Below are 57671 nucleotides of genomic sequence, written 5' to 3' on the forward strand. Positions count from 1 at the left end.
ACTCTATTGGTGTGGTGTTTTCTATCCACCATGTAATTGGTTTTACAGGCTCTGAAAGTGCAGCGCTTGGGTTTTTCTTTTGTAAATCCCAGCGCTTAATTACATCTTCGTAAGGCGTCCAATCAGTTGACGTCATTTGATCAAACTGGTTTGTGAAATAACCAATGCGCGCATCGTCTAAACGAGGTTGGTAGTTGTTTTGTGGGAGTGCTACAAATGAATGCTGAACCTTCACAGAAACACTACGCGGGTCACTTACTGCGCCAGAGCCACGAACGGTTGGACTTGCATTGGTAAATACGTAATCTACGACAACGTCTAAGTTATTTGGGTAAGGACGCTGTTTAATAATGCGCGATTTTTTGCTGTCTAGCTTGCCTACTTTAAAACGTTTTTTCGCATTTTTATCTGCGGGATTGATAGTAGGAGATACTTTATGAAGTGCTTCACTTAAAAATAATTTATTGACGTTAAATGCAATTTTACCGTCTTCTTCTTTTTCTATTTTAATACTCGCAAGTACGGCTTCACTAATGTTTGCATTGCTGGCTTTTGAAATGGCACTGTTTTCGTCAAATTTATAACGAGGTGTTTTACTTATAATATCGATACGGTCGAAGTACTTTCTAAACTCAATGAGTTTGGTTTCACGGTAAGATCCACGAAAGTGTCCAGCATCAGTCACCCCATCAACTGTATGAGCAAAATAAACGAAAGAAGTATCAAGCTGTGATTCGTTAATGACCATTAAGTGCTTACCCGTTTTTTCGTCCTGATAAAGGTTAAATATACCGGCAAATTCGGTTTGACCTTTGATCATTTCACTTAATGTTTTTGGTTTTTTTTCGTCTTTTTTGTCATCGGCAAAAGCATGGCCGCTTAGGGCAAAACTGAGCGCAAGAGTTAGGGTGGTTAATTTCATAATGTCATCTTTTCGTTTGTTAATTTATTTTTACTGTACGTAATTTCAATTTGTTTCGTACAACAAATCGATGAAATAATACCTTTTTTATTTAATGTATTGATTTTAAATAGTAAAAGTTTGTAACAAAATATAATTTTATGGCTATATAATCTAATTTATAATTAAGTAATTAATTACGAGAAGTATAATTAATGCACATTTGTAACAGTTGCTTACAAATGTCACGTAATTGTTTAATTAAGCTCTGTTATTATGGCGTTAATAGAAATTTGGGGTAATTAGGATATGCAAACAAATTCACTTAGATGGGTTTTTCCATTTGTTGCGCTTGCTATAGGAGTTGTTGGTTTTAAAGCAATAAACGCTCTTGCAAATGAACAAGAAAAAAAAGCGTTAGTTGATACGCGACCTACTGTTCAAGTTGAGCCGGTTTCGGCTAACGACCATCAGGTTGTAATTAACAGCTATGGCGAAGTAAAGCCGCTGGAAAATACACAACTGTCTGCACAGGTATCGGGAGAGGTACTGAGTTGGCATCCGAGCTTTGTTGCCGGTGGGGTTGTAGCACGTGGTGAAACCTTATTTTCGATTGAAAAAGATAACTACGAAGCTGCAGTGCTCGTGGCTGAAGCTGAACTTGCTCGTGCCCAAGCAGGTTTAATTGAAGAACAAGCGCAAGCAAAAGTAGCTGAAGACGAAGCAAAACGCTTTCCAAGTAAAGCGCGTACTGATTTATTTTTACGCAAGCCTCAAGTACTTAGTGCGCAAGCAAATGTTAAATCAGCGCAAGCAGCATTAAAACGTGCGCAGCGAGATTTAGAAAACTGTGATGTTAAAGCACCTTACGATGCACTTATTGTGAGCCGTAATGTAGGTGTGGGCCAATACGTGACAATGGGCTCGCAAGTCGCTGAGCTAAACAATATAGAAACTGCTGAAGTAATTATTCCTATTGCAGGCTTTGATAGTGTGTTTTTGCCTGAGCGTATTAAAGGGATTACCGCAACCGTTATTCAAAAAGGCCTTAATAGCTTTACTCGTGAAGGCGTTATTGACCGCGATTTAGGTATTGTAGATAACGCAACACGTATGAGCAGTTTAGTGGTGCGAATTGAAGACCCGTATGGCCTTAAAAATAAACAACCAGCAATTAAATTTGGCAGTTATGTACAGGTTAATTTTGCTGGTACAACATTAAATAATATCTACCGTTTACCTCAAGCGCTTGTTAACAACCAAACCGTTTGGGTGGTAGGCGAAAACCAAACCCTTGAACCAAGAAAGGTAACGGTAATACGAGAAGAAGGCGAGTACTTCTATATTAGTAGTGGCCTAAAAGCTGACGATAAGCTGGTGGTTACGTTACCAGAATACCCTCAAAAGGGAATGGAAGTTAAAATAGCAGGTGCCCAACCGGCACCTGAAAGCTCTGATGTGAGCACCTCAAATACGCAACAGCTTTAAGGTGTAATAACAATGAGTGAATCAACACAAACAAAACAAACAGGGTTAATAGCTTATTTTGCTAATAACTCGGTTGCTGCAAACTTAATGATGTTGTTTATTATCGTAATGGGTTTTTTAAGCTACAAAACGATTCAGCGACAAATGTTTCCTAATATAGAAATTAACTATATTAACGTAAACGCTAATTACCCAGGCGCCTCTCCTCAGGAAATTGAAGAAAGTATTCTTATAAAAATTGAAGAATCACTTAAAGATATTACCGAAATAAAAAAAGGCGTGTATCGCGCATTTAGAAACGGCGGCTCTGCAAGGCTTGAAATTCATACAGACGCAGAACTCACCGATGTGCTTGATAAAGTAAAATTGCGTGTTGACGGTATTGCTACTTTTCCAGCCGGCATGGAACCGGTCACCATAAGTCAGATTGAATTTAGACAAGATGTAATAGGCATGACACTGGTTGCTGACTTGCCTTTATTTGAGCTTAAGCCGATAGCAAACAATATTGAAGATGAATTGCTGCAATTATCTAATGTATCGCTTGTGGTCAATGATGTACCGCTTGATGAAATAGCGATTGAAATCGACCCAGATACATTACGCCAGTACAACTTAACAATTTCAGATGTTATGAATGCTGTGCGTCGTTACTCTGCTAACTTTTCGGCAGGTCAGTTAAAAACTGATGCGGGAGTTATATCAGTTCGTGTTGAAAACCAATTTTATTCAGGCGAAGAATTTAGACAAATTCCGGTAAAAATTGGCGAGTATGGTGCCAAAGTTTTACTGCAAGATATTGCCACAATTAAAGATCAATTTACTGAAGGTGAACGTTATTTTAAGTTTAATGGTGAAAATGCCGTTTATTTATCAGTAAAAGCAACGCAATCACAAAATATTATTCCGGTAGCTGAATCGGTTAAAGCGTATATTGATAAAAAGAATAAAGAGCTCCCACCGGGTGTGCGTATAGAGCCTTTAATGGATATGACGTACTACCTAAACGCTCGCTTAGATATGATGAAATTAAACCTTCTTCAAGGTGCGATTTTAGTCGCAATTATGTTGTCGTTATTCTTACGCTTTAAGTTGGCATTGTGGGTAATGATAGGTTTACCAGTGTGCTTTTTAGGCGCGATGATGGTGATGCCACTATTTGGTATTAGCATAAATATCGTTTCGTTATTTGCGTTTATCATGGTGCTAGGGATTGTGGTGGATGACGCCATTGTCATAGGCGAAGCCGCATACAGTGAGGTTGAAAAAAGTGGCGGCGGTGTCGATAACGTAGTACGTGGTGCAAAGCGTGTAGCGACTCCAGCGACATTTGGTGTACTTACTACCATTGCAGTATTTGCGCCGTTTACGCTTTCGAGCGGCCCTGAAAGTGCCTTTTTTTACGTTATTGCTGTTGTTGTTATGTTGTGTTTGGTATTTAGCTTAATTGAATCGAAGCTCATATTACCTGCGCATATTGCACATACACATTTTACTCCTATCAAAAAAGGTGGCTGGCGAGATAGATTTAATACCCGCTTTTTTGTTTTTGTAAACGGCCCATATAAACGTTTTGTTTCCAAGTGTGTTGAATGGCGTTGGACTGTTTTATTTAGTTTTATTGCTTTATTAGTGCTGACTTTTGCTTTAATTGCTTCAAATCAGGTGCGCACTATTCCTTCACCTAAAGTACCGCATGATTTCCCACAAATTAATATTGAAATGAATGACAACGTATCCGACATTCAAACTATTAATGCTATTCGCGAAATAGAAGCGATGGTGCTTGAGGTAGATAAAGAAACAGAGCGTCAAACAGGTCAAAAAATTATCCGTGACGTGCTCGTGTTTAACCAAGGCCGCACAGAGGCGCAATTATTAGCCCCATTAGTTGATGAAGGCTTACGTCCTTACGATGCGTTTGAATTATCGCGCCGTTGGCGTGAAGCCATGCCTAATATTGCAGGTGTTAAATCGTTAACTATTCAAGACGACGTAGGCGGCGGTGGCGGCAACGGTGGTGGCGAGTTTGGTTACCTTCTATTTGGGTCTGATATCGATACATTAAACGAAGCTGGGCGTCGTTTTATTCAATTACTTCAGCAGCAAGAAGGCTTGTTTGATATAAGTTCAACCATAGATCCAGCAAGTAAAGAAGTGCAAATGAGTTTAAAACCCGTTGCCTTTGATTTGGGGTTAGACTTAGCCAGTATTGCTAATCAAGTAGGTGCCAGTTTTTATGGTGGCGAAGCACAACGCGTAATTAGAAATGGTGAAGAAGTCCGTGTAATGGTTCGTTACCCTAAACTTACACGCGAAGCATTTTCATCACTTAAACATACAGTGGTGACTACACCAACAGGGCGCGAAGTGTTATTGGGTGATGTGGTTGAGCTAACCGAAACTCCCGGTATTAGCTACATTCGCCGTGAAGGTGGCTATCGAACTGTTTATGTGTACGGCAGTATTGATGAAGAGCAAATTGAGCCGGGCGAAGTGGTTAAACAGGTAAAAGAAAACCTATTACCACAGCTTAAAGAAGAATACCCAAGCGTTAAATCAGAACTTGGTGGTGCTATTGAGGAGCAACAGGCGCAAGCCAATGAGCAAATGTTGTTTTTTATTGGAGGCATGATACTAGTTTACATACTGCTTGCTGTACCACTAAAAAGCTATTCACAACCGCTTATTGTAATGTCGGTTATTCCGTTTAGCTTAACGGGGGCTATTTGGGGGCACTACTGGTTTGATTTGGATATGAGCTTAATGTCTGGCTTTGGTCTTATTGCTGCAGCGGGCGTTGTAATTAATGACTCCTTGGTTATGACCGACTATGTAAACCAGGTACGTAAGCAAGGCGTTAGCGTTAAAAATGCTGTAATTGAAGCCGGCTGTGCGCGTTTCAGAGCAATATTACTCACCTCAATCACTACGTTTGCTGGTGTGTTGCCTATTATGTTTGAAACCAGCCTACAGGCTAAGTTTGTAATTCCTATGGCAGTTGCGCTGGGATTTGCAGTTATGTTTGCAACCTTAATTACGCTTATTCTTGTACCTTGTTTGTACATTATATTAGGTGATATTGGGGCCTTATTTAAAAACACTTACCGACGTATTTTTAAACGAAGAAGTGTAGAAGTGTCTGTTGATAGCTAATTTTTGCTAAACAATAAAAAAGGACTGAGTGTTAACACTCAGTCCTTTTTTTATTTTTATTATGTTTATAATTAGTCTTTAAATTGCTTGTGGCAATCTTTACAACCTTTCGCCCAAGCACCAAAGGCTTTACCAATAACCGCTTTGTCGCCAGATTGGGCAGCTAGAGCAAGTTTGTCTGCGTTTGCAGCAAACGCATTGGCTTTTTCAACAAATACCGTATTTTCAGACCAAACAGCAGCCAGTGCCGATGTATCGCCTTTGTCTGTTCCTGCGTAGAAAGCTTCCCAAGGCATTTTTGAAAGCGCTGCTGCGTTATTTGCACGCATTTTGAATTGTTCTGCATCAAATGGAACCTTGCCTTTAAGCATTGCGCCCATATCGCCAATTTGAACTGATAGCATAGAAAAAGCACTTTGACGGTATTCAATAGCGTCGCTTGGCTCTTTAAACGCAGAGTTTGCAGATACACTTAGCGCGCATGTTGTTAGTAATGCACCCGCTAGAATCTTTTTAAATTTCATATTATTGCCCCTGTTAACTATTTTTTGACTATTGCTTTGTATCTTAGCTATTGGTTTTATTCAAGCTAATACAGAAAAATTAACTAAAAGTTAATCGTTCATATCAATATCAGCAAATATCATCCCTCGTCGCATACTGCGAGTTGCTAAGAAAACTTCACCTAATAACGACATAAACGCACATATTAACAACGCCATAGCGGCCACAAAACAGCTGGCGATAGTAACGCCTAAGTTTATTGATTGAATGTGAGATAAAAATAATAGCATAACCACTGCGCATACAAGCAAAGCGCTCAAAACACTTAAACTAAAGGCTATGTGTATACAACGGGAGCGTTTTAATAGAGCGCGAAGCTCAGTTGCAAGCGATTTATTAAAATCTTCATCGGTGCTTACTTTTAGTTTGCGCTCCAATTGCCTTGCACGGTCTGTAATACGAGCCAAGCGGTTTGATAAAACGCCAAGTGTAGCTGCAATACCGGTTATTAAAAACACTGGTGCAACAGCTGTTTGTATTACTTTAGCCATAGTTAAAATGTTGATCACATCATTATTCATAAAGTACCTAGTTATTATGCAGTTTTTGTTTACAAATATTCACAAAAGTGAAATGTGGTTTTATTTATTTATATCAGTTGCTTGGTGCTTGTTTGATTGTTTTTTTTATGTGCTTAATGCTTATTTGTAACCAAAGTGTTGCTTGGTGGGGGATGAACGTTTTATATTCGTCCATACATTGTAATTTGCTTTATTAATGTGACTACAATAATACATAAAATATCCTAGGGGAACTCATGAGTAACAATATAATAAAAAAGACAGCGATAGCGACGGCTGTTTCTAGCGCATTTGTGGCAACACTTGCAAGTGCCGCTGAATTACCAAAAGCAAATATTAACTACAAACAAGTAGAACAAGTAGTTGAAGTTGCAGCAGACAAAAAAGAGCCTTCAGCTCATATGATCGTTCTTAAAGCAACAACATCTGTGGATGCAGTATCAGCTGGAACTTATCAGGCTTCAAGTAGCCGTGAAATAACAGCTCAGGTTGAGCAGCTTCAAGACATAATGACTGCAGAGTTGAGTAACTTAGATTTTGATGCAAAAGTAATTGGCAAAACAAAGATTCTTGCTCCAACGTTAATAGTTCAAGCAACACCTGAAGCTTTAAAGCAGATTGCAAAAGATGATCGCGTTGCAAAAGTATTACCAATGTTTGACCGTGAACTTCACGTTGCAGCAAGCTCTGATTATATTAACGCTAAACCATTAATTACTGATGGTATTGTAAGTGGTAAAGGTCAGCGCGTTGCAGTACTAGATACAGGTATTGATTATACTCACGTAGCATTTGGCGGTGCGGGTACTGTTGAAGCATACCTAGCGGCACAAGAAGACCCTACAACAGTTACATGGCCGCAAGGCATTGTACAAGGTGGCTATGACTTTATTCGTGATGATGCAGATCCAATTGAAAATGATGCTGCAAATTCACCGTCAACAGGTAATCCAACAAATCATGGTACATCATCTGCAAACTCTGTAAACGGTATTGCACCAGAGGTTGAGCTATACGCATATTCTGTATGTGGCGGTGGTTGTCCAAGTGCAGCACAAGCAGCTGCATTAGAGGCTGCAATGGATCCTAACGGTGATGGCGATATTTCAGATCGTGTTGACGTGATGAACATGTCTCTTGGTGGTGAATTTGGTGATACTTACACTGGTGGTGGTACACAATACCTAGTTCAACGTGCTGTTGAATTAGGTGTTAACATGGTAATTTCTGCCGGTAACGATGGTGATAACCCATTCCGTGTTGGTGGCCCAAGTACAACTCCTAATGCCTTATCTGTTGGTGCAATGACGCATCCAGCAACAGAAGTTGGTATTGCAAGTGGAACAGTTGCAGGCATTGAAGGCGATATTCAAGCGTCAGGTTTTGGCCCACAAGATGGCTTTACCCTATCAGGTGCTGATATTGATTTAGTATACCCTACAGCAAATCAAAACGGCTGTGACGCTTTTGCAGACGATGTTGACTTTACAGGTAAAGCGGTACTAATAGATCGTGGTGCCTGTGCATTTACACAAAAAGTACTAAACGCACAAGCTAAAGGTGCTGAGTTTGTATTTATTGCAAATAACATTGACGACGGCACACCAGCCCCAATGGGTGGTTTTGATGCTGACGTAACTATTAAAAACGTTGGGATTAATTTTGCAGCGGGTGCTGCACTAAAAGCACAGCTAGAAGCTGGCGGCCCTGCAACATTTGATATTAGTGTTGAGATTAAAACAACAGCGGGTGCTGTGGCAACATTCTCATCACGCGGCCCTTCAATGGATGGCTTACTTAAACCAGAAATTACAGCGCCAGGTACAAGTATTGACGTAGCAGCAGCAGGAACTCAAACTGGCACTAATCCTGTGTCGGGTACCTCGTTCTCAGGTCCAATTACAGCCGGTGCGGTTGCTATGATCCGTGAGGCTCACCCAAACCGTAATGCGTTTGAAATTAAAGCCACTATTATGAACGCGGCAAACCTTGAAGTTACTAACGAGCCATTGGCTATCAATCCTGATTCAGAGCTGGCACCTATTAGTATGATTGGTGCTGGTTTAGTTGATGTGACTAAAGCTGTGAACTTACCTGTTGCAGCATGGGTACATAATGCTGAGTTTGATACAAAACAAGCTGCCCTTTCTTATGGTTTAGTGAGCCTTGCAGAAGCCGGTTCTATCACTAAAACGGTCACTGTTAAAAACTTCTCTGCTGAAGCGAAAACATATAACCTTCGTACTGAAGCACGTTACGAAAGCGACGAAAAAACTGAAGCTGTTAGCTGGGATTTCCCAGAGTCAGTAACAATCCCTGCTGGGCAAGCTGTAAACTTTGACATCACAATGATGGTTGACCCAAGTAAACTACCTGCATGGGAATTAGAGAATCCATTTAGTGCTGATGATATCGCTGCTCGTAGTGCTGCACTAACATCGATTGAGTTTGATGGTGCATTAGTATTTGATGATGCGTCAACAGATACAACCCACGATTTACACGTTGTGTATCATGCAATGCCAAAAGCAGCAACAGAGCTAAGTTATACTGCCGAGCTGATTGACAATAAAGTTGCACTAGTACTTGAAAATACTGGCCAGACTGAAATCACTCCTCAGGCTGAAAGCATTATTGCAGTAGGTACAGAGAAAACAATGGAAGAGGCAGAGTATAATATTCTGTCGAGCACATTCTCTGCATTTGGTGCAGACTTCTGTGATTCAGGTATTTACATCACTTCATCAATTCAATTACGTGACCCGCTAACGCATACATTCCAAGCAGGTTACAGAGTTGAAATCGATACAGATAATGATGGTGTTGCTGATCAGTTCTTACAAAACTTAAATGACCGTGGTCGTACAACTGCGTCACCAGGTCGTAGCCGTACATTGATCGGTACTACTGACGGCGCTGGCAACGATGGTTGGGCGTGGGGTACACCACTTCTTCATTCAGCAGGTGAAGATACAATCACATTTACTGGTTGTTCTGAGCTAATGAACATTGATGGGTCGTTACTTGGTCAGCCAATGAACTTTAGAGTATCTGTTGGTTACCCAAGCTACCAATCAGGTGTATTCTCTGAGACAGACAGTGTAACTGGTTCAGTTGTATTTGGTGTTCAACCACAAGTTCAAATGACTTCGCTTGAAACTGGCGAAGCTGTTGCATCACTTCTACCTGGTGAAAAAGCAATGGTATCTGCAAGTGGTCCATTTGTTTTATCTCAGGGTGCTGGCACAAACATCATTAAAGCAATGACAAGTGAAGAGCTTACATTACCAGCTATTGAGGCGCCTATCTTAGTAGGTGGTGAATTCTCAGTTTCTGAAGATGCGGCTGATGGTACAGTAGTTGGCACGCTTACAATTGAAGAAGCCGATTTTGACTTAGCGGTTTCTGAGTACTACGTTCAATCAAACACAAATATTGGGTTAGGTGTTGATGAGCAAGGTCAAATTGTGGTTGCTGACACCAACATGCTAGCAGGTGATACTACTGCTGAAATGGAAGTTGTTGCGATTGATATTCGAGGCAATGTTTCTGAGCCTGTAACTGTAACTGTTAATGTAACTGCAGTAGTACCTCCGGCAGTTGTTATTCCAGAGCCAGAGAAGAAAAGTTCGTCAGGTTCATTAGCTTGGTTAACGCTTCTAGTAGCACCGTTCGCATTCATGCGTCGTCGTAAGCAAAAGTAAGCTTAAAAATGATTAAGTACTAAATTAAAGGGAGCTTCGGCTCCCTTTTTACATAGCTTCACAAACTAAATCACAAAAGGTATTAATTTTAGGTATATTTAGGTAACAAAAATAATAAGGACTTTGCCTCATGACACGTACTCCCTTTGCACTTGCTGCACTCTCGCTTGCTATTTTAAGCGGGTGTAATAAAGCCCCAGAAGAAACTCAAAAAAATACGGTTCAAGTTGAGTCAGCTCAAGCTGTAACAGCAGTAGCACCAATTGCTAAAAAAGTACCCCATGAAATGACCATTCATGGCGATACACGTATCGATAATTACTACTGGCTCAGAGATGACGAGCGAAAAGCACCTGAGATCATTAACTATTTAGAAGCCGAAAATGCGTATTCTGACGCTATGCTTGCGCATACTAAAAAATTACAAAGTAGTTTATTTGAAGAGCTTAAAGGGCGAATCCAAAAAGATGATGACTCTGTTCCGGTAAAAGACGGCCAGTACTATTACTCGTCGCAAACTCGCGGCGATAATGAGTACGCTACTTACTTACGCAGTAGTGATTTTGCAGGCACCGATCAGGAAGTTATTTTAGACGTAAATGAATTGGCTAAAGGTCATGACTATTTTGCGGTGAGTGGCCTAAATGTCAGCCCAAATGACAACTTAATGGCGTATGGTGAAGATACGGTAAGTCGCCGTGTTTACAACATAAAAATTAAGGATTTAAGTACTGGTAAATTATTAGACGACACGCTTGAAGGCACCAGTGGTTATGTTGTGTGGGCGAACGACAATAAAACAGTCTATTACATCAAAAAAGACGCGCAAACCTTACTCGGGTATCAGGTTTATCGTCATACGCTTGGTACACCACAAAGCGATGACGAACTTGTTTACGAAGAAACAGACACAAGCTATTACACAGGTATGAGCAAGAGCAAAGACGGCTCAGAAATTTATATTTGGCATAGCAGTACTGATGCATCGGGTTTGTCAGTACTTAGTGCAAATGATGTAAACGCTAAGCCTAAGCGCTTAATTGAACGTGAAGCCAACCTTGAATACAGCATTTCCAAATTAGGCAATACTTATTACATTGTCACTAATTTAAATGCCGTTAACTTTCAGCTTATGAAAGTAGATATTGATAAAGCCGGTGATAAAGCAAATTGGCAAAGCGTGATCCCTGCGCGCGAGGGTATTAAACTCGAAGGTGTTGAGTTGTTTGATGACTACTTAGTATACCAACAACGCGAAATGGGCCAATCAACACTGATTGCGCGTAATTTAACATCGGGCAAAGAGTTACCACTAAGCTTTAACGACAGTGCATATACAATTAATGCGTACGGTAATAACGAATTAGACAGCGATACGCTGCGTGTTTACTACACCAGTATGACGACGCCGGGTTCATCTTATGATGTTAATTTGGCCACTGGCGAAAAAACATTATTAAAACAACAAACAGTATTAGGTGACTTTAACGCAGACAACTATGCCTCAGAACGTATTTTTGTAACAGCACGCGATGGCGTAGAAGTACCGGTGAGTTTGGTGTATCGAAAAGAGTTATTTAAAAAAGATGGCACTAACCCATTATTGCAATACGGTTATGGTTCGTATGGCGCAACAATGGATCCGAGCTTTTCTTCTGCACGATTAACGTTGCTTGACCGTGGTTTTGTATTTGCAATTGCCCATGTACGTGGTTCGCAAATGTTAGGTCGCCCGTGGTACGAAGCGGGTAAGCTACTAACCAAGAAGAACACGTTTAACGACTTTGTAGATGTAACTAAGTCATTAGTTGAGCAAAAATATGGTGCAAAAGACAGCATATTTGCACAAGGCGGCAGTGCCGGTGGACTATTAATGGGTGCAGTAGCAAACCAAGCGCCTGAGCTTTATAAAGGCATGGTTGCACAGGTTGCGTTTGTTGATGTGGTTACTACTATGCTAGATGAAACGATTCCGCTTACAACTAACGAGTATGGCGAGTGGGGTAACCCTAACGAGAAAGAATATTACGATTATATGTTGTCGTATTCACCGTACGATCAGGTCAGTAAGCAAGACTACCCTAATATGTTAGTTACTACAGGCTTACACGATTCACAAGTTCAATATTTTGAGCCAGCAAAATGGGTTGCTAAGCTGCGTGACTACAAAACAGATGATAATAAACTATTATTTAAAATAGATATGGAAGCCGGGCACGGCGGTGCTTCTGGCCGTTTTAAACGCTTAGAAGATGCCGCGTTAAATTATGCATTTATGCTTGATTTAGCGGGTATAAAAAAATAACAAACCCTAGGGACTGTTGATTTTATTTGCAAAGGTCAGCGGTCCCACAATTCAACTAAGTAATGAGCTAAGGCGTAACGTTAAGTTACGCCTTTTTTTGTGGCAAATTAAAGCTAAACATAGTGCCTTTGCCTAGTTCACTTTGTACATTTATTTCACTGTCCATGAGTTTTAATAGCCCGCGGCAAATAGCAAGGCCCAAACCACCTTGTTGTCGGCCGGCTTTGTTAGAATTACTAGCTTGGTAATGAGGATCAAAAATGGCATTTAACTCTTCGTGTTTAATACCCACGCCGGTATCAGAAACCTGCACAAATAATTGATTGTCATCACCGCGTTTTACACGCACAGCAATACTGCCGTCACGCGGGGTATGCCTAATGGCGTTATCGATTAAGTTACTTAAAACACGCTCAAGTTTGGCTATGTCGGCAATGACAGGAAAGTCACAAATTTCTGGCTCAACCGATAAATTAATGCCTTTTTTCTCTACGGCCAAACTAAACTTAGCAATACAATCGTAAATAAGTTCACCTAGGTTAAATGTTTCTTTGTTAATACTTATTTCGCCATTTTCGAGGTGTGCGAGTTCAAAAATTTGCTCTATTAGTTGCTTAAGTTGGCCACAGTTATTCAGTGATACTTGCAAGTACTCTTGCTGCTCTTGCGGACTTAGTTTGTCACCTGACTGATTTAACACCTCTAAAAAACCTTGTAACGAAGCCAGTGGCGTACGTAAGTCATGAGATAAGTGAGTAAGTAGCTCTTTGCGTTGTTTATCGCCTTGCTCTAGTGCTTTAAATTGCTCGTTTATACGTGTGAGCATTGCTTGAATAGTTCGGCTTAAGCTATGGACTTCATTACTTTTTTGAGTTGAATAGATACTCAGTTTTGTGTCGTTTAGGCTGTAGTTTGCAGCCTCAATTTTGCTTACATCTTTTGCAAGGTGTTGAATAGGGTTTGTAAAAAATCGCAGTAAAATAAGCATCGCAATAAATAAAAAAACGAGTGCTGAGCCTAACCATATGGCAGCCAATAATAACGAGTCGTTACTTTTTATATGATTAAGAGAGGTGTCGTATGCCTCACCACCAATAATCACATATAAATACCCTTGCAATGTGTTGTTATTAAAAACAGGCGCCACAGAAAATATTTTTTGTTGATCAGGGTTTCTTGGGTTGTCGCCATAAACAGGTGTAGCACTTGGGTTAGCTATAAGGTGCTTTAATGGCGTTAAATTAATATGTGTACGCTTCACTTTTCCGGGTTCTGCGGAGTAAGTTAATATTTTTCCGTTTTCGTCTACAAAGTAAAATTCAAAGGCGGGGCCGAGTAACATTAAGGTATGAAATAGGTTTTCAAGGGCTTCGTAATCGTATACGCCTTCTTTTATCAATGGGTTATCTTGTACTAAATGCTCAGCTAGCGCTAAATGTAAATTTTGTTCTCCATGGTGTTTAGAGTTGAGTTCTAGTTGTTTACTCCAGCTATAAACCAGCGCGCAAATAAAACAAAAAATAACGGCTAACGACACTGCTAATTTTTGGTACAAAGAAAGTCTCATAATAAAAATCTTAATTAAGTTGGCTTGGATTGAGTTTGTATCCCACACCCCAAACGGTTTCTATAATAGGTGTCGATTGGTGCAATTCAAGCTTTGCGCGTAACCGATTAATATGTGAATTAACAGTATGTTCGTAACCGCTATGTTGGTAGCCCCAGACTTTATCAAGTAGTTGCTGGCGACTAAATACATGGTTAGGGTGGCGTGCAAAATACACCAGCAAATCAAACTCGGTGGCAGTTAGGTTAATTGCCTGTTCGGCTAAATACACTTGATGAGAGTCAAACTCAATGTTTAATGAGCCAACTTTAAGGGTTTGTTCACTTGCAACAGAGGGTTCATCGGTATTTTGGCTGGCGAGTAACTGTGCTCTGTGTCGAAGTTGGGTTTTTACTCTGGCTTGTAGTTCACGTGCAAAAAAGGGTTTACAAATATAGTCGTCTGCGCCCATTTCTAGGCCAATAACCCTATCCATGTCACTACTTAGTGCGGTGAGTAAAATAACGAAGGTCTTTGGATAGTGCTCTTTTATTTTACGACATAAACTTAATCCATCCATTTGCGGTAGGTTTATATCCAGTAAAATAAGCCCGTAGGGGTGCTTGGCAATTTTTTTTAGAGCCAGTTCAGCACTGATCACATGATCCACATGTAAATTTAGCGATGTAAGCTGTGTGGTAATTAATTTACCAATTTCTCTGTCGTCTTCAACTATGAGTAATTTTTCATGACGCATTGTTTATCCTCGTAAAAAAAAGGGGGCTTCCGTGCGCCCCTACTTCCCCATTACAAGCTGGTATATCAAGGTCAATACTGATAAACGAATTACTGAGTGCGGGTAATAACCACTTTTGCTAATGGGTTATCAAACTTATGTTCAGGGCTAAGCACTGAACTAGATAAACCATCTTCATTTGTAACGACACCTGGGTGTCTTGCTACAAAATTAACATCATCACGGGCTTCATTAAAACCTTCTCCGCCATCAGCAGGACCGGGTATCGTACCAGCTGCTTCTGTATTTGCTTCAGTACCTGCATCGTAAGCAACTGTGGTGCGAGTTAAAGAGTCGCCCACGGCTAATGAAGATACGTCTAAAGCACTAAGACCGGTAAATCCATCATTCGTATTCACCATCATAGTGGCAAGTGAAAGCTTGAGTGCTTCAAGTGAGTCTGTCGTTAATGTGATCGTGGTATTTGCGCCAGGTCCAACAGGGCCTTCGCTTGATGCATTTGCAATGGCGTTTTCTAATGCAAGTAGTTGGCTGTTGTCGCCTCCTTCTGCCATTGTTTCTAATGCAACCGATGCAGGACTACCTATTTGCCAAAGTGTGCCTTCTGTATGTGCAATAATGGCAATAGGCGATAGTGGCTGCCCTGCGGTTAAATTACTGACGGTTACATCAAATGTATAGCTTACAGGCTCAGGAGTCGGCGGTGTGACAACTTGAACAGGATCGTTACTGTCGTTGTCGCCACAGGCTGCAAGTGAAGCTGCAAGTGCAACAACCACGATGCTTTTTTTAAGAGTATTTAAAGATGCCATGATTACGCTCCTACTTAACCGTAACGGTTAGTTTAGCTACAGGGTTTAACCATCTGTGAACCGTGTTGCTTAAATCACTATTACCAGCGGTTAAGTCGTCGTCACCTAGTGTACCAGGGTGAATATGCACATTAATGTTGCTATCGGTGCTTGTTAAGCCTGCGCCACCTGTACCCGCATCACCACCTGGTGCTGCAGGAATACCTGGCGTACCAGGTGCTCCAGAACCTTCAACCACGAGCTCATTATTTTGCTCAGTGCCCGCATCGTATGCATTTAAATAAACTGTGTAGGTACCGGCTTCGGTTGGTATTTTCCAGCTATCAAGGCCAACAAAGCCATCGTTTGTAGGTAGTAACATAGCGGTCACTGATAAGTAATCGTTACCGTCAGTCGTCATTAGTGTTGTCATGGTTGATGACGATGGTGCTAATAGACCTTCTGCTGGGTTTGCAGCCATATCGCTACCTGCTGCAGTGGCTTGTGCCATTAGCTCCGCAATGTTGCCGCCTTCAGCCATTGTTTGTAATGCGGTAGAAGCTTCAGTTGCAACTTCAAAAAGCTTATCTTCACTGTTGTGTGCTGTAACGAGTAGCGGAGTGAAGTGAATGCCTTGGGTTAGGTTGGTTATTGTTAAGTCTAACTCTGCAGCCATGGTTGACTGGCTAGCTACCGCTAAAAGAGTTGCAAGTGTAAAAGTTGAAGCTTTCATTTTTTATTTCCTGTAAGTGATGATTCGAGATAAGTATTGAACAATCGTCTCCAGAAACTCTCACAAACTTATCACTTTTTTATCACAGGAATGTAGGTTGTGATTTTTGTAAATAAATACGCCAGAAAACTTATAGACCTGTGTATAATTAAACCGCATTATAAAAATTAAAGGATTGTGTTATGGAAGAAAATCAACAGGTTAAAGTAGTAAATAAAGATGAGCGCACATGGGCAATGTTGTGCCATTTAAGCGCGTTTGCTGGATTTATTGTGCCGTTTGGTTCAATCATAGGACCATTAGTTATTTGGTTAATTAAAAAAGATGAAATGCAAATGGTCAATGAGCACGGTAAAAAAGCGCTTAATTTTCAGATAACCATGGCAATTGCCTATATTATTTGTTTTGCATTGATGTTTGTTGTGATCGGTGTAATTTTATTACCTATTGTGGCTATCTTTTCTTTTATTATGGTGGTTTTAGCGAGTATTAAAGCCAATGAAGGTAAAGAGTTTAATTATCCACTGAGTTTAAATTTGATAAAATAAGCGCTCAATTATTTGTATAAACCGACCCTAGCCTTAGGCTGGGGTTTTACCTTTTCCCGCAAGGTTATTATGCTTTATCTAACGCTGTTTTTAAGCGCATTTATTTCAGCTACGCTATTGCCGAGTTCTTCAGAGGTGATCATGGTGGGAATGATCACACAAAGCCAAGTTAACCTTTGGCTTTTATGGTTGGTAGCAACACTAGGTAATGTATTGGGAAGCTGTGTTAACTACTGGTTAGGCACGCAAGTTTTACGTTTTAAACATAAAAAGTGGTTTCCGGTATCAGAACAAGGGCTTGAAAAGGCACAAAATCAGTTTAATAAATATGGCGTATACAGCTTATTGTTTGCATGGCTGCCTGTTGTTGGCGACCCATTAACAGTTATTGGCGGTATTTTTAAAGTGAGGTTTAGCGTGTTTTTACTTTTAGTAACACTTGGCAAAGGCGCACGCTATTTAGCGGTTATTGCCCTTGCCGTGGGAGTCGAAGCTCTTATTTAAGCTATACGTACGCTACTTTGTCCAATCAAGTGTTAACGATACAGAGTCAGCAAAGCGAAGCGCATGCGGTTTATCTACACGGGCTTTAGCATAATTCACACTCGGGTGTGAATGACAAACAGCAAGAATTTCAGCGACTAGCTTTTCTAGTAATAAAAAGTGTCCTTGCTCAACTAAACTAATCACCTCTTTGGTGATCACTTTATAGTTAAGTGCTTGGTCTACTTCATCGGTTTTACATGCGTTGTCGGCAGGGTAGTGAATCTCAAGGTTGATCACTACGTCTTGCTTTTTTTCACGTTCTTCAGGATTAAAACCAATAAATGTACGTAAGCGTAAGTTAGTAACATTAATAATTGCGTTGGCCATAGATTACCCTTTAATAAGCTGCAAAAATTCGTTGCGTGTTTTAGGGTCGCTTCTAAAGTTACCCAGCATTACTGATGTACGCATGCTTGAGTTTTGCTTTTCTACACCGCGCATCATCATGCACATGTGCTTAGCTTCAACAATAACGCCTACACCTTTTGCGCCAGTCACTTCTTCAACGGCTTTGGCAATTTGATGTGTTAACTGTTCTTGTATTTGAAAGCGACGCGAAAACATATCAACAATACGCGCAAATTTAGATAACCCCAGCACCTTGCCGTTTGGAATATAAGCAATATGGCAGCGGCCAATAAATGGTAGCAAGTGATGCTCACACATAGAGTAAAGTTCTATATCTTGCACGAGTACCATGTCGTCTGCATCAGAGGTAAATACGGCATTATTAGTAATTTCATCAAGCGTTTGGCGATACCCTTGTGTCAGATATTCCATTGCTTTTGCAGCACGTTTTGGTGTGTCTAATAAACCTTCGCGTTCAGCGTCTTCGCCTACGGCGGTTATAATTTTTTGGTAGCTGTCTTTTAATTCGTTATGCATAGGTGTCTCAGTGTTTTTTACTTTAAATGACGTCCGCCATCAACAGGGATAGAGCGCCCTGTTATGTACTGACTTTGTAATAGTAAATCAATGCTGTTTATAATTTCTTGGCACCCAGGTTCGATGCCCATCAATGATTTTTTAAGTGTTTTAGCGCGGTATTGTTCGTCGTCGTGCTCATTAAAAATAATAAGCGAAGGCGCAACCGCATTTACTTTTATATTGGGTGCATATTTTGCACTAAACGATTTTGTTAGATTATCAAGTGCGCCCTTGCTTGCCGCATATGCCAAATGCTTAGGGCTTCCTGTTTCAACCACATAGTCAGTAAGGTGTACAATATCAGCCGCAGCACCGCTAACTTGCTGGTACGCTAAAAGTAAGTCAGCGCACTGCATATTAATTAAGTAGGGTGTTTTGGCATGAATGCGCATCATGTTATCAAAAAGCTTGGCGTGGTCTGGGTTATTTGCTTCACAATCCCAGCTAGACGCATTGTGTATAACAGCCTTTAAGGATTGGGTATGGGCTTTCAATGTATTAATAAACTCATTAATTCCTGCATCAGTACTGAAATCGGCATGGATACAAGTCACTCCCTGCTGCGCTAGTTTTTCTACGGCATCATGGCGAGTACGATAAGTAATAATCACTTTTTGCCCTTGGGTTAAGTAATGCTGAGCAAGGGCTAGGCCGATTCGTTGGCCTGCGCCAGTAATTAAAATAGGCGATGTCATATAATGCAGTGTTCTCTTTGGCAAGTTTTTAATAAATATTAGTACGTTAAGTGCAATGTGTACGTAACATTTGAGTAGGGCGATCAAAAAAGCAATTAAACTAGATGCTGTTAATTGCTTTTTATATCACTTATATCAATCGTAAATTGTTGGTATTGGCTGGCGTTTATGTTGCGTGCGCAGATATATACCGATTAACTTTTGCTCCACCTCTTCAGAGACAGGTTTGCCCTCTAAAAAATCATCAATTTGATTGTAACTTAAACCGAGCGCTTCTTCGTCGGTGAGGCCCGGTCGGTCGCTTTCTAAATCGGCTGTAGGGGCTTTTTCAACAAGCACTGCTGGCGCACCTAGGGCAGTCGCTAGTGCGCGAACTTGGCGCTTAGATAAACCAAAAAGAGGCGCTAAATCACATGCACCATCGCCAAATTTAGTGTAAAAGCCTGTAATGTTTTCTGCGCTATGATCGGTACCTACAACTAAGCCTTGGCTAAAACCGGCAATTTCGTATTGAGAGACCATACGTTGGCGTGCTTTAACGTTACCTTTAATAAAATCTATTTGAGCTTGCTCTGGTAATGCGTCACCGCTGCTAGTCATTGCGATTAACACTTGCTCATGTAACGCATCAGCAGCAGGCTGAATATTAACGGTCATACGCTTACTTGGCTGAATAAAATCTACCGCCATTTGTGCTTCGTCTTCATCAGCTTGCACGCCGTAAGGTAGGCGCACAGCAATAAATTGATATTTGTTGGTGCTGTGTTCTTCATTTAATTCGTTAACAGCTAATTGGCATAAACGGCCGCAAGTTGAAGAGTCAACCCCGCCACTAATACCAAGCACAAGCGAGCGTGAGTGGGCTGCAACTAAACGTGCTTTTATAAAGTTAACCCGACGAGAGATCTCAGCGTTTACATCAATGGTTGGCTGAACTTTCATTTCAGCCATTATTTCGGCGCGCATTGCCGGCTCCTTGTAAGATTTTAAATGTGATACGCAATAAACTTATTATGTGATTTAGTTTTACTTATTTAAAGCCCTAAATGTGCTTTTATCTGGTTAAGTTCTGCTTTTAACTCTTCTACTTCGCGTAATAAATCGTTTAGCTCTTTATCTTTAATGGCTTCGCTGGGTAAATTAATGGTATCGCTATCAGGCGTAATTGGTTGCTCACCAAATAAATGAATATATCGGCTTTCACGTTTACCTGCTTCGCGCGGTAACTTGGCAACTTGCTCATTTTCAATTAATTTATTTAGCGCATTTTCAACTTCATCTACATTATTAAAATCAGCGAGACGAGCGCTGCGTGTTCTTAATTCACCGGGTGTTTGGGCGCCGCGTAACAGCAATAGGCAAATAATGGCACGTTGTTGTGCTGAAAACTGTAAGCTACTAAATTCGGTATTACAAAAGCGGTGGTCGTATTTATTTACTCGCCCCGAAAGTGCTTCATCAACAGTAACTAGGCGCATCTCACTAAGTTCATCTAGCGCAACTTGCACATCACTTTCGGTTAAATTAAGAACAGGATCGCGATTCGATTTTTGATTACATGCATTGGTTAACCCATTCAGTGACAAAGGATAATGCTCTGGTGTAGTGCTTTGTTTTTCTAGGAGACAACCAATAACACGTTGTTGGTGTGGTGATAACTGCATAAGTACCCTTAAAAATATTAATTGTTAATGCTAATTAGTGGTAAGCCTTATTTAACTGCCAAGCCAGTGCTGCAACTTGGGTTTTAAGGCGGCCATATCAAGCGGCTTAGTTAAGTAATCGTCCATGCCCGCAGCAATACATTTTTCTCTATCGCCTTGCATGGCATTAGCCGTTAAAGCAATAATTGATACAGCATTATATTTTTCACCTGCTCCGCCTTGTCTGATTGCCTGCGTGGCTTGATAACCATCCATTATTGGCATTTGGCAATCCATTAAAATAAGTTTATACGGGTTATTTTGTTTGGCGTTTAGTTTGCTAATTGCTTGCTCACCATTTTCAGCAATATCAAAGATCACCCCGGCCTCTTTTAACAATGCAGAGGCCACAACTTGATTTATCTTATTGTCTTCTACTAACAATAAAACGGGCTCTGATGAATCTTTAATAGGTGCTTTTGTAAGTGTATTAGTGAGTTGCGCCTGATTTAATTGCTGCTCTAAAAATTTTTCATTAGTGAGTGAATCAAACAGATCTGATGGCGTAAGAGGTTTAAAAATCATGCAGTCGACATTCATTTTAAGCGTTGATTCTTTTTGTGAATAACTCATTGGCGCCATAATTACTGATTTACATTTAAACTTTTTAATAAAGTTTTGTAAGGCGGTTGTTTGCGTTTTTGCAGCAACAGAAAAAAAGTGATAATCAACTAAAATTGCATCGTATGAATGAGTCGTCTCTTCTAAATGTATCAGCACCTCATTATAGTCATTAATAAACTCCACATGGGCCCCCCAAATTGTCAGCTGTTTAGTGGCTATACTGGTATTTAAGTGGCACTCATCAATAAATAAAATACGTTTGTTGTTTATTAGATGGCTTGGTAAATCTTGTTCTTTACTTAATCTAGGCTGTATTTTTACACTAAATGAAAACGTACTGCCTTCGCCTTCAACACTGTTGACACTGACGCTTCCGCCCATTAATTCACATAGTTGTTTTACTATCGTCAGCCCAAGGCCTGTACCGCCAAATTGGCGCGTAGTTGAAGTGTCGGCCTGTGTAAATGAATTAAATAATGATGTTTGCTGGTTTTTATTAATACCAATACCAGTATCAATTACTGAGCACTCTAAAAAGGAGCCATCGGTAGAGTCGTCCACTCTGGCTATAATAATAACGTCACCGTTTTTAGTAAATTTAACAGCATTGCCAATCAGGTTATTAAGAATTTGCCTAAGCCTATTCGGATCACTAATTATTTCACTTACTGTAATTTGGGTTGCGTCTAAAATTAGTTTTGTATTGTTTTGCTCTACTTTTAGTGCAAACGATTCAACCACTTCACCTAATAATTTTGGGAGATTAAACTGAATACTATCAATATTAAGTTTACCCGCTTCCATTTTAGAGAAGTCTAATATGTCATTAATAATATTAAGCAATGATTCGGCAGATGATTGCGCAAGCTCAATGTGGTGCGCTTGTTGTTGATCTAACTTTGTTTGCTTAATTATATTTAGCATGCCTAGCACCCCATTCATAGGAGTGCGAATTTCGTGGCTCATAGTTGCTAAAAATTCACTTTTTGCTGCCACCGCTTGCTCGGCTAATTCCTTAGCTTCTACTAATTCTTGTTCTGCTTCTATGCGTTGCTGGCTTGAATGTAAACTGCCTATAAGTGTAGCCACTGTGATTAAAAAACTTTCTTCGTTTTTTGTCCACAAGCGTGTGGTTTTGCATTGCTCAGCACATATTATTCCTAATACCCCGTTGCCGGCAGGGATTGTTACGCACAGCATCGATTTTATTCCCAATGGCAATAAGTAATATGGCGACAAAGGAGATAGCGCTGAATTATGAATAACGTCAGGAATATTAAATACAGCTTGGTGATCAAGCATATTAAAAAAGTCAGTAAGATGTTTTCTAAGCCAGGTTAGTTCAACGCTTTCGGCCTGTGTTAATTCGCTATGCAGTGCGAACGGAATTAACTGTGTGCGATCTTCGTTATAAAAACGAATGCTGGCACGCTCAATTTTTAAAGCATGGCAAATAGCCTCAGTGAGTATGTCTTTTGATTGGCTAAGTTTACCGTTTAAAATGAGCTTATTAACCGTTAATGAGGCTAACGTTTCATTGTGCAGCGCTGTAAAGCTGTTTTCTAATTCAATTTTTTTACGGGTATCAATATTTTGTAGCGAACCAAAAATACGCACACATCGACCATTTTTATGTTCAGCTTCTGCGTTAACAAGTACCCATACCGCTTCCCCTTCACCGTTTATTACCTCTAGTTCAACTTCATAACTATGGCCATATTTAATAGCACGTTCGAGTAGAGGTTTGATCGTTTCTCTGCTTTCGCCCTCTTTAAAATAGCTTAAATCTTCAGGCCATTGTGGCTGGGTATTGAGTGGGTATTTAAACAGTTTTTTAGTCATATCTGACCAATAAACTTGTTTCGTTTCTAAATTAAACGACCACGCACCTATTTGCGCCAAATCGCTCATGGTTTCTAGCATTCTTTCGTTTTTTTGCTGGCGGTCAAGCATTTTTAAAAAGAACAAAAATGCCCATGTAAGTAACGCACAAATAATAATTATTGCTAAACGTAATGGCCAAACTGCTGAGTTGGGTGGGCTCCAGCCCTGTTTGGGTGCAACATATAGCTGCCAGCTTCCGCCTTGAAAGTTTAACGAAAATGCGAGGGGATCTTGATTTAATATTGCGGCGTCACCAAAAAAAAACTCGCCTTTATCGCCCAGCCCATTTCGGCCTTGGAGTGCAACGTTATATTTTTCTTTAAGATCTAAAATTCCGGCGTTTTTATAAATTTTATTAATATCTAGAACAACAGAAAGTAATCCCCAAAAATTTTTATCAGGCGGGGTATAGACTGGCACACGCGCTATGAGTGCCTCACCTCCTTGCACTAGCGTTAACGGGCCAGCCATTATAATTGTGTTGGTGTCTCGCGCTTTAATAGCGTCAGCGCGTTGATTTTTATTCGCCAGCAAGTTGAGGCCCAGAGCCGCTTCATTTCCTTCAAGCGGGTAAGTCATTTTAATAATCATATTGGGTGCACCGCCAATATTTCTAAGCTCTTTTGATGTATTAAAAAGGGGGGCTGCAATTTGTGCAAAGCGTTCTTGATTTAAGTTAGGCTCTGCAGAAACAGCCACGCCTAAGCCGCGTACTAACTGAATGTTAGAAATTAAAATGGCTTCTAGTTGTGCTCTATAGGTGCTTACATCGGAGAGGATTTGAAGGCGATGAGCGTCTTTCACGCGAGTGTAATTAATGCGCTCTAGTACAACACTAATAAGCAGTAGTAGTGTCATCGATAACCAAAAAGTTCGGTTATAGTTGTGCGCACTTGCTTTTTTATTGTTAGTTGGTGGCATTAGCTACTATTGGCTTGAATTTAGACAATTCCACTATAGCTATTTATTGTACAAATTAAAATGACGCTTATGCATAAGCGCCATTTTATTTTTATAATTAACGATCTAAATATTAAGAATCGCTAACATCACGTGCCCAATGATTTTGCTTAGCTACATGTAACTTTCGGTAGCCATCAAGTAGCGCTGCATGCTTTTTAAAGCCTTCAAGCGATAAACCTGGGAAGGTTAAACCATTAAATAATGTACGGCCTTCAGCAATTTCAATTGCAAGCGTTACGTTGTCGCTACCAAACATTAAACCCAGTGCGTCTTGGTAGTCGGCGTATTCACGCTCGTCATCGTATTTAATTTCAAGAATGGCTTTTAAGCAGCGGAAATGGCGCATTGCTTCTTCGTTTACTTGGCCTGTATGCAGTATCCAGTCAACCCAATCGATTGCTTCTTCGCTGCCTGCGGCTAAACATAAGTGCGCTTTAAGCTCACCAATACGCAGTGTGTGCCAAGGTGTATCAGCATCGGTTGCAAGGCCAATAAACTCTGCAGCGCGAATAATATCGCTGTGGCCGGCTTCCTCTAGACTGTCGTAAATGTCCATCCACTGCTCAGCATCGTAATGATCAAGCGATAGGAATGCTTCACGGAATTTAGCGCCTTCGTTGTTGTTACGCCAAATAAGCTCATCTACTGGGTAAATGTCTGACATGCCCGGTACTAAAATACGACATGCATACACGTTTAAGTGCGTGTAATCCATAATATAAATGTCGTGGTTCATGCTATGAATTAAATCTGTACAGAAGTTATATTCTTGCTCTGTGGTACCGCTAAAGTCCCAATGAACAAAGTCAAAATCGGGAGTTGCACGGAAAAAGTCATGCGATATTAAACCGCTAGAATCAATAAAGTGCAGTTCAATGTTTTCAGGCGTTGCTACTTCGTCGTTATCAAACGTGGCTGGTTGGAACACATCAAGCTGATCAAGGCGACGACCTTGTAAAAGTTCTGTAACGGTACGCTCAAGGGCTACTTCAAATGAAGGGTGAGCACCAAACGAGGCAAATACAGAGCCATCTGTTGGGTTAATCAGCGTTACGCTCATTACTGGGTATTTACCGCCTAGTGATGCATCGGCGATACGTAAATGAAAACCATGGCTACGCAGTTCTTCACACGCTTCGTGAATTTGTGGGTACTGCTTAACAACCTCTTCAGGCACGATTGGTAAACAAATGCCTTCAGCAATAATACGGTTTTTAATAGCGCGTTCAAATACTTCAGACAAGCCCTGAACTCGCGCTTCAAACTTGGTGTTACCTGCGCTCATACCGTTAGATACAAAAATATTACCAATCACGTTTACTGGAATGTACACGTCTTGGTTATCGCGTTGGCGCGTGTATGGCAATGTGCAAATGCCGCGCTCGTTATTACCTGAGTTAAAATCAAAAAGGTGTGATGCATTAAGTTCGCGCTCTGGGTCAAAGTAATCCCACAGGCTTTCATCCATTATGCCCTCTGGCACTTCTTCACCTTCAACTTTAAACCATTTTTCGTTTGGGTAATGAGTAAACTCGCCGTTGGCAAATTCTTCACCTAGGTAAAAGTCAGCAAAAAAGTAGTTACAGCTTAAACGCTCAAAATATTCACCAAGTGCAGAAGCAATAGATGCTTTATCAGTTGCACCTTTACCATTAGTAAACATAACACCGCAGTCGCTATCTTTTATATGAACCGAATAACAGTTAGCTACAGGGTTAAGCCAAAGCGCCTCTTCAACATTAATGTTTAGGGCTTTTAGCTTGTTTTGCATGGTAGAGATTGACGATTCTAAATCGCGGTCTTTACCTTTGATAAACGTTTTTTCAGTCATATTGATCTCAACTAGTTCTGCACGATGTGTGGAAGTGACATTATCGTGGATTTTGATGTTTATTTCATCCTTTGCGAGCAAGATCATGATTATTTAATAAATCTGTGGTTATTATATAAGCAACGCAAAGGGTGGAAGGGCAACTCAATGTATAAACTAATCAAACGCTTGTTGTTATTAATTGTAATTTTAGGGCTAAGTGGCACCGCTGTCGTTTATGGGGTACTTAGCTTAAGTTTACCTGCACTTGATGGCAACGGGCGCAGTATGGCAGTGAATGAACCCGTGAAAATTTCCCGTGATACATTGGGCCAAGCTGTTATCAACGCTAAAAGCCGTAACGATGCCGCTTATGGCTTAGGGTATGCGCACGGACAGGACCGATTTTTTCAAATGGATCTACTTAGGCGTAATGCTGCAGGAGAGCTAAGTGAATTATTTGGTAAAGCCGCTGTTGAGCTTGATAAAAAAATGCGTTTTCATCAACTACGAAAACGTAGCCTCGCTATTTTAAATACCTTACCAGAGCGCGATAAACAGCTGTTAAAAAGTTATGCTCAAGGCGTAAACGAAGGTTTAGCCCAAGTAGGTTATGCAAGCTTTGAATATATACTTACCGGCGCAACTCAAAAACCGTGGCAAAGCGAAGACAGCTTATTAGTGATTTTTAGCATGTACTTAGATTTACAAAGCATGACATTTAATCGCGATCAAACTTTGATTCAATTAGAGCAAATATACAGTAAAAATATGGTTGATTTTTTAACGCAACCTAGCCAATACCAAGCTGCGCTTGATGGTAGTAAATTAGCCAAATTTGCAGGTGAATTACCCATTCTTGCACCGCAAACGACTCATGTTGCAAGCCACATTGAAGCCCCTCAAGAGCTTGGTAGTAATAATTGGGCCGTTACCGGAGAGCTTACAAAAACAGGTGCAGGTATGGTGTCTGACGATATGCACTTATCAATGGCGGTGCCGGTTATTTGGTACAGAGCGCAGCTTAATTACACACAAAATGGTAAACAATCTCAAATAACAGGCGTATCACTTCCTGGCACTCCTGCCATTGTAGTGGGAACCAATAATAAAATTGCATGGGGTTTCACTAACGGTTATTTAGATACTGCCGATTGGATTGCGCTAAATAGCGATAGCAAAACATGGCTTGTTGATGAGCCTATTTTATTACCTGAAGGAGGCGTTGAAACTTACTCGCTAATAATGAGCGAATACGGCCCAGTAAAATACATTAACGAAAAGCCTTATGCACTTAGTTGGGCAGCGCATCAACCTTATGCGGTTAACATGCAGCTATTAAAGCTTGAGCAAGCAGATACTGTGGACGATGCGCTCGCCCTTGCAAGTAATGTGGGTATACCTGTACAGAATTTAATGGTTGTTGATAGCCTAGGTAATGCGGCATGGAAAAATATAGGCGGTATTCCGGCGCGTACAAATGTCAGTGAGTTAAGTGTAAATGCACAGCACTACTCTGCACTTTTTGAGCAAAACGAAATTAATCGCCCATTTGTTAAAAACCCACCCAGCGGGCGATTATGGACAGGAAACTCTCGTGTTGTATCTGCCAGCGACAACGCACGTTTTGGTAATGGCGGCTACGCATTAGGTGCACGTTCAAGCCAAATTCGTGACCGTTTATTTGAAAAACAAACCTTTGCCGAGAGCGACTTTTACGCACTACAGCTTGATAACCAAGCCCGCTTTTTAATGCCATGGCATGAGTTGTTACTCAAGCAGTTAAAAACCAATGAGGTTAAAAATGCGAAGTACATCACAGAGCTTGAAAACTGGCAGCAATGCGCATGTGCTTCTTCGGTAGGCTATACCCTGGTTAAACGCTATAGAGATGAAGTTATTAACCTTGTGTTTAACCATATTGAAGTCACTCTTAATGAGCATGAGGGCACACTTAAGCCTATCAAGCGTGGGTTGGAGCCGGCGCTGTGGCAACTTATTAATAATAAGCCTGCATCTTGGATTAACCCTCAATTTAATAGTTGGGACGAACAATTAGCGGGTGCTTTTGATCACACTGTAAATAAATTGAGTGAGCAATTTGGCACTAATATAAAACAGTGGCAGTGGGGTAAAGTAAATGAGCTGGTAATCGAGCATCCTTTTGCAAAACAAATCCCTTTATTGGCAAAGTTACTTAATATGCCAACCGCTGCAGGATTTGGTGACTCCTATATGCCTGCGGTGCAGGGGCAGAGTTTTGGTGCATCACAACGTTTTATTGCTCAACCAGGGCATTTAGAACAGGCTATTTTAAGCGTGCCGGGTGGCCAATCGGGTCACCCGCTATCAGAGTTTTATAGAGCTGGTTTTAGCGACTATATTGAAGGGAAGCAAACTGCGCTATTACCACAAACGCTAATGCATCAAATCGTTATCTCACCAAAGTAGTGTGAGCCAAAATGTAAGTAATCACGTTCTATATAACTCTAACAATGGAGAACTAAAATGAAAAAATTACTACCCGCGTTAATAACAGGTTTACTACTGAGCGCATCGGCTCATGCAGACGATAACCCCGTTACCGCAGAAAAATTAAGTGAAAGTGTCTATGTACTATTCGGGCAAGGTGGCAACATTGCTGCAAGTGTGGGTGATGACGGTATTTATATTATTGACGATCAGTTTGCTAAGCTCTCAGACGATATTAAAAAAACCATCAGCGACTTAAAGCTTGGTAGCGCCGAATTTGTAATTAATACCCATCACCATGGCGACCATACCGGCGGCAATGAAAATTTTGCTAAAGCAGGTGCACATGTCATTGCGCACGACAATGTTCATAAGCGTTTGAAAGAAAAGCATGGTGAGGGTTCTAAATTTTTACCTCGTATTAGTTTTGGTCACGATTTAAAACTTCATTTTAATAATGAACACGCACATGTTGTGCATTACAAACATGCCCATACCGACGGCGACTCAGTTATCTTTTTTAGTAACGACAACATAGTTCACATGGGTGATATTTACTTTAATTTTGGTAGCTTACCGTTTGTTGATGTAGATAGTGGCGGCAGTGTTGATGGAGTATTAGCTGCGGTTGACGATGTTATTAACCAAATCGACGATAATACACAAGTTATTCCGGGGCATGGTCCAGTAAGTGACCGTTCAGGGCTGATAACGTATCGTAAGCTGGTGCAAAAAGCCAAAGATGTTATGCTTAAGGCAATGCAAAACGATGCAAGTTTGCAGCAAGTACTTGACGCCGACCCATTATCAGAGCTGGGTCTTAAATATGCAAAATGGCTACCAAAAGAGCGAGTAACCACATTGTTTTATCGTAGCTTAAAGTAACTTGCAAAGTGAGTTAGCACGCATAATATAGTTTATTAAGCTGAGCATTTGTTCAGCTTTTTTGTTCCCATGCCCCAAGGAGTTGTGTATGTCGGCAGAAAAAACCCACCTAGAAATTTGTAACTTGACCAAAGAGCAGTACCCACAAATAAAAACGCTAATGGATCAAGCTTACCCAGACTTAGGTGGCGCATGGCCAAGCCATACCATTTTTAGATTAATCGATCAGTTTCCAGAAGGGCAAATCGGCATAGTAGATGACGGCGTGCTGGTGGGTTTAGCACTCAGCGTGCAAGTAGACTACGCCCGCTTTTCAAATCCGCACACCTACGAAGACATTGCTGACGGCCATGACCGTGTATTTAGCGATACCGATGGCGATGCGCTATACGGTTTAGATGTTGCTATTAGCGAAACTCACCGAGGTATGCGTTTAGGGCGTCGCCTTTATGATGCCCGTAAAGAATTGTGCCGCCAATATAACTTACGCGCTATTTTAGCCGGAGGCCGTATTCCGCGTTATTACAATCACAGCAGTGAAATGACGCCAATGGAATACATTGAAAAGGTTGACCAAAAAGAGCTTTATGACCCAATTTTAAGTTTTCAGCTTTCTAATGACTTTCAGGTAAAGCGATTACTAAAAAAGTACCTACCAGAAGATCAAGAGTCTGTAGGTTATGCCACCTTACTTGAGTGGAATAACATAATGTACGAGCCAACCGACACCGTACTCGAATCGACTAAATCGATAGTACGAGTAGGGGCCGTGCAATGGCAAATGCGTTGTGTTGAATCGGTTGAAGAAATGCTCAAGCAGGTAGAGTATTTTGTAGATACGGTATCTGACTACAAAAGTGACTTTATTTTATTCCCTGAATTTTTTAACGCGCCGCTGATGGGATTAACCGAGCAAAGCAATCAAACTGAAGCAATCCGCTATTTAGCCGAATACACCGAAACGTTTAAAAACGCGATGTCGCGTATGGCAATAGAATATAACGCCAATATTATTACTGGCTCTATGCCACTTGCCGAAGACGATAAAATTTATAACGTAAGTTATTTATGCCACCGTAGCGGCAAAATAGACGAGCAGCGTAAAATACACATAACCCCACATGAGCAAAACGATTGGGTTATTCAAGGCGGCGACAAAATTGCCGTGTTTGATACCGATGCTGGGCGCGTAGGTATTCAAATTTGTTACGATGTAGAGTTCCCAGAGCTTTCACGCATATTAGCTAAGCAAGGGCTTGATATACTGTTTGTGCCGTTTTGGACCGACACTAAAAATAGTTATTTACGGGTTCGCCATTGTGCACAAGCGCGGGCAATCGAAAACGAATGTTATGTGGTTATTGCAGGTTCAGTGGGTAACTTACCACAAGTAGAAAGCCTAGACGTACAGTACTCGCAATCGGCAGTACTGACGCCATCTGACTTTTCGTTCCCGCACGATGCAACACTTAACGAAGCAACACCTAATACCGAAATGTTATTATTTAGCGACCTTGATATGGATAAGCTAAAAATTCTTCATAGCGAAGGGACAGTGCGTAATTTAAAAGATCGCCGCGAAGATTTATACGACGTAATTTTGAAAAAGAGAGATGTTTAATGGCTTGGGTTTATTTAGTCATTGCCGGCTTGCTTGAAATAGGCTGGCCAATTGGTTTAAAAATTTCACAAAATCCCGACACACGCTGGCAGGGAATAGCAATGGCCATTGCATTTTTAACAGCCAGTGGTTTTATGTTGTGGCTTGCACAAAAGCAAATATCAATGGGGACTTCCTATGCCGTATGGACAGGTATAGGTGCTGCGGGTACGTTTTTAGTGGGTATATTACTTTACGGTGATGCAGCCACGTTTGGGCGTATTGCGGGTGTGCTTATGATCATTTGCGGTGTGATAACGCTAAAAATCAGCTCTTAATTTATATTTTATGGCGGCGCCTGATTTCACTAGCGCCGTTTTATTTAAATTAAAAATATTGAGTCGATTTATTCTCATATATCTCTTTTTTTATAATGTCTGCACATTTAATAGGGTTTGTCTGAGCAATAAAATGCCCACCGGATATTGTGATTACCTTTGTATTATTAAATACACTTTTAACCTCATCAACAGCACGGTTATTAACTAATATGTCGTTTGTAGGCTTAATATACACCACAGGTGTAGCGTGTGGGTTTTGAGGTTTACGTAATCGAGATATGTTCTGTAATCTATTTTTTAGTTTAGCTTTATTTGCGAAGCTAATTGATTTAAATACATCTAGTATTTGACTGTCACTTCCCGTACCTGCAAATCCTATTTTATTTAATAACCACATATTTAATTCTGATGCCTGCAAAGCAAATGTAGGTATTAGATGGGCACACCGAGATAATGAACTAGGCGCCGAAATAAAGCTTGCCAGAAATACAATCTGCTTTACATTACTACCCAATATATTACATAGCTCATATGCTATTGGCCCAGAGTATGACTCCGCTACGATAAATAATTCAGTACTTTGCAAATGTTCAGCTAGGTATTGTGCTTTTTTAGCATAGCTATCGCCTTCGAGTTCATCTAAACAAAACACTTGAATATTTAAAGCCTTAGGAAGTACTTCGAGTATTCCTTTAAAAAGCATTCCTGTTCCATCAAGCCCCGGTAGTAGTATTATTTTCAATTAAAACCCTTTTTTATTTATAGTGGTAACATCACCAAAATAGCGGCAATGGCTATAAGTATTAAGCCCGCAGTGTCTTGTTTTTTAAGTGGCTGTTTGAGCCAAAGTACGGCAATTAACATAGTAAAAAATACTTCAATCTGCCCAAGCGTTTTAACATATGCCACATGCTGTAAACTCATTGCGCTAAACCAGCCAATAGAGCCTACACAGCTAAAAATACTAATTGCGGCAGTAGTGCCTTTATATTGCCAAAGTTTGCCAACTGTGTGTGGCTCTTTTAGTAATAAATAGCTAAGTAATATAAGCGTTTGTAGGCTTATTACAAACAGTAAAACCCATGCAGCCGAGTGCGGAAATAATAACCCTGAATTTAAACTCGCTTCACGCACCCACAGCGATGTAAGGGCAAAGCTGGTACCACAGGCAAGGCCCAGTAACGCTGTTTTAGCATCAAAGTGTTTTACGCTGGTTATACCGCTAAGTAAAAGCACCGCAATAGCGCCTAAAAATACACCCAGCCAACCAAGTAGGCTAAGCGCAGAGCCAAAAAACAATACCCCTAAAATAGCAGCTACTAAGGCTTCACTCTTGGCAAGGCCTGCACCTATGGCGTAATTATTCATTTTAAACAGTTTTACCATTAAGCCGGTGGCGAGTATTTGCATAATACTTGCGCCAATAATAAATCCCCAAAAGGCATTATTAAAGGTAGGCATGGTGGTATCTTGATATTGATACAAGCCGTACAAATACACTGCAGCAATGGGGCCGGCTAAAATAAAGCGCGAAAGCGTTACGCCAGCCACACTTGCATGTGAGCTTAAATTACTTTGCAGGGCATTTCGCCATGCTTGCATAAAAGCGGCTAAAAAAGTGAAAAAGATCCAGATCATGGTATTCGTCGATAAAAAAATAAGGTCTTTAAGTTAACAATCTTTGATTATTAAAGCGACGCATTAAGGGTGATAGTGAATATTCATCACCTGCGACATTATGCCGCACTGCTTTATGAGTAAACTTAGCTATAGTAAGTGTGATGTTATTGTTTAGCCGCCAGCGTTTGTCATAAAACGTATTGGCGGCTTTTTTTGTGCGTGTATGGTATATGTATTGCTCAAATTATCAGATTTTATAATAAGAGAATAAACTATGACGACATTAGTAGTATGCGCATTATTGGCCGTATTAATGCCTTACTTTGCAAAAGTGCCTGTGGCAGTTGCGATGGCAAAGCTTGGCCAATACGACAATAAACACCCACGTTCCCAACAAGCAAAACTAACTGGCTTTGGTGCTCGGACGCTCGCTGCTCATCAAAATTGTTTTGAATCACTCGCTGTTTTTGCTGTTGCTATTGCAGTGGTATTTGGTACTAACTCGGTAAACGCAGTAACCGAAACCTTGGCGGTTACTCATATAGTCTCGCGCATTTTGTATTGTATTTTTTATTGGTTGAACTTAGATATTATACGTTCGCTTGTATGGTTTATTGGCTTAGGTACTGCCATTGCCATGATTGTAGTGAGTATTTAACTTTATTGTTAAAACCACAAAGCAAGCGGCCTAAAAGGGCGCTTGCTTTGTGTTCTTGTATTACCCAACAGCACTAATGCGATACTTTAATTCGCTCTATTAAATCGGTATGTGCAACCTCGCTGTTTATGGCAAAATCGAGCTGTACAAGTACGTCATTAAAGCCGGCCTTAGAGGTTTTATACTCCCACTTTGCCAGCGCTTCTTTAGCTGATTTATCAAAAACGTCTGACGGCTTAGATTGAATGACACTAATGTTTTTTGTTCTGCCATTAGCGGCAATATCGTATTTTAACACCACAGATCCGCTAATGCCTTGCTTAGCTGCTTGGGCTGGGTAGTGAGGCTCAATGCGAATAGTTGGTGAAATATGCTCTTCTTTAGCGCCCTCTGTTTGTGGTTGCTTTGCAATAGCGAGCGTGCTTAACATACTTGCTGCAACTAGCAGTAAGCCACCTTTGGCAAAGCGAGAGCTGCTGCCACTATGCTTTATATTGGTAAGTCGTTGTAACATGGTTTTTTTATCTCCGTAGTGTGAATAGGCCATTAGGCCTGCGGGCGTTGCTGCCGCGCAGTTCACTAAGGCTTTGCTGTATAAAATGTGTTGGTGAGTGGTTTTATTGGCAAGTACCCGTTCATCACAAGTCAGCTCTTGTAGACGGCGCACGCTTGCGTAACAAAACCAAGCGAGTGGGTTAAACCAAAGTAAAATAGTGGGTAGCAGCATGAATGCGTTTGTTAGGTTGTCTTTGCGTTTAAAGTGTACGTTTTCGTGCTCTAAAATAAGCGCCAATGTGGCTTTATCAAACTGGATATTATAATCACTGGGCAGTACTAGCTTGCTTTGAAAAATACCCACCACCATTGGTGTGGCTACATGTTGGCTGATATAAGTTTTAGCACTTGTAGTAAGTGTATGGTTAAAGTGTGTTAGCTCAGTTAGCTGCAGGCTTTTAACAAAACGAGTGTGTGTAATAAAACTAGCTATTAATAACCCCGCAGTAATAAGTACATACATAAGTGCCCAGCTAATACCCATTTCATGTGTAAAAGGCTGGTTAGGGGTAATTAAGTAATGGCTAATATTGCTATTTTGCAGTGGTTTAATAGCATTGGGTAAATTAGCGATAACTAATGCCGCAGGCATTAACCACGCTAACTTGTATACAAACCGCGCGCCAAGGGTTTTTAAACCAAATCGCTCGAGTAAAATAAATCCACAAAACAAAATACTCAATAGTAGTTGTTGCTCAATTAACCAATTAAACCCAGTTTGAATATCCATAGCTAATCCTTACTTTTGGTTTTTTTCCCAGTCATCAATGACTTTTTTAAGCTCATTTATATCTTGCTGCGAAAGCTGCTCTGATTTAGCAAACCCGCTTACCAGCGGCGCTATACGGCCACTAAAAAAACGCTCAATAAAATTTTTGCTTTCTTTTAATGTGTAGTCGGCGCGCTCCATACAAGGGGTATAAATATATTGGCGGCCGTCTTTTTCAAAGGTCAGTGCGCCTTTTTTAACTAATCGACCCAGTAGGGTTTTAATGGTTTTTTCATGCCATTGCTTATCATCGCTTAAGCGCTCAATAATTTGGCTCGCGGTGGCAGGGTAATTAATCCAAAGCGCATCAAGCACGTCGAATTCTGCTTTTGATAACTCAATCATTTTATTGCCTACAAATGTAATCTTTAAATCAAGACTACACCTGTAATCTATTTTTGCAAGGTTATTTTTTAACTTTTTGCGGTGTAATTAAGCGATTTGGTATTAGATTTTCGAAATATCAGTTTTATTAATTTGTATGGAGTGGTTTTCAGGTAGGTTTAGGTTTGAGAGGGCGAGTTCGCTAAATTGCACTCTAAATAAATCAATTACTTTAAAGCCGCAGTAATGCGCCATTTTACGTATTTGTCTGTTAAGCCCTTGTTTTAAAATAATACTAAATTGATTGTCAGCTATTTTAGTTACTTCACACGGTAAGGTTATTTGTTTATCAACGGGGATACCTGCAGCCATTTTTTCACAAAACGCGTTATTAATAGGTTTATTTACCGTGACTATATAACGTTTAGGCTGGTGGAAGTCAGGGTGAATAAGTTGATTACAAAAGTCACCGTCGTTGGTCAAAATAAGCAAGCCGCGAGAGTCTTTATCTAATCGGCCAATGGGGTAAACCCGGGTGAGGGTAGGTAAATGGTGAATAAGGCTGGCGGGGTCATTTTCATTTAATTTGCAGTCAATACCTACAGGCTTGTGGTACGCAAAATAAACTAAATCGGCTGCCCCTTTAACTACTTGGCCATTAACTATTATGTCGTCTTGCTCATCAACGTGATCAATATGATTAGCAGGGCGATTATTTACCGTTACTACCCCTTCATCTATTAAACGCGATGCCTGTTTACGCGAGCACACGCCTGCATGAGCAATGTATTTAGCAAGGCGGATTTTGTTGCTCATAAAGTGTTCTCGTTAGTTGGTAATAAAAAACTGATCGCGATTATAGCAAAGCTGCGTATCGATAAAGCGATATTTAATTAAGGTGAACAAAAATGGGTATGAAATTTTCTGAACTAAAAAATCATGAGCCGCTACAAAAAGTAGTTGTTCACTCACTTGAAATGGCGCTTTACCAGGTTTCTGTGATCATTAATAACGTTGAATATTATGTAACAGAGGAAGATGGCGAATTTGTAAGAGCAGTAAGCCCGCTGCATGTACAAAAGCGGTTTGAAAAAATAGCGTACGCACAAATGATGCTTCGCCACACAAGCGCATACGACGAAATGTGCGGGCAGCCCGAAAAAACTTCAAGCAACTTACTTGAAGTGCCTTTCGGTAAAAATAATCTTTTTTAATTAAGTGTGTTTGCTAATATCGCTTTTTTAGGAGCGGTATATGTATCAATTAAAATCTGATAACAGCGATGCGTTAAACTCAACTTTACGTAATAAAATAGTTGATTTTAATGCCAAGCACTTTGATGCGCAAAGAGTGCCACTCGGCTATAAATTTGTTGATAATAATAACGAACTAATGGCTGGTATTAGTGGTTGCGTATTTGGCAATTGGCTAATTATAAATTGGCTTTGGTGCAGTGAAATCGCTCGTAATGAAGGCCTTGCAGGGCAGTTGCTCACAGAGTTAGAGCAAGCTGCTATATTGCTTGGCGCTAAAAAAGCCCAGCTAGACACTCTCGACTTTCAAGCAAAACCTTTTTATGAAAAGCGCGGATACAGCGTAAAGTATCAACTTGATAACTACCCACTTTGCGGCACCCGCTATTTTATGGAAAAACCACTTTAATTTATAACATAACTCAATTTTTTAATCGGAGCCCAGTTACTTCGCTGTTAAAGGCTCGCCTTCAAACGTAACGCCTAAAAATGGTGTCGCCTCTGGCGCTAACATAAACGTGCGAATGTTCATATGATCGTCGCCGTTAGGGTTTTTAAGCACCTCATCGCGGTAAAACTTACCAAAGCAATCAAGAGTGTTTTGCTTGCTAAGCCCATTGAGTTTTGCAAACGCAAAAATTTTACATGAACCGTTATTTTCACTCGCTGAGCTCAGCAACCCGTGGTTATTAAAGGCACAAGCAGTAAAATCGTAATTGGCTTCAATCACCGCCATTGTATCGGTAAATTGAATGCTTTTTGGGTTCTCAGCAAGTGATTTAAGGTATTCGTTTAAAGTCATAATTGTTCCCTAAATTTAATTTATAAGGCTAATTTACTCGTAGCAGCTTATGAACGAATAAAATGCGTTAATGCGTGAATATTGGTGATTTCCACGTCGGCTAGGCCTTTGTAGTTATACTTAGCGTTTTGATCGTTTAACCACACTGATTGACAACCTGTGTTATTGGCGCCTTGTACGTCGGTATCTAGGCTATCACCAATATGGAGTATGTCGCTTTTGGTGACTTTTAGGTGCGCAGCTGCTTTGTCAAATAAGGTGCTATGAGGTTTAGCTTTACCGTGCATGCCCGCTTGTAGCACTAGCTCAAACTTATTGTGTAAATTAAAGCGTTCTATTTCAACATTGCCATTGGTTATGGCGATTAAGGTAAAATGTTGCGCTAAGTTATCAAGTAGCACTAATACGTCGTCGCTGACTACAATGTTACTGCGTGCATCGGCAAATGCGTTATAGGCGTTACTAGCGTGCAGTGCTACTTCTTGTTCAGTAAATCCTAACTTTGATAGTGCTAAACGCAATGTGTGCTTGCGCCACTGCGTTACATTGTCTTTTAGCTCGGGCTGTTGCAGAGCGGCAAGTTGCCGGCATTGTTGCCAGTATTGAGGGCCTTGTTCTTGGTAGCGTGGTAATGCATTTAAGTAATTTTGTTGGGCGCTAACGGCTGCTTTTATAATTGGGTGGTTGTTGTATAGCGTGTCGTCTAAATCAAAGCTCATGACAGAAAAAGGGCGTATTGCACGATTAAATCGGATCATTATAATTTCCTAATCAGTTTGTTTTTTAGCGCGTGGGTGGGTGTTGTCGTACACTTTGGCTAAATGCTGAAAATCTAAATGGGTATACACTTGTGTGGCCGACAAGCTACTGTGGCCAAGCAATTCTTGTACAGCACGTAAATCACCCGACGATTCTAAAATATGTGATGCAAATGAATGGCGTAATTTATGCGGATGCACCTGTGAGCTAATACCTTGCTTTATTCCCCACTCTTGCATACGCAAACGCACTTGGCGAATTGAAATACGATTTTTTTGGCTACTTAAAAATACACCTGGCTCGTCTGGCTTTGCAAACTGAGGGCGCACGGTTAACCATTTTTTTAATGCGTCTAATGCCTTTGTTCCCACGGGAATAAGGCGTTCTTTGCTACCTTTACCGCGAACTAATATTTCGCCACTTTTGGCATTAATATCTTGCATGTTAGCGCCAACTAACTCGCTAATACGTAAACCTGATGAATACATAAGTTCCATCATAGCTTTGTCTCTTATTGCCAAAGGGTCGTCGTCAGGAATTTCGAGCAAGCGAGCCATTTGATCAACGTCGAGGTTTTTAGGTAAAGGCTTGGCAAATTTGGGGCCTTTAATGCCGGTAGCAGGATTGTGATAATGCGATTGCTGCGCAATATTTTTAGCTTTTAAAAACTTATATAAACTTCTGATACAGCTCAATTTTAAGCTAATGGTTCGGCCACTTAGTTGTTTGGCGCGTAAAGCCATACTGTAACGGCGAATATGCTCTGCTTGTACGCCAAACCAGTCATCGCATAATTTATTAAAATAAAGGGCTGCAAAACCAAGTTGGCTAACATACTGATTTACAGTGTGCGCTGAATATTGTTTTTCAAATTTTAGGTAGTCGCTAAATAGCGTAATGGGTGTGCGCCAGTTGTCACTTAATTCGCTTATATTAGGCGCATCATCACTCATGCGAGTTTTTGTAACCTTAACTGCAGGGCACTAATAAAGTCCAGAACGAACAGGTTGTCTTGTGCGGGTTCAAAATGGTTCACGTTGTTGCTGCCAAACGCAAGTATGGCAATCGGTTGCTTTTTATCACCAATTAAATATATGGCCGCAGATTGCGTGTCGTCACTAAATAATAGAGCCCGTTCTTGTGCTGTAATACGGCCTAAGTAATGTCCAGAGTTTGTAAGGCGGTGTTCAATAAGCTCGTCGTAGTCAGGGGTGTATTTTATTAATTTAAAGTCACTTATGTCGTTATTTGAACACACAATGGCGTGTAAATTTTTAGCGATGGTATCAAAGTCGTCATGGCTCCAAAGCTGACGGTGGCATTGGCTGAGGAGACGGTATACGAGCTCATTTTGAACTGCGTGCTGACTCATTGTCTCGATTTGATTTTTTAAACGCGTATTGTGTTCACGCAATTGGCGCTGTTGAATATGAACTAATGACGTTGCCCCTTGCGCTTGCTGCTGAAGGTCTAGCTGAGCAAGCACGTTTGGGTGTTTAACTAAAAAGTCAGGATTTGCGAGTAAGTAGCTAGTAATTTGCTCTTCATTTAGCTCGCTCATAACGCGACTTGTCCATCGAATACGTGTTCAGCAGGGCCTGTCATTCGTACTGGATGACCTTCTCCACTCCAACGTATTTGAAGTGTTCCACCAGGTAGGTCGACTTGTACCGCGCTTGAAAGCTTGCTTTGCATATGGCCAATGACCATAGCTGCACACGCGCCAGTGCCGCAAGCGAGCGTTTCGTTTACGCCGCGCTCCCATACTCTTAGCTTTATATGCTCCTGCGATATAACTTGCATAAACCCAATGTTAGCGCGCTGTGGAAAACGTTCGTGGTTTTCAAGCAGTGGACCCAATACATCGACCTGCGCTGTCGTAATATCGTCAACTTCAAGCACACAGTGTGGGTTCCCCATAGATACTGCGCCACTAAATACGGTGTGTTCTTCAGCCCTTATAATGTAGGTGAGTTCACGTTTGCTGGCTTTAAGCGGTATTTTGCTTGGCTCGAAATTAGGGTGCCCCATGTTAACCGTAACTTGGCCGTCTTTTTCTATATAGAGCGTTAAGTTACCCGATTTGGTTGATACACTAATTTTATGTTTGTTAGTCAGGCCTTTCATGCGCACAAAACGTGCAAAGCAACGTGCACCATTACCGCATTGTTCTACTTCGGTACCATCGGCATTAAAAATACGATAATGAAAATCAAGATCCGGGGAGTATGGTGCTTCAACCATGAGTAATTGGTCAAAGCCAATGCCAAAGTGGCGATCAGCCAGTTTTTTTATTTGATCTCGTGATAAAAATACATTTTGTGTAATGTTATCAATAACAACAAAGTCGTTGCCTAAGCCGTGCATTTTGGAAAAATTAACTAACATAGCGCTCTAATTCGTGTTTGCTCTGTGGTAATCATGCCACAGAGCAGCTAGTTGGCAAAAACGTTTATGGTAAAATTTTCTCACCTTGATAAAGACTCTCAATGGTTTCACGTTCGCGAATAAGATGGTGCTGTTCACCGTCTACCATTATTTCAGCTACGCGTGGGCGAGAGTTATAGTTTGAACTCATAGTAAAGCCATATGCCCCAGCACTTCGCTGCGCGAGTAAATCGCCTTGTTTCAGCGCCAGTTCTCGGTCTTTTCCTAAAAAGTCACCGGTTTCGCACACGGGGCCAACAATATCAAAGTTGTGAGTTGGCGTATCGTCATCACGAACCGACACAGGTATAATTTTTTGCCACGCTTGATAAAGAGAAGGGCGAAGCATATCGTTCATGCCAGCATCAACAATGGCAAAAAATTTACTTTGGTTTTGTTTAATAAACTCAACTTGCGTAATTAATACCCCTGCGTTTGCAGCAATGGCACGACCTGGTTCAAAAATAAGTTCTAAATGGCGGTAGTTTTCTAGGCGAGCCGTTACTTGCTCTGCGTATTCACTAGGATGAGGTGGTTGTTCGTTGTCGTAAGGAACACCTAACCCACCACCTATGTCTAAATGGCTTAATTCTATCCCGACACTTTTTAGCTCATCTATTAGCGCAAGGAGTTTGTCAAGCGCTTCTAAAAAAGGCTTTACTTCGGTTAACTGCGAACCAATATGGCAATCTACGCCTATTATGTTTAAGCCGGGTAAAGCAGCGGCTTGTTGATAAACACTTACAGCGGTTTGAATATCAATGCCAAATTTGTTTTCTTTAAGGCCAGTAGAAATATAAGGGTGCGTTTTTGCATCTATATCGGGGTTAACGCGAATAGAAATTGGTGCTACTAAGTTAAGCTCACACGCAACCTCTGAAATACGCTCTAATTCAGAGGCCGACTCAACGTTAAAACATTTAATCCCTAATTTTAATGCATACGCTATTTCGTCAGCGGTTTTAGCAACGCCTGAAAATACTACTTTACCGGCGTCTCCTCCTGCTTTAATTACACGCGCCAGCTCACCTTTAGATACAATGTCAAAACCCGAACCAAGGCGGGCTAGAATATTTAATACAGCAATATTAGAGTTTGCTTTTACGGCATAACATACCAAGCTTTTATGGTTTTTAGTCGCATTGGCAAACGCAAGATAGTGGCGCTCAAACGTTGCACGAGAATACACATAGCAAGGCGTGCCATATTGCTGAGCAATAGCGGCAATACCCACATCTTCAGCAAACAATTGATTGTTTTTATAGTTAAAAAAATCCATTTATTGCTCCTGTTTTACTGGTGTTGTAGGTTGCTTGGCCTCTGCGGCAGGCACCATAGTGTTTTCTGGTTGGTTTTGCTCGGCCTGTTGTTCAGGCAAATATAATGGGCCGCTTTGTCCGCAGCCAGCTAATGCGCCAAATAGGGCCGTGCAAATTAATAGTTTTTTTAATTGTAAGGTATGTGTCGCTTTCATTAGATTAATATTGTTGCTGGCTTTATAATCGCAGAGTAACAGAATATCTAAAAAATGCAGCTATTCGCGGATGATTTTATTCCTGTTACACTAGCTGCATATTTTTAACGCAATTACGTACCCAATATTAGGCGGCCCGCCTGCAAAGGAATCAACAATGACTGAACACGAATATCACCAATTAGCCGAAGCTCTTATGTTCACAATTGAAGAGCAAATTGATGATTGTGAAGCCGATTTAGATTACGAATCAGCGCAAGGTATTTTAGAAATTATTTTTCCTGATAAGAGTAAAATTGTCATCAATAAGCAAGCGCCTCTTCATCAAGTGTGGGTAGCAACTAAATTCAATGGTCACCATTTTGAAATGCGTGACGGTCAATGGATTGATAACCGCTCTGGTGCAGAGTTTTGGGAATTCATTAACGAAGCGTCAACTCGCCAAGCTGGCCAAGAAATTAAGTGGCAATCATCATTATGAGTTTAGAGTTTGTTCAATACCCCGCGCAGAGCGCGCATAAAGCGACAGTTATTTGGTTACATGGCTTAGGTGATTCGGGTGATGGGTTTGCCCCTGTAGCGCCGCAATTAAATTTACCAGCCGAGCTGGGCGTGCGTTTTGTTTTCCCACATGCGCCTGTGCAACCGGTCACCATAAATGGTGGTATGGAAATGCGTTCTTGGTACGACATTAAGTCAATAGAGCTTGATAAACGTGCCGATGAAGAAGGGGTGAGGGAGTCTGCCGAGAAAGTAGAGGCGTTAATAAATACAGAAATAGCCAACGGAATACCTGCTAACAAAATTATTTTGGCTGGTTTTTCACAAGGTGGTGTTGTGTCGCTTCACTTAGCTCCGCGCTTTGAACAAAAGTTAGCGGGTGTTATGGCACTGTCTACTTATATGTGCGCGCCGCATAAATTTACAGATGAAGCAAAGCATACCGATTTAAATGTATTTATGGCACATGGTAGTCACGATAATGTGGTACCAATGAGTGCAGGTAAAAGTGCATTTGATGTATTAACAGCACATAACATGGATGTAAGCTGGCAAGAATACCCAATGGCACACCAAGTGTGTGCAGAAGAGTTACACGCTATTCGCCAATGGTTAATTGCCCGTTTAAGCTAATTTTGGAGCCGCTGAGGTCAATATGAGTCAAAAAATAGTTATTAAAGCAAATGTAAAACGCGAACCACAAAACAGCCTACCTACGGTAAGCTATGAATGGCATTGGCGTCGAATTGTGAGTTTGGCTATGTTGATAGTAATGACGTCTGCGGCTGTGATATATGGTTTAACCAGCTCAGTAAATGCAGATCAGGGCGCACATCCCAATGAACAAACAGAGCTTTTAATCACTGATAGCATACAAGGTGATGAAGTAACTGAAAGCGAAACACATAATGCACCCAGCAACCAATTGCATATAGAGACTGAGCATGCTGAAACATTGCCTGCAGAGCAACTACCAACAGCTCAAGAGGCTGACATTACCAATGCCTTACTTGAAAACGCTGAGTCAGTAACCGTTGCGCCAATCTCAGATGAGCCGACAATAACCCAATCAACAGTTGACTCAATAACTGAAAAAACGAATACAGTTGATAACAGTAAAAACGATGCGTTGATCACTAATGCAATGAGCGCTGATACAACAAGTGAAACTGTATCTGTACCTGCGTCAGAGCAAACTTCTGAGCTTGGCACAATCGCATTAGAGCCAGAGAGTAATATTGATGCACAACCTGTTACAGAGCAATTTGCTGAAGATGCCCATATTGCTAGCGTAGCACTCGGTGCTCAGATTGATACCAGTAAAATAAGCCGCGCAGTGCTTACACGCAGTGTAGCAAAACGCGAACCTACTAATGTGTTTGCAGCCGACGTGCGTTTAAGTCAGTTTGAAGGTTCGTTATCATTTTTTAGTGAGCTTAAAGGACTGCAAGGCCAGCGCGTAAAACATGTTTGGTCTTTTGAAAGTGAAACAATGGCCGAAATTTCACTTAATGTTACTTCGCCACGCTACAGAACTTATTCGACAAAAAATATTATGAACACGCAAACAGGTCATTGGCGTGTAGCTGTTGTTGATGAGCAAGGTAATTTAATAGCTCAAAAAGAATTTAGAGTGTTAGCTAACTAATGCTAACCGCAGTAATTAATTGGATACCCCTATGACAGAAAAAACAAAATTAGTACGTATAGCAACCCGTAAAAGCGCTCTGGCGCTATGGCAAGCCGAATTTGTAAAAGCGCAGCTAGAGCATTTTCATGATGACGTGCGTGTTGAGTTAGTCCCTATGTCGACCCAAGGGGATATTATTTTAGATACACCACTTGCTAAAATTGGCGGTAAAGGCTTATTTGTTAAAGAGCTTGAGCAAGCTATGCTAGATGGCCGAGCTGATATTGCCGTACACTCAATGAAAGATGTGCCGGTGGAGTTTCCAGAAGGGTTAGCGCTTCATACCATTTGTGAGCGTGAAGATCCGCGCGATGCGTTTGTATCAAATCACTTTGCTAACTTAAATGAGTTACCAGAAGGAGCGGTAGTAGGTACATCAAGCTTGCGCCGTCAATGCCAAATTAGAGCACTGAGACCTGACTTAGAAATCCGTGATTTACGCGGAAACGTGAATACACGCCTAGCTAAATTAGATGCTGGGCAATACGATGCGATTATTTTAGCAGCGGCAGGGCTTATTCGTTTAGAAATGGGCGAGCGTATTGCTGACTACATTGAACCAGAAGTATCGTTGCCTGCAAACGGCCAAGGTGCTGTAGGTATTGAGTGTCGGATTGAAGATGAAGTGACAAAAACGTTACTTGCACCGCTTGAGCACACACATACACGTATTCGTGTTAATGCAGAGCGTGCAATGAACCGCCGTTTAGAAGGTGGTTGTCAGGTGCCAATAGGTGCCTATGCGTTAGTTGATGGCGAACAGGTCCATTTACGAGGGCTTGTAGGCGCAGTCGATGGCAGCGAAATTTTACGTGACGAAGTTTCGGGTCATATTAACGATGCCGAAAAACTCGGAATAGAGCTGGCTGAAAAATTGCTTGCTCAAGGCGCAGATAAAATTTTAGCTGACGTATACAGAGACGCATAAATGACACATATTCTGATAACTCGGCCCGAAGGAAAAGGCGCAGCCCTTGCAGAGCAACTTGAGCAAGCGGGTTATCAGGCGTCATTGTTTCCTGTTTTAAATATTAACTATTTAACGCCCTCTAGTACTCAACTAAGCCCACTTATTAATGCAGATAAAATTATTTTTATCTCTCAGGACGCTGTTAAAGCACTGGCACAATTAAAGCCCGATATAAACATTAAAGCGCAGTTTTATGCTGTAGGGCAGCAAACTGCCGATACAATATATGAATTATTTGGTGTGCGTGCAGCCACGCCTAAGCAGTTCGATTCAGAAGGGGTATTGGCTCTTAAGTCGTTGGCTCAGGTTGATGGTAGCAATATTGTATTGGTTAAAGGGCACGGTGGTCGCCCAGACATCGCCAAGGTACTTAAAGAGCGTGGCGCGTTTTTAAATAATTGTGTTGTTTATGAACGTGAGCCAGTGCCTGATTTAACTAATGACTGGACTGACCACTGGCAAAGCAGCAATGTACACGGTATAGTCATAACAAGTAATGCAGCAGTTGATGCCATGTTTACCCCCCTTGCTGCACAACAATTACAATGGTTACAACAGTGCCACTTTTATGTTGCCAGCGAGCGCATAGCCGCATATTTACAGCAACAACATGTTAGTTTGGCAAATATCCATATTGCAGCAGGGGCTAGCGATAACGCTATGTTTACCTGTATTAATCAGCAAGGTAGCAGCATGAGTGAACAACCTAAGTCAATAACAACAGAAAACACAACATCAACAGCTTCGAGTTCAACATCAGTTAAAAATGAGCCAGCAAGCGTAAAAAACAAACCCGCAAATGACAAACAAAAAGTAAGTAAAGTGGCTTCACTTGCATTGTTAATATCGTTGGTTGTGGCCTCTGGAGTTGGCTACGAGTTTTATCAAAAGCTAAATGCAGGTAAAGCGCAAAACACAATTGTTAACGAACTTAGCGAGCAAAACAAGCTGCTCCAGCAAGAGCTTGCCGCACTTAAATCTTCTCAAATGAGCTTACAACAAGCGTTATTTAATAGCGAAGAAAAAGTATCTGAGGCATTAACGCAAAGCACCCTTGAAAATCAGCAAGCATTAAAAGCTGCGCTGCAAAAAGCGCAGCAGCAAGGTTCATCGTTAAACCCACAAGAGGTCACCAGCTTACAACGAATGGCTGAGTTTAAACTGTGGGCCGAAAAAGATTACCAAGGCGCAAGCGCTGTACTAAAGCGTTTAGACGGACTGTTAAGTGAGTACCCTGGCACAATTGAAGTTCGCCAAGCCATTATGCAAGACATACAAACGCTTGATAGTTTAAAACCGGTTGCTACCGAGGCTATTTATTTACAGCTAAATAGTGTTCTTAACCGAATTGACGAATTGGTGTTTAATGCGGTCAATTTACCAGAGGAAACATTGGTAATTGATGAACATGCACTCAGCGAAGATATTAACGATTGGAAGCAAAATATCAGTAATAGTTGGAATAAAATTGTTGATAGTTTTATTACTATTAGGCGCCATGAAGGGATTGCTATTGAACCTTTACTAACCGATCAAGAGCGTAATTTAATTAATCAACGAATTAAATTAAATATAGCACAGGCGCAGGACGCACTATTAAGTAAGCAAGCGAGTATATACTTTAGTGCGTTAAGCGAAGCTATGCGCTTAACTGGCGAGTACTTTAAGCAAGACGATGACGCTACAAAATCAGTACTAAATACGCTATCTAAATTAGAAAAAGAGCAGCTCAATTTTAGCCAAGAGGTCACTCTGCAAAGTACACAAACGGTTAAGGAGTGGGTGCAATGATAGGCCTAATAATCTTAATTGTAGCTATTGTTGTTGTACTTGCGGTTACCCCTTTTGTACTGGACGAAAAAGGCTACGTGCTTATCTCGTTTAATAACACAACAATAGAAGGCACCATTGTTTCGTTTTGTATTATGGCTGCAATGACTGCAGCAACTTTATACTTTACGTATAAACTAATACGCTATTTATTATCAATTTATAGAAATACCAAACATGGTTTTTTTGCCCGCAGTGAAGAGCGTAAATTTGCCGCAATTGAACAAGCCCTTTTCAGTGCTATAAACGACGATTACGAACAAGTAGAGCGCGCACTTTCTGGTAACAGTGTGCCAGATAAATTTGATGATATTCGTTTAGCACTATTGGCTAAAGCGGCACTTGCTAACAACGAGGCAGATAAAGCACTAGAACGATTATTTGAAATAAGCTCTGAGCAGCAATTGAAAGTAGCAAAACTATGGTTGGCAAGTGGCGACAGCAGTGCAATTGAATCGCAGTTGCGCGTTAATGCAGAAGCTAAAAAAGCCACTGCACTTGAGCTTAAACTGTACACTGAGGTATTGGTACAACAGCAGCACTTTAGCGTGCTAGAAGAGTTTTTACCCAAGCTACTGCGTAAAAAAGTGTTTTCTAGTGATCAGTGGACGCGTGTATTTACTGCCTATTTTGCTGCTCAATCAGCTGATGAACTAACAAATAAATACAAACAATTACCACGAAAACTACACACTTATGCGCATACTGCGTATTTAACTCAAATGGCTGCAACAGGTCAGCTTGCTGTTATTGAGGGCGATTTAACTAAAATGGTTAAGCAAGCCAGCCAACATGATGAGCTTGCTACTATCTTAAATAATGCAAACCATGGCGAAGCGCACAAATTACAAGCCAGTATTCAAGATCGCCTTAAAAAAGACGACACTAATACAGCACTGCTGTTGTCGCTTGCGTGCCTTGCTAATGCACAAAGTGATTATGATTTAGCGGCACGTGTGTTTGATAAAGCACTTAATGGTGATAATAAACATCAATTTGCAGACCAAGCAGCTTTGAGTTACAAAAATACGGCACAGGCTGAAAAGGCGCTCGTTTTATATAACAAATAAGTTTACTAGCTGATTAGTTATATATTTTAGGCACAGGTTATAGGCGTTGTATAAATGCTTTACCTGTGCTTTTTTATAGGTGTTTTTTAAATTTAGCGAAATAATAAAAAGTAAGGCGATACTATTTTATACATATTATTGTTAAGTGCGTGAATATTTGCACAAAAAGCAGACATATGACCGCTTAATAATATTACAAAGCGTATAGACTTGAAAAATAACTCTATCTGCGTATTATGCGCAAAAATTTAATTAAACTGGGTGCTACTATGATCAATAGAAAACTACCTTTGCTAGATATTCACCGTCATTTAGATGGTAATGTTCGCGCGCAAACCATACTAGAACTTGGTCGTCAGTTTAATATTGATTTACCCGCAGATAACGTTGAACAATTAATTCCTCATGTTCAAGTGATAGATCCAGAGCCAAATCTTGTCGCTTTCTTACAAAAGCTAGACTGGGGTGTTACAGTACTTGGCGATTACGATGCATGCCGCCGTATAGCTATTGAAAATATTGAAGATGCACAAGCACAAGGTCTTGATTACGTTGAGCTTCGTTTCAGCCCTTACTACATGGCTCAAAGCCAAGGCTTACATCCACAAGGTGTTGTCGAAGCTGTGGTTGATGGTATTAAATCAGCAACAAAAAATGCCAATATTAAAGCTAATTTAATTGGTATTTTGTCGCGTACTTATGGTGTTAAAACCTGCCAACATGAGCTTGATGCATTACTTGCGTTTAAAAATGATTTAGTGGCTGTTGATTTAGCGGGCGATGAAATTGGATTTCCGGGAGAGTTATTTATTGAGCACTTTAAGCAAGTGCGTGATGCGTATTTAGCGTCAACCATTCATGCCGGTGAAGCACTTGGCGCGCCCAGTATTTGGCAAGCGATTAACGAGCTAGGTGCAAGTAGAATTGGCCATGGTGTAAAAGCAATTGAAGACCCAACGTTAATGGATTATCTGCGTGATAACCGTATTGGTATTGAGTCATGTTTAACCAGTAATATTCAAACCAGTACAGTTACTGACCTAGCTACGCATCCGCTTAAACAGTTTTTAGATCATGGCATTCTTGCTTGCCTTAATACAGATGACCCGGCTGTTGAAGGTATAGAAATAGAGCATGAATATACTATTGCAGCACCAAAGGCTGGCTTATCTCAGGCTGATATAGAAAAAGCCCAAGCGAATGCGTTGGAAATTGCATTTTTAAGCGACGGCGATAAAAAAGCATTATTAGCACAAGTGAGTGCACGTTAAGCAATACAAATAAATATGCCGCTTTAAAGCCGCATATTTATAGACTTAACTTGAGCGCTAGTTAATAAGAGGTTTACTGTCTACCGCTCAGGTTTATTAGTGCTCTTGGCAGCTAAGGTAGTTATCGTAGAGCGCTTTGAGCACATCGGCACGATTTATCATTCCTACCACTTTTACGCCTTCTACCACAGGGTAGTTTTTTGGCTTACCTGGCTGCATTTGTTCAGCCAGTTCAATAATATTCAAATCGCTACTTACTGTGACTACATTGGTTTGCATAAGCTGCGACACTTTTACAACCCCTTCGCAAAAATAACTGCTCTGCATTAAAGGCTTTAATAACTCTTGCTCTGAAATAAATCCGACAAGGCACTTTTCGTTGTCGAATACAGGCGCACCAAGTAATTTAAATTTTTGTAACTCGGCTATGGCTGTCGTCATTTCGGTGTTTGGTGTTATGTTTGGCAACTTACGTTGCATAAAATCTTTTACTTTTGTATTTAGCATTTGGGTCTCTCCCGCTGATGTTCTGTACAAAGTATGGTTTATAGATTGGATTTTAGGAAATTGTTTATATTGATGAATGTGATAGGTTTAAACTATTAAAAGTTTAAAGTCATAAAAAAAGCACCCGTAGGTGCTTATTATTAAACTATGCGATGAGTTTACTTTATAAATGCAAATGCATCGGCGTACATGTTTTCACGAATAGCACCATGAGCTATAAAGTCGTCACGTACAATCCCTATCATGTCAAAACGACCCGCCATGTAAATGTCGTAAGGTTCAAGTGATACAATATCTTGCATTACTGCTTTGTGCACAAAACCAGTGTGACCTTGCCAATTTGCTGATGGGTTTTCGACAACAGGAATAAATTCAAAATGTTCATGGCTCTCTGCCCATAATTTCATTTCTTCATGTGCGTACAAAGCAGACTCTTCTTTAACACCCCAATAAAATAATACAGGGCGGTCGCAGTTTATTTCAGCTAAGTGATCTGCCATTGATTTTACATACGAAAAGCCAGTGCCACCGGCAAGTAAAATAATAGGTCGATTACATTGTAATCGAAGTTGAGACACACCTAACCCGGCTTCTATATCAACCATTGTGTTGTTTGCATGTGCATTGCGTAGGTGTTCAAGCGATTGCATTGCGTATGAGTCTGCACCCGAAGCACCAATGTGTAGTTCTATTTCGTCACATTGAGATGGGCGGCTAGCAATAGAAAAAGCGCGTTTGTCTTTTTCACCTAACACCAGTTGCATGTATTGGCCCGCTTCAAAGGTCACAGGTTGTTGTGGCTTTAAAATTACTTTGTTAACAAATTCTGTAAGTGGGCTGATAGCTACAACTTCAGCTTTTAATGTTTGCATTTTTTACCTTTTAGCAGCGCTTTTGACAGCAGATACGCAATTGAATGAGTCGATTCTAGCATATCTACAGGGTTATTTTATAGCCTGTTTATAGCTTGTCCGAACGGTGGCAAATAAATTATTGGCCACCGCTTGGTTTGTTGAGTTGTTAGAGAATTTTAAGGCTATCCCAAATATCATCAACACGTTCTTTGGTGGCTTTGTCCATCACTATTGGTTCACCCCATTCGCGGTCGGTTTCGCCTGCCCATTTGTTGGTTGCGTCCATCCCCATTTTAGAACCAAGTCCCGATACCGGAGAGGCAAAATCTAGATAATCTATTGGGGTGTTTTCAATTAACGTAGTATCACGCGCTGGGTCCATACGAGTTGTTATGGCCCAAATAACATCTTCCCAGTCGCGTGCATTTATATCGTCGTCGCACACAATTACAAACTTGGTATACATAAATTGGCGTAAAAAAGACCATACTCCCATCATTACGCGCTTGGCGTGACCAGGGTATTGTTTTTTCATTGTGACTACTGCCATGCGGTACGAACACCCTTCAGGCGGTAAATAAAAATCAACAATTTCGGGAAACTGTTTTTGTAATATTGGAACAAACACTTCGTTTAGTGCAACACCCAGGATAGCCGGCTCATCAGGCGGACGGCCAGTAAATGTGCTGTGATAAATAGGATCTTTACGGTGTGTAATGTGAGTTACGGTCATAACAGGGAAGTCATCTACTTCGTTGTAGTAACCAGTGTGGTCGCCATAGGGGCCTTCAGGCGCCATTTCGCCTGGCATAATATGGCCTTCTAGTACTATTTCGGCACTGGCAGGTACTTGCAAGTCATTTGAAATCGACTTTACTACTTCAGTTCGGCTTCCACGTAATAACCCAGCAAATGCATATTCGCTAAGCGTATCTGGAACAGGAGTTACCGCACCTAAAATGGTCGCTGGATCAGCACCTAACGCCACCGACACTGGATAAGGCTGGCCGGGGTTTTCTTTACACCACTCTTGAAAGTCGAGCGCGCCGCCACGATGCGACAACCAGCGCATAATTATTTTATTTTTACCTAATAGCTGTTGGCGATAAATACCCAGATTTTGACGTTTTTTGTATGGCCCTTTTGTTACGGTTAAACCCCACGTAATTAAAGGGGCTGCATCGCCCGGCCAGCAGTGTTGAATAGGTAGCTTTGTTAAATCAACGTCATCGCCTTCTAAAACTACTTGCTGACAAGGTGCTTTTTTAACCTCTTTAGCTGGCATATTCAGTACTTTTTTAAACACAGGAATAGATCCAAGTGCTTCTTTAATACCTTTAGGGGGCTCTGGCTCTTTTAAAAACGCAAGTAGCTTACCTACTTCACGAAGTTCGTTAACGTCTGTTTGACCCATCCCCATAGCAACCCGCTTTGGTGTTCCAAATAAATTGGTAAGCACCGGCATGTTATGCCCTTTTGGGCTTTCGAATAATAAGGCAGGACCTTTTGCACGCAGTGTGCGGTCGGAAATTTCGGTCATTTCAAGATACGGGTCAATTTCTTGGGTGATGCGTTTAAGCTCACCTTTTTTTTCAAGTAAATTGATAAAATCGCGCAGATCTTTATATTTCATTATGGGCCGCTATTAAGCAAAAGAGTTGAACTATTATACCCATTTCATGCAAAGCAAGTCATTACACCTGCACTTAAAACTTAAAGCGCTCTACGGCACTTGTTAAAGAGTGTGCAAGTTGATTTACGTCTTCACTTTCGCTTGCTAGGGTGGTTGCGTTATTGGCATTTAAAGTGGCTTGTTCGGTCACCTTGGCCATTATTTTTTGAATATCATCACTGTTTGTTAACTGTTCATGAGAAGCCGTAGCAATTTGCTCACTCATGTGGTTAATTGAAAGTAATGTTCCTTTTATACGCTCAACCGCTTTATTTAGTTCAGCACTGTTTTCAACACACTGTTTAGCTTGTTGTTGGCCATCGTTAATTTCTTTTTGCGTCGTTTTTGTGTGTTGTTGCAGCGTTTGAATCATAGTGTGAATTTCACTTGTGGAGCTTTGTGTGCGTGCCGCTAATGAGCGGACCTCGTCAGCAACCACCGCGAAACCTCGGCCATTTTCTCCGGCTCTTGCCGCTTCTATTGCTGCATTTAATGCAAGTAGATTAGTTTGCTCTGCAATGCTGCTAATAGTGTTTACAATTGCGCCTATTAAATCTGTAAACTCAGCCAGCTCTTCTGTGCTACTTACCGCTTTATCGAGTCGATTTAAGAGTGCTTCAATACTTAAACTGTTGTCGTTAGCTATTTGGTTGACGTCGTTTGCAAACTGAGAGGCGTTGGTGATCTCGTTAGATGCATTATCGGCCTGCTCATAAACCGCTTGCGAATTATTTAGCATGCTATGCGCAAGGTCTGTGGCTTGTGCGCTTCGTTCTAATTGCTGCTGAGCAACAATGGTCATTTGTTGACCTTTTTCACTTGTTTGAATGGCCGATTTATCGAGCTCGTGGGCATCATTACTAATTGCTTTTATAAGGTGTGATAAATCGTCACTGAGCTTATTAATGTTGTTCAGCAAAGTGCCAAACTCATCTTTGCTGCGCGGTTGGCTGCGTTTAGAAAAATCACCCGAGGCAATACGTGCTAAATCGCTATTTACTTTTTTAAGTGGTTTTAGCATGGCATTGGTTGTAAATATTGAAATAACAATAAGTAATCCAATAAGTACAATCGCAATTATAACAACAGAGCTAGATCCCATGTTAATGGCCGACTTGGCACTGTTTTGCAGTGTTTGAAAACGCTCGTCAGCTAGCTTATTAAGCTGTAATAATTGGCTTTCTGTGTCTATAAATTCTTGTTGAAAGCGCTCAAAACTTTGCTGTGCCATTTGGGTGTTTTTAAGCGCTTTATTTTGCTGGGCGTAAATACCGTCGGGTCCATTCAATCGTGATCTTAAGTTATTAAATTGCTCGGTGAATTGAGCCGCGTTTAAATTGTCACCAAAGGGAGTGGCTTGCTGTTCTAAATACACAAAGTTTGGCTGGATGTTATCAAGTAAAAATTGGGTATCTTGTTGATGGGCATTTAAGTCGTTAATACTGGTAGTTTGCGTAATACTTTTAATATTGTTGCTTAAATTAAATAGTAAGTCGTCTATGCGTGTTGCAGTACCAAATACAGAGCTGAGTAAAGATTGCTGCTTTGCACTGACCTCTATGAGTTCTATATCGAGTAAGCCATTACTGAGGTTACTTAGCTCAACACCAAACTCTGTAATTAATAGAGCGGCAGCCGACTGCGCACTAAAACGCTGTTCTTTGGCATTAAACATGTTTGCGCTTGTTTTGCTTAGTTGCTCAAAGTTTTTTGAAGCGTCAACTAGCAAAGTTTGCATGTTTTGCTGACCCGTTAATTGCGGCTTAAGTGCATTGAGCATATTACTGAATTCTTGTTGCTCGCTAAGAGCTTCTTTTTTATTGGTCAGTAATAAATCAGGTTTTGTTTGACTATAAGCTAGAGCATTGAATTTGGTAATAGAAAGAAGCGATAGCCTTAAGTCTTTACTTACTTGTTGGGCTGGTACGGCAAGGTTTTCTATACGTGAAGTTGTGGTGCTTATTTTATTTAAGGACCAGTAAAAAAATAAGCTACTAATAAGCATTAGTAAGCCAATGGCAGAAAAGGCTAAAATTATTTTATGTTTAATGGCAATAGAACGCATAACTTCATCAACAAAATTAAGACTTTTGTTAGTGTAGCAAGTTTTTTAATATGTTGTTAGTAGGTTGTTATTTTGTGCTGCATAGGTGTTTATTCCCTGAAATTATAAGCATAGCTTCAGTGCCTTTCCCCCAAAAAAGAACTTTGTTACTAATGTATTTATTACCAGAGGCGCTTTTTGCATGCGTAAGATGATAGGTTTTATTTTTAAAAGTGAGTTCTGCCTTTTCGTTTGCTAAGACATTAAGCACGGCTTTATTATCATTGCATACATAGTGTGTGGTTGTTGTTTTGTCATTGCACCCTATTAAACACAGTAAATAAACTACTAAAACGATTGTTGCTTTCATTTCCCCTTCCTTTATTTTTCACCGACTATTCTATTTCAGAATAACAGAGCAAAATTAACCGTTGGTGAAAGACGTGCTTTACGTTATGTTGATTAAATTATTTATAAGATAGGGTCTGTTGATCTTTTCGGCTTGAAATTTGTCCACACTAAGGGCTATTTAATCGCGGCGCGAAGTTTGTAACCTAGTGGACTAAGTAAAAGCCGAGCAACAAAGAGTAAGTAGCCCCTAGGAAGAACCAAACCGGCTGCTGCAAATTAACATTGAAAGAACAATAGACCTTAGAAAGAACAACAGACCTTAGGAAGCACAATGGCAGGCACTAACCTTTTAACATTATTAGATGATATAACGGCTTTACTCGATGACATTGCAACCATGAGTAAAATTGCGACAAAAAAAACGGCGGGTGTTTTAGGAGACGACTTAGCACTCAATGCACAGCAAGTAACGGGTGTGTCAGCCGACAGAGAGCTACCTGTTGTATGGGCGGTAGCAAAAGGGTCATTTTTAAATAAAGCCATACTTGTCCCAGCAGCTTTAATGATCAGCGTTTGGCTGCCATGGCTAATTACACCACTTTTAATTTTAGGTGGTTTGTTTTTATGTTTTGAAGGGGCTGAAAAAGTATTTGCGCGATTTTTACCTCATCACGATGATATTGCCGATGGCGACGAAACGCCTGATTTAGTTGAATATGAAAAGCAAAAAATAAAAGGCGCGATACGAACGGACTTTATTCTATCGGCTGAAATTATTGTTATTACGCTCGGCACTGTTGCAGGTCAAACATTGCTTAATCAATCTTTAGTGCTTTGTGTGATAGCCATTGTTATGACTATTGGTGTTTACGGACTTGTGGCTGCCATTGTAAAACTTGATGATGCAGGCTTGTATTTGGTGAATCAATCTAAAGTCTCTGGCAGTACGGTTAAAGAGTTTATAGGTAAAGGCTTACTTGCAGCAGCACCGCGACTTATGCAATTTTTAGCGTTTGCAGGTACTGTTGCTATGTTTTTGGTGGGAGGGGGTATTTTATCTCATGGTATTGAGTTACTGCACCACACACAACTTAATGTGATTGGCTATGCGCAATCAATGTTAGGCAATATAGGTGAGGTATTAGCTCCGCTTATTTTTGATGGGTTGTTAGGCGTTGTTGCCGGGCTGGTTATTGTGCTTTTTCATGTAGCTTATACAAGGTTATTTAAGACAAACAAGTAGAGCAGCGTTTTCTGCCCTACATAACTTATTCGCACGTTATAAATTTACACAACTGCTCAAGCTCGTAAGCTGCTTTACTATTACCTTGAGCAATTGCTTTTTTATACCAGTAAATAGCTTGTTGTGTGTTTTTGCCTGCACCTTGCCCGTCTCGGTACATTTGCGCAAGGTTAAGCTGACCCCATTGAGAGCCTGACTCTGCAGCAAGTTTAAAGCTCTCTAAGGCTTCTTCAAATTGCCCATCTTTAAAGTACATAATGCCTTGCTGGTTATTTTTATCTAGTTTTAAACCTTTGTATAAAGGCTTAGGTTTAGGCGGAAACATCACAAACCCACCATACAAGCTATTAGCGTGTGGGCGTAGTACATCGTAAATCACGTCACTGTCATATAAGCGCTTTACCTCATCACGCGGTAAGGTAATTGTGTTTGTTGAAAAATAATCGCGTTGCACTAATAAGCTGGTGCGCATCGCCGTGGTTATGCCTCGGTTGCGTTTATAGCTATAGTTGCTTACTTGAAAAGTAATAAATTGCTCGTCAAAGCTTAGCACTTGGGCCACTTTTAAATTTGTTAGCGTCCATGGTTCGTGAGTAAATTTATCGGCGTGAACTAAGTACGTATCAAATGCCTGTGGGTTATTTAAGTAGCTGTATTTGAGTGCTTGGTTATCGGTGTATTGTTGAAAAAAATACACCATTACCCACAATAATAAAATTAAGCCAACCCCGTATTTTGGCAGGCTTAGTTTTTCAATTAAGGGGAGTTTTTTTATACTAATGACTTCGTTATGTCCACATTGGTAGCATTCGCGCTTGTAGTTTAGCTTTAACGGTACGATAGGAATAATCGTAAAACGTAAGTAACGGCTATGGTTTACTAAGTGATAGCTATCGCTTTGGCAGTTTGGGCAGCACTGCGTTTGTGAAAAGTGAGGAAAGGACTGACTGGTGTTGAAAAGCAGCATGCAATAATGCCCCGAGTTTTAATTTCTACTAAAGTAAATCAAGGGGCATATTTTTTAAAGCAGCAAACTGTAAGTAAGTATGTCTGCTACTCTTTTGTTGTTACTTTTGGTTTAATTGTTGTTTTTGCGTCTGCTGCCATAAGTGCAAATACCGCATAGGTTGCTGTATTTTGACGAAGCTTTGCTGGCGTTACTTTATCAAGCGTGTCGTCAGCAGTGTGGTGATAATCAAAGTAGTCTGTACCATCTTGGGCTAGCTCAAAAATAGGTGCCGAGACTGCATTTTTAAATGGAATTAGATCGGGTCCGCCGTTAGCTTGGTTTTTACCAATGTACTCAACATTTAAAGGGGCAAGTTCTTTCGCGATAGCGCGCACTACAGGCAGTGACGCTGCATCTACATTTGATTCAAAACCGTAAACTACATCAGCGCCAAAATCAGACTCTGCGGCAGCAACAATATTGTGTAAATCGTTTTTATGTTTCGCAAAGTAAGCTTTAGCACCCCATAAACCAAGCTCTTCAGCGGCAAAAAGGACAACGCGAATACTGCGTTTAGGGCGTTTTACATCGCTAATATGTTTAGCTGCCGCCATAGTTAATGCAACGCCGGCGCCGTCATCAAGTGCGCCCGTACCTAAATCCCATGAGTCTAA

54 protein-coding genes (2 of these 54 cut by a window edge) are annotated in these 57671 nt (G+C 40.8%); 21 read left to right on the forward strand and 33 right to left on the reverse strand.

Features of this window, described 5'->3' with window-relative positions:
• Nucleotides 1-922 carry the 5' end (the start) of a zinc-dependent metalloprotease gene (locus PMAN_RS15645; protein WP_010557908.1) on the reverse strand. 1586 nt of this gene lie to the left of the window's left edge, so only the first 922 of its 2508 coding nucleotides appear in the window; it begins with the start codon at nt 920-922; its stop codon lies off the left edge, out of view.
• A gap of 288 nt (nt 923-1210) precedes the next feature.
• On the opposite strand from PMAN_RS15645, the gene PMAN_RS15650 reads away from it, so the two are divergent.
• Both PMAN_RS15650 and PMAN_RS15655 read left to right on the forward strand, forming a co-directional pair.
• The gene (locus PMAN_RS15650) at nt 1211-2389 is read left to right on the forward strand and encodes an efflux RND transporter periplasmic adaptor subunit (RefSeq protein WP_006792503.1); all 1179 of its coding nucleotides are present in this window, start codon (nt 1211-1213) and stop codon (nt 2387-2389) included.
• Between the two features lie 12 nt (nt 2390-2401).
• Entirely contained in the window at nt 2402-5545 is a 3144-nt protein-coding gene (locus tag PMAN_RS15655) for an efflux RND transporter permease subunit (protein ID WP_010557909.1), read from the forward strand.
• Nucleotides 5546-5616: 71 nt separating this feature from the next.
• On the opposite strand, the gene PMAN_RS15660 is transcribed toward PMAN_RS15655, so the two are convergent.
• Nucleotides 5617-6069 carry a c-type cytochrome gene (locus PMAN_RS15660; protein ID WP_008129412.1) on the reverse strand — a complete coding sequence of 151 codons (453 nt, stop codon included), beginning with the start codon at nt 6067-6069 and terminating at the stop codon, nt 5617-5619.
• Nucleotides 6070-6159: 90 nt separating this feature from the next.
• Nucleotides 6160-6630 carry a DUF2721 domain-containing protein gene (locus PMAN_RS15665; RefSeq protein WP_006792500.1) on the reverse strand — a complete coding sequence of 157 codons (471 nt, stop codon included), beginning with the start codon at nt 6628-6630 and terminating at the stop codon, nt 6160-6162.
• Between the two features lie 236 nt (nt 6631-6866).
• On the opposite strand from PMAN_RS15665, the gene PMAN_RS15670 reads away from it, so the two are divergent.
• Nucleotides 6867-10334, forward strand: a complete 3468-nt coding sequence (locus PMAN_RS15670; protein WP_010557910.1) for a S8 family serine peptidase — start codon at nt 6867-6869, stop codon at nt 10332-10334.
• 130 nt (nt 10335-10464) lie between these two features.
• Nucleotides 10465-12639 carry a S9 family peptidase gene (locus tag PMAN_RS15675; protein WP_010557911.1) on the forward strand — a complete coding sequence of 725 codons (2175 nt, stop codon included), beginning with the start codon at nt 10465-10467 and terminating at the stop codon, nt 12637-12639.
• A gap of 85 nt (nt 12640-12724) precedes the next feature.
• Here the strand turns inward: PMAN_RS15675 and PMAN_RS15680 are convergent, their stop codons facing one another.
• From PMAN_RS15680 to PMAN_RS15695, 4 genes are all read right to left on the reverse strand, one after another.
• Nucleotides 12725-14206: a sensor histidine kinase gene (locus PMAN_RS15680; protein ID WP_010557912.1), complete on the reverse strand. Its 1482-nt coding sequence runs from the start codon at nt 14204-14206 to the stop codon at nt 12725-12727.
• A gap of 10 nt (nt 14207-14216) precedes the next feature.
• Nucleotides 14217-14942: a response regulator transcription factor gene (locus PMAN_RS15685; RefSeq protein WP_010557913.1), complete on the reverse strand. Its 726-nt coding sequence runs from the start codon at nt 14940-14942 to the stop codon at nt 14217-14219.
• Between the two features lie 89 nt (nt 14943-15031).
• Nucleotides 15032-15754, reverse strand: a complete 723-nt coding sequence (locus tag PMAN_RS15690) for a spondin domain-containing protein (RefSeq protein WP_010557914.1) — start codon at nt 15752-15754, stop codon at nt 15032-15034.
• Between the two features lie 10 nt (nt 15755-15764).
• The gene (locus PMAN_RS15695) at nt 15765-16466 is read right to left on the reverse strand and encodes a spondin domain-containing protein (RefSeq protein ID WP_006792493.1); all 702 of its coding nucleotides are present in this window, start codon (nt 16464-16466) and stop codon (nt 15765-15767) included.
• A gap of 182 nt (nt 16467-16648) precedes the next feature.
• Between PMAN_RS15695 and PMAN_RS15700 the strand changes: the two genes are divergently transcribed.
• Both PMAN_RS15700 and PMAN_RS15705 read left to right on the forward strand, forming a co-directional pair.
• Nucleotides 16649-17014: a DUF4870 domain-containing protein gene (locus tag PMAN_RS15700; RefSeq protein ID WP_010557915.1), complete on the forward strand. Its 366-nt coding sequence runs from the start codon at nt 16649-16651 to the stop codon at nt 17012-17014.
• A 69-nt stretch (nt 17015-17083) separates the two neighbouring features.
• Nucleotides 17084-17518, forward strand: a complete 435-nt coding sequence (locus PMAN_RS15705; RefSeq protein WP_006792491.1) for a YqaA family protein — start codon at nt 17084-17086, stop codon at nt 17516-17518.
• A 12-nt stretch (nt 17519-17530) separates the two neighbouring features.
• Here PMAN_RS15705 and folX read toward each other — a convergent pair whose 3' ends face one another.
• The 7 genes from folX to ycaO form a co-directional block, all read right to left on the reverse strand.
• A complete protein-coding gene (gene folX / locus PMAN_RS15710) occupies nt 17531-17887 on the reverse strand; it encodes a dihydroneopterin triphosphate 2'-epimerase (RefSeq protein WP_008129424.1) in 357 nt (118 codons plus the stop codon).
• A 3-nt stretch (nt 17888-17890) separates the two neighbouring features.
• Nucleotides 17891-18445 (reverse strand): GTP cyclohydrolase I FolE, encoded by a 555-nt coding sequence (gene folE / locus PMAN_RS15715; protein ID WP_010557916.1) that lies wholly within the window; start codon nt 18443-18445, stop codon nt 17891-17893.
• Nucleotides 18446-18462: 17 nt separating this feature from the next.
• Nucleotides 18463-19182 (reverse strand): dihydromonapterin reductase, encoded by a 720-nt coding sequence (folM, locus tag PMAN_RS15720; protein WP_010557917.1) that lies wholly within the window; start codon nt 19180-19182, stop codon nt 18463-18465.
• 135 nt (nt 19183-19317) lie between these two features.
• The gene (nadE, locus tag PMAN_RS15725; RefSeq protein ID WP_006792487.1) at nt 19318-20148 is read right to left on the reverse strand and encodes an ammonia-dependent NAD(+) synthetase; all 831 of its coding nucleotides are present in this window, start codon (nt 20146-20148) and stop codon (nt 19318-19320) included.
• Between the two features lie 68 nt (nt 20149-20216).
• Complete coding sequence (locus PMAN_RS15730) at nt 20217-20846, reverse strand: YceH family protein (RefSeq protein WP_010557918.1); 630 nt, start codon at nt 20844-20846, stop codon at nt 20217-20219.
• A 51-nt stretch (nt 20847-20897) separates the two neighbouring features.
• Nucleotides 20898-24254, reverse strand: a complete 3357-nt coding sequence (locus tag PMAN_RS15735; protein WP_010557919.1) for an ATP-binding protein — start codon at nt 24252-24254, stop codon at nt 20898-20900.
• Nucleotides 24255-24366: 112 nt separating this feature from the next.
• On the reverse strand, nt 24367-26127 hold the full coding sequence (gene ycaO, locus PMAN_RS15740) for a 30S ribosomal protein S12 methylthiotransferase accessory factor YcaO (RefSeq protein ID WP_010557920.1): 1761 nt from the start codon (nt 26125-26127) through the stop codon (nt 24367-24369).
• Nucleotides 26128-26274: 147 nt separating this feature from the next.
• Here ycaO and PMAN_RS15745 point away from each other — a divergent pair, with 147 nt between their 5' ends.
• The 4 genes from PMAN_RS15745 to PMAN_RS15760 all read left to right on the forward strand — a co-directional run bounded on the left by PMAN_RS15745 (nt 26275) and on the right by PMAN_RS15760 (nt 31401).
• Nucleotides 26275-28557 carry a penicillin acylase family protein gene (locus tag PMAN_RS15745; RefSeq protein WP_033035591.1) on the forward strand — a complete coding sequence of 761 codons (2283 nt, stop codon included), beginning with the start codon at nt 26275-26277 and terminating at the stop codon, nt 28555-28557.
• A gap of 57 nt (nt 28558-28614) precedes the next feature.
• A complete protein-coding gene (locus PMAN_RS15750; RefSeq protein WP_010557922.1) occupies nt 28615-29463 on the forward strand; it encodes an MBL fold metallo-hydrolase in 849 nt (282 codons plus the stop codon).
• Nucleotides 29464-29551: 88 nt separating this feature from the next.
• Nucleotides 29552-31084, forward strand: coding sequence for a bifunctional GNAT family N-acetyltransferase/carbon-nitrogen hydrolase family protein (locus PMAN_RS15755; RefSeq protein ID WP_008129436.1), 1533 nt, complete (start codon nt 29552-29554; stop codon nt 31082-31084).
• Nucleotides 31084-31401 carry a DMT family transporter gene (locus tag PMAN_RS15760; protein ID WP_006792480.1) on the forward strand — a complete coding sequence of 106 codons (318 nt, stop codon included), beginning with the start codon at nt 31084-31086 and terminating at the stop codon, nt 31399-31401. The genes PMAN_RS15755 and PMAN_RS15760 overlap by 1 nt, the downstream gene beginning before the upstream one ends.
• A 49-nt stretch (nt 31402-31450) precedes the next feature.
• Here PMAN_RS15760 and PMAN_RS15765 read toward each other — a convergent pair whose 3' ends face one another.
• The gene (locus PMAN_RS15765; protein WP_033035593.1) at nt 31451-32146 is read right to left on the reverse strand and encodes a hypothetical protein; all 696 of its coding nucleotides are present in this window, start codon (nt 32144-32146) and stop codon (nt 31451-31453) included.
• Nucleotides 32147-32163: 17 nt separating this feature from the next.
• Nucleotides 32164-33042, reverse strand: coding sequence for a DMT family transporter (locus PMAN_RS15770; RefSeq protein WP_010557924.1), 879 nt, complete (start codon nt 33040-33042; stop codon nt 32164-32166).
• A gap of 256 nt (nt 33043-33298) precedes the next feature.
• Between PMAN_RS15770 and PMAN_RS15775 the strand changes: the two genes are divergently transcribed.
• On the forward strand, nt 33299-33682 hold the full coding sequence (locus tag PMAN_RS15775) for an MAPEG family protein (RefSeq protein WP_010557925.1): 384 nt from the start codon (nt 33299-33301) through the stop codon (nt 33680-33682).
• A 73-nt stretch (nt 33683-33755) separates the two neighbouring features.
• Here the strand turns inward: PMAN_RS15775 and PMAN_RS15780 are convergent, their stop codons facing one another.
• The 3 genes from PMAN_RS15780 to PMAN_RS15790 form a co-directional block, all read right to left on the reverse strand.
• The gene (locus tag PMAN_RS15780; RefSeq protein ID WP_010557926.1) at nt 33756-34967 is read right to left on the reverse strand and encodes a M56 family metallopeptidase; all 1212 of its coding nucleotides are present in this window, start codon (nt 34965-34967) and stop codon (nt 33756-33758) included.
• Between the two features lie 9 nt (nt 34968-34976).
• Entirely contained in the window at nt 34977-35351 is a 375-nt protein-coding gene (locus tag PMAN_RS15785) for a BlaI/MecI/CopY family transcriptional regulator (RefSeq protein WP_004588989.1), read from the reverse strand.
• 102 nt (nt 35352-35453) lie between these two features.
• Nucleotides 35454-36146, reverse strand: a complete 693-nt coding sequence (locus tag PMAN_RS15790) for a pseudouridine synthase (RefSeq protein WP_010557927.1) — start codon at nt 36144-36146, stop codon at nt 35454-35456.
• Nucleotides 36147-36238: 92 nt separating this feature from the next.
• Between PMAN_RS15790 and PMAN_RS15795 the strand changes: the two genes are divergently transcribed.
• Together PMAN_RS15795 and PMAN_RS15800 are read left to right on the forward strand one after the other, a co-directional pair.
• Nucleotides 36239-36544: a DUF6482 family protein gene (locus tag PMAN_RS15795; protein WP_006792473.1), complete on the forward strand. Its 306-nt coding sequence runs from the start codon at nt 36239-36241 to the stop codon at nt 36542-36544.
• A gap of 40 nt (nt 36545-36584) precedes the next feature.
• Nucleotides 36585-36992 (forward strand): GNAT family N-acetyltransferase, encoded by a 408-nt coding sequence (locus PMAN_RS15800; protein ID WP_008129452.1) that lies wholly within the window; start codon nt 36585-36587, stop codon nt 36990-36992.
• 36 nt (nt 36993-37028) lie between these two features.
• Here PMAN_RS15800 and PMAN_RS15805 read toward each other — a convergent pair whose 3' ends face one another.
• The 7 genes from PMAN_RS15805 to lptM form a co-directional block, all read right to left on the reverse strand.
• A complete protein-coding gene (locus PMAN_RS15805) occupies nt 37029-37385 on the reverse strand; it encodes a HopJ type III effector protein (RefSeq protein ID WP_010557928.1) in 357 nt (118 codons plus the stop codon).
• 47 nt (nt 37386-37432) lie between these two features.
• Nucleotides 37433-38143, reverse strand: coding sequence for an HAD-IA family hydrolase (locus tag PMAN_RS15810; RefSeq protein WP_010557929.1), 711 nt, complete (start codon nt 38141-38143; stop codon nt 37433-37435).
• Nucleotides 38144-38152: 9 nt separating this feature from the next.
• Nucleotides 38153-39097, reverse strand: a complete 945-nt coding sequence (locus tag PMAN_RS15815) for a tyrosine recombinase XerC (RefSeq protein ID WP_010557930.1) — start codon at nt 39095-39097, stop codon at nt 38153-38155.
• A complete protein-coding gene (locus tag PMAN_RS15820; protein WP_010557931.1) occupies nt 39094-39705 on the reverse strand; it encodes a DUF484 family protein in 612 nt (203 codons plus the stop codon). The genes PMAN_RS15815 and PMAN_RS15820 overlap by 4 nt, the downstream gene beginning before the upstream one ends.
• Nucleotides 39702-40532: a diaminopimelate epimerase gene (gene dapF, locus PMAN_RS15825; RefSeq protein WP_010557932.1), complete on the reverse strand. Its 831-nt coding sequence runs from the start codon at nt 40530-40532 to the stop codon at nt 39702-39704. Before dapF ends, PMAN_RS15820 begins: the two co-directional genes overlap by 4 nt.
• A gap of 64 nt (nt 40533-40596) precedes the next feature.
• On the reverse strand, nt 40597-41850 hold the full coding sequence (gene lysA / locus PMAN_RS15830; protein ID WP_010557933.1) for a diaminopimelate decarboxylase: 1254 nt from the start codon (nt 41848-41850) through the stop codon (nt 40597-40599).
• Nucleotides 41851-42045 carry an LPS translocon maturation chaperone LptM gene (lptM, locus tag PMAN_RS15835; protein WP_006792465.1) on the reverse strand — a complete coding sequence of 65 codons (195 nt, stop codon included), beginning with the start codon at nt 42043-42045 and terminating at the stop codon, nt 41851-41853.
• Between the two features lie 157 nt (nt 42046-42202).
• Here lptM and cyaY point away from each other — a divergent pair, with 157 nt between their 5' ends.
• The 7 genes from cyaY to add all read left to right on the forward strand — a co-directional run bounded on the left by cyaY (nt 42203) and on the right by add (nt 49377).
• Complete coding sequence (cyaY, locus tag PMAN_RS15840; protein WP_006792464.1) at nt 42203-42526, forward strand: iron donor protein CyaY; 324 nt, start codon at nt 42203-42205, stop codon at nt 42524-42526.
• Nucleotides 42523-43179 (forward strand): alpha/beta hydrolase, encoded by a 657-nt coding sequence (locus PMAN_RS15845; protein WP_006792463.1) that lies wholly within the window; start codon nt 42523-42525, stop codon nt 43177-43179. Before cyaY ends, PMAN_RS15845 begins: the two co-directional genes overlap by 4 nt.
• A 22-nt stretch (nt 43180-43201) precedes the next feature.
• Nucleotides 43202-44194, forward strand: coding sequence for a DUF2914 domain-containing protein (locus tag PMAN_RS15850; RefSeq protein WP_010557934.1), 993 nt, complete (start codon nt 43202-43204; stop codon nt 44192-44194).
• 31 nt (nt 44195-44225) lie between these two features.
• Entirely contained in the window at nt 44226-45164 is a 939-nt protein-coding gene (gene hemC, locus PMAN_RS15855; RefSeq protein WP_010557935.1) for a hydroxymethylbilane synthase, read from the forward strand.
• Nucleotides 45165-46997, forward strand: a complete 1833-nt coding sequence (locus PMAN_RS15860) for a uroporphyrinogen-III synthase (RefSeq protein ID WP_010557936.1) — start codon at nt 45165-45167, stop codon at nt 46995-46997. It begins immediately after the preceding gene.
• Complete coding sequence (locus PMAN_RS15865; RefSeq protein WP_010557937.1) at nt 46994-48106, forward strand: heme biosynthesis HemY N-terminal domain-containing protein; 1113 nt, start codon at nt 46994-46996, stop codon at nt 48104-48106. The genes PMAN_RS15860 and PMAN_RS15865 overlap by 4 nt, the downstream gene beginning before the upstream one ends.
• 269 nt (nt 48107-48375) lie before the next feature.
• Nucleotides 48376-49377 carry an adenosine deaminase gene (gene add, locus PMAN_RS15870; RefSeq protein WP_010557938.1) on the forward strand — a complete coding sequence of 334 codons (1002 nt, stop codon included), beginning with the start codon at nt 48376-48378 and terminating at the stop codon, nt 49375-49377.
• Nucleotides 49378-49473: 96 nt separating this feature from the next.
• On the opposite strand, the gene PMAN_RS15875 is transcribed toward add, so the two are convergent.
• The 5 genes from PMAN_RS15875 to PMAN_RS15895 all read right to left on the reverse strand — a co-directional run bounded on the left by PMAN_RS15875 (nt 49474) and on the right by PMAN_RS15895 (nt 54824).
• Nucleotides 49474-49884 carry a CBS domain-containing protein gene (locus PMAN_RS15875; protein WP_010557939.1) on the reverse strand — a complete coding sequence of 137 codons (411 nt, stop codon included), beginning with the start codon at nt 49882-49884 and terminating at the stop codon, nt 49474-49476.
• A 158-nt stretch (nt 49885-50042) separates the two neighbouring features.
• Nucleotides 50043-50756, reverse strand: coding sequence for an NAD(P)H-flavin reductase (fre, locus tag PMAN_RS15880; protein ID WP_008129479.1), 714 nt, complete (start codon nt 50754-50756; stop codon nt 50043-50045).
• 148 nt (nt 50757-50904) lie between these two features.
• On the reverse strand, nt 50905-52371 hold the full coding sequence (ubiD, locus tag PMAN_RS15885; protein ID WP_010557940.1) for a 4-hydroxy-3-polyprenylbenzoate decarboxylase: 1467 nt from the start codon (nt 52369-52371) through the stop codon (nt 50905-50907).
• Nucleotides 52372-52444: 73 nt separating this feature from the next.
• Nucleotides 52445-54475, reverse strand: coding sequence for a methyl-accepting chemotaxis protein (locus PMAN_RS15890; protein WP_010557941.1), 2031 nt, complete (start codon nt 54473-54475; stop codon nt 52445-52447).
• A 67-nt stretch (nt 54476-54542) separates the two neighbouring features.
• Complete coding sequence (locus PMAN_RS15895) at nt 54543-54824, reverse strand: MliC family protein (RefSeq protein ID WP_010557942.1); 282 nt, start codon at nt 54822-54824, stop codon at nt 54543-54545.
• A 312-nt stretch (nt 54825-55136) separates the two neighbouring features.
• On the opposite strand from PMAN_RS15895, the gene PMAN_RS15900 reads away from it, so the two are divergent.
• Nucleotides 55137-56048, forward strand: coding sequence for a DUF808 domain-containing protein (locus PMAN_RS15900; protein WP_010557943.1), 912 nt, complete (start codon nt 55137-55139; stop codon nt 56046-56048).
• A gap of 25 nt (nt 56049-56073) precedes the next feature.
• On the opposite strand, the gene PMAN_RS15905 is transcribed toward PMAN_RS15900, so the two are convergent.
• Nucleotides 56074-57015 (reverse strand): tetratricopeptide repeat protein, encoded by a 942-nt coding sequence (locus PMAN_RS15905; protein ID WP_010557944.1) that lies wholly within the window; start codon nt 57013-57015, stop codon nt 56074-56076.
• A gap of 86 nt (nt 57016-57101) precedes the next feature.
• On the reverse strand, nt 57102-57671 hold the final stretch of the coding sequence (locus tag PMAN_RS15910; RefSeq protein ID WP_010557945.1) for a M20/M25/M40 family metallo-hydrolase. The gene runs 834 nt beyond the window's last position; only the last 570 of its 1404 coding nucleotides appear in the window; its start codon lies off the right edge, out of view; it ends in the stop codon at nt 57102-57104.

The sequence above is a fragment of the Pseudoalteromonas marina genome, from assembly GCF_000238335.3.
Classification (GTDB): Bacteria; Pseudomonadota; Gammaproteobacteria; order Enterobacterales; family Alteromonadaceae; genus Pseudoalteromonas; species Pseudoalteromonas marina.

What these genes read in the sequence shown, in the direction of transcription:
- PMAN_RS15650 (WP_006792503.1), top strand. Translation starts at nt 1,211, where the DNA reads ATGCAAACAAATTCACTTAGATGGGTTTTTCCATTTGTTGCGCTTGCT.
- PMAN_RS15655 (WP_010557909.1), top strand. Translation starts at nt 2,402, where the DNA reads ATGAGTGAATCAACACAAACAAAACAAACAGGGTTAATAGCTTATTTT.
- PMAN_RS15660 (WP_008129412.1), bottom strand. Translation starts at nt 6,069, where the DNA reads ATGAAATTTAAAAAGATTCTAGCGGGTGCATTACTAACAACATGCGCG.
- PMAN_RS15665 (WP_006792500.1), bottom strand. Translation starts at nt 6,630, where the DNA reads ATGAATAATGATGTGATCAACATTTTAACTATGGCTAAAGTAATACAA.
- PMAN_RS15670 (WP_010557910.1), top strand. Translation starts at nt 6,867, where the DNA reads ATGAGTAACAATATAATAAAAAAGACAGCGATAGCGACGGCTGTTTCT.
- PMAN_RS15675 (WP_010557911.1), top strand. Translation starts at nt 10,465, where the DNA reads ATGACACGTACTCCCTTTGCACTTGCTGCACTCTCGCTTGCTATTTTA.
- PMAN_RS15680 (WP_010557912.1), bottom strand. Translation starts at nt 14,206, where the DNA reads ATGAGACTTTCTTTGTACCAAAAATTAGCAGTGTCGTTAGCCGTTATT.
- PMAN_RS15685 (WP_010557913.1), bottom strand. Translation starts at nt 14,942, where the DNA reads ATGCGTCATGAAAAATTACTCATAGTTGAAGACGACAGAGAAATTGGT.
- PMAN_RS15690 (WP_010557914.1), bottom strand. Translation starts at nt 15,754, where the DNA reads ATGGCATCTTTAAATACTCTTAAAAAAAGCATCGTGGTTGTTGCACTT.
- PMAN_RS15695 (WP_006792493.1), bottom strand. Translation starts at nt 16,466, where the DNA reads ATGAAAGCTTCAACTTTTACACTTGCAACTCTTTTAGCGGTAGCTAGC.
- PMAN_RS15700 (WP_010557915.1), top strand. Translation starts at nt 16,649, where the DNA reads ATGGAAGAAAATCAACAGGTTAAAGTAGTAAATAAAGATGAGCGCACA.
- PMAN_RS15705 (WP_006792491.1), top strand. Translation starts at nt 17,084, where the DNA reads ATGCTTTATCTAACGCTGTTTTTAAGCGCATTTATTTCAGCTACGCTA.
- folX (WP_008129424.1), bottom strand. Translation starts at nt 17,887, where the DNA reads ATGGCCAACGCAATTATTAATGTTACTAACTTACGCTTACGTACATTT.
- folE (WP_010557916.1), bottom strand. Translation starts at nt 18,445, where the DNA reads ATGCATAACGAATTAAAAGACAGCTACCAAAAAATTATAACCGCCGTA.
- folM (WP_010557917.1), bottom strand. Translation starts at nt 19,182, where the DNA reads ATGACATCGCCTATTTTAATTACTGGCGCAGGCCAACGAATCGGCCTA.
- nadE (WP_006792487.1), bottom strand. Translation starts at nt 20,148, where the DNA reads ATGCGCGCCGAAATAATGGCTGAAATGAAAGTTCAGCCAACCATTGAT.
- PMAN_RS15730 (WP_010557918.1), bottom strand. Translation starts at nt 20,846, where the DNA reads ATGCAGTTATCACCACACCAACAACGTGTTATTGGTTGTCTCCTAGAA.
- PMAN_RS15735 (WP_010557919.1), bottom strand. Translation starts at nt 24,254, where the DNA reads ATGCCACCAACTAACAATAAAAAAGCAAGTGCGCACAACTATAACCGA.
- ycaO (WP_010557920.1), bottom strand. Translation starts at nt 26,127, where the DNA reads ATGACTGAAAAAACGTTTATCAAAGGTAAAGACCGCGATTTAGAATCG.
- PMAN_RS15745 (WP_033035591.1), top strand. Translation starts at nt 26,275, where the DNA reads ATGTATAAACTAATCAAACGCTTGTTGTTATTAATTGTAATTTTAGGG.
- PMAN_RS15750 (WP_010557922.1), top strand. Translation starts at nt 28,615, where the DNA reads ATGAAAAAATTACTACCCGCGTTAATAACAGGTTTACTACTGAGCGCA.
- PMAN_RS15755 (WP_008129436.1), top strand. Translation starts at nt 29,552, where the DNA reads ATGTCGGCAGAAAAAACCCACCTAGAAATTTGTAACTTGACCAAAGAG.
- PMAN_RS15760 (WP_006792480.1), top strand. Translation starts at nt 31,084, where the DNA reads ATGGCTTGGGTTTATTTAGTCATTGCCGGCTTGCTTGAAATAGGCTGG.
- PMAN_RS15770 (WP_010557924.1), bottom strand. Translation starts at nt 33,042, where the DNA reads ATGATCTGGATCTTTTTCACTTTTTTAGCCGCTTTTATGCAAGCATGG.
- PMAN_RS15775 (WP_010557925.1), top strand. Translation starts at nt 33,299, where the DNA reads ATGACGACATTAGTAGTATGCGCATTATTGGCCGTATTAATGCCTTAC.
- PMAN_RS15780 (WP_010557926.1), bottom strand. Translation starts at nt 34,967, where the DNA reads ATGGATATTCAAACTGGGTTTAATTGGTTAATTGAGCAACAACTACTA.
- PMAN_RS15785 (WP_004588989.1), bottom strand. Translation starts at nt 35,351, where the DNA reads ATGATTGAGTTATCAAAAGCAGAATTCGACGTGCTTGATGCGCTTTGG.
- PMAN_RS15790 (WP_010557927.1), bottom strand. Translation starts at nt 36,146, where the DNA reads ATGAGCAACAAAATCCGCCTTGCTAAATACATTGCTCATGCAGGCGTG.
- PMAN_RS15795 (WP_006792473.1), top strand. Translation starts at nt 36,239, where the DNA reads ATGGGTATGAAATTTTCTGAACTAAAAAATCATGAGCCGCTACAAAAA.
- PMAN_RS15800 (WP_008129452.1), top strand. Translation starts at nt 36,585, where the DNA reads ATGTATCAATTAAAATCTGATAACAGCGATGCGTTAAACTCAACTTTA.
- PMAN_RS15805 (WP_010557928.1), bottom strand. Translation starts at nt 37,385, where the DNA reads ATGACTTTAAACGAATACCTTAAATCACTTGCTGAGAACCCAAAAAGC.
- PMAN_RS15810 (WP_010557929.1), bottom strand. Translation starts at nt 38,143, where the DNA reads ATGATCCGATTTAATCGTGCAATACGCCCTTTTTCTGTCATGAGCTTT.
- PMAN_RS15815 (WP_010557930.1), bottom strand. Translation starts at nt 39,097, where the DNA reads ATGAGTGATGATGCGCCTAATATAAGCGAATTAAGTGACAACTGGCGC.
- PMAN_RS15820 (WP_010557931.1), bottom strand. Translation starts at nt 39,705, where the DNA reads ATGAGCGAGCTAAATGAAGAGCAAATTACTAGCTACTTACTCGCAAAT.
- dapF (WP_010557932.1), bottom strand. Translation starts at nt 40,532, where the DNA reads ATGTTAGTTAATTTTTCCAAAATGCACGGCTTAGGCAACGACTTTGTT.
- lysA (WP_010557933.1), bottom strand. Translation starts at nt 41,850, where the DNA reads ATGGATTTTTTTAACTATAAAAACAATCAATTGTTTGCTGAAGATGTG.
- lptM (WP_006792465.1), bottom strand. Translation starts at nt 42,045, where the DNA reads ATGAAAGCGACACATACCTTACAATTAAAAAAACTATTAATTTGCACG.
- cyaY (WP_006792464.1), top strand. Translation starts at nt 42,203, where the DNA reads ATGACTGAACACGAATATCACCAATTAGCCGAAGCTCTTATGTTCACA.
- PMAN_RS15845 (WP_006792463.1), top strand. Translation starts at nt 42,523, where the DNA reads ATGAGTTTAGAGTTTGTTCAATACCCCGCGCAGAGCGCGCATAAAGCG.
- PMAN_RS15850 (WP_010557934.1), top strand. Translation starts at nt 43,202, where the DNA reads ATGAGTCAAAAAATAGTTATTAAAGCAAATGTAAAACGCGAACCACAA.
- hemC (WP_010557935.1), top strand. Translation starts at nt 44,226, where the DNA reads ATGACAGAAAAAACAAAATTAGTACGTATAGCAACCCGTAAAAGCGCT.
- PMAN_RS15860 (WP_010557936.1), top strand. Translation starts at nt 45,165, where the DNA reads ATGACACATATTCTGATAACTCGGCCCGAAGGAAAAGGCGCAGCCCTT.
- PMAN_RS15865 (WP_010557937.1), top strand. Translation starts at nt 46,994, where the DNA reads ATGATAGGCCTAATAATCTTAATTGTAGCTATTGTTGTTGTACTTGCG.
- add (WP_010557938.1), top strand. Translation starts at nt 48,376, where the DNA reads ATGATCAATAGAAAACTACCTTTGCTAGATATTCACCGTCATTTAGAT.
- PMAN_RS15875 (WP_010557939.1), bottom strand. Translation starts at nt 49,884, where the DNA reads ATGCTAAATACAAAAGTAAAAGATTTTATGCAACGTAAGTTGCCAAAC.
- fre (WP_008129479.1), bottom strand. Translation starts at nt 50,756, where the DNA reads ATGCAAACATTAAAAGCTGAAGTTGTAGCTATCAGCCCACTTACAGAA.
- ubiD (WP_010557940.1), bottom strand. Translation starts at nt 52,371, where the DNA reads ATGAAATATAAAGATCTGCGCGATTTTATCAATTTACTTGAAAAAAAA.
- PMAN_RS15890 (WP_010557941.1), bottom strand. Translation starts at nt 54,475, where the DNA reads ATGCGTTCTATTGCCATTAAACATAAAATAATTTTAGCCTTTTCTGCC.
- PMAN_RS15895 (WP_010557942.1), bottom strand. Translation starts at nt 54,824, where the DNA reads ATGAAAGCAACAATCGTTTTAGTAGTTTATTTACTGTGTTTAATAGGG.
- PMAN_RS15900 (WP_010557943.1), top strand. Translation starts at nt 55,137, where the DNA reads ATGGCAGGCACTAACCTTTTAACATTATTAGATGATATAACGGCTTTA.
- PMAN_RS15905 (WP_010557944.1), bottom strand. Translation starts at nt 57,015, where the DNA reads ATGCTGCTTTTCAACACCAGTCAGTCCTTTCCTCACTTTTCACAAACG.